The sequence below is a fragment of the Legionella norrlandica genome (assembly GCF_000770585.1).
GTDB classification, from domain to species: domain Bacteria; phylum Pseudomonadota; class Gammaproteobacteria; order Legionellales; family Legionellaceae; genus Legionella; species Legionella norrlandica.
Genome location: NZ_JNCF01000015.1, coordinates 1 through 57,671, shown reverse-complemented (window position 1 = coordinate 57,671; position 57,671 = coordinate 1). Strand labels below are relative to the sequence as shown.

The following is a 57,671-nucleotide window of genomic DNA, read 5'->3' as shown; positions in this document are numbered from 1 at the left end:
TTTAGTAGTGCTTTGCATGAATGTGCACATTGGCTCATTGCCGGAGAAGAAAGAAGGAAGCTGGTTGATTTTGGCTATTGGTATGCACCTGATGGTCGCACTCAAGAACAACAGGCTTTATTTCAGAAGATGGAAGTAAAACCGCAAGCAATGGAATGGATACTCTCGGTTGCTACTGGTCATAAATTTAGAGTGAGTATTGATAATTTAAATGGTACTGAATCGGATACAGAGGCGTTTAAGCAATCAATTCATAACCAAGTTTTGCATTATTGTACTCAAGGGTTATCTCAGCGAGCTCAACGCTTTCGCAATGCCTTATGTGCCTTTTATAAACGTCCCATCTCTCTAAAAATTGATGATTTTTTAATTGATGAATTATAAATCCTTAGTACGGTAAAGTACTACACCAATTGTCCAATCAAGATTTTCTTCTGGCGGAATATAATGAATCGTTTGATCGGGATAAATTCCATAACCATCAACCATTAAGGCATAGTAATAGGAAGACAAAAGACAGTACTGATAGAGGTATTCGTCATTAGGATATTGGGCATTAAGCATCTCCCATTGTTGGTGGCAAATTTGACTGTCTCCTTGTTGAAGTAAACTTTGGTTAGTTAATACGTTGTTTTCAAAATGAAACAGATTGCTGCTGGCAAGATTTGAGATCCCTCCGATACTATACCATTCATTCACAGGGTTTGAGGCAAGTAAGGGTTGTACTTGTTGATTAACCTTATGAACGCTATTCATTAATGAAGAAACTTCTTCTTCACAGGAAGGAGCATTCCCTTGGCCTGATTCTCCATCAGGTAATGGATAGTTATTAGCGAAGCAAGAGGCAGAGTTAAGGAACTGGTGTGACATTTCGGTTTGGCCTAAGCCTAAAAAACTGTGGACATATAAGGTAATATGTTGTCCATAGAGATCGAGTTCCACCTGATAAAGTTTATTGATTTCTTCATTTTTTTGTATAGGAAATACAATTTGTACGGAAGCGCCACCCATGTCCATGACGCCAACCGATTGATTCTGCTTTGATTGGAGTGTGCCCAGCTTGTAATTCACTGCAAGCCAATCAAATAAAGCTTCATCATTGCCAGTGATAGTTTTCGCTTCTACTAGTTGCCATTGAGATTGTTGTTTAAACCATTGCTCAAGTTCATCGTAGTATTTTTTCTGTTTTGACTGTGGTAATAGCCGCATGCCAGCTGTGGCGTAAAAGTAAACGGGGATATGTTCAGTAGGGGCGTCAGCTAATAAGGTAGTTAGATAAGCGTCAATGGTGCTGGAGTTCGGCTCTATGGTAGCGAACCCGGGCTTAATTTTTTTATTCCAAATTTCATTGATATGAATCGGTGTCTTGTTATCATCCAAATCATAAGAATAAATATGCAATCTTGAACCTGTACTACCAGCATCTATGACAGCAAGGCATGAGTGTCCCTTACAAGAAACGGTTTCAGCAATGATATTAGATGCAAAGAGTAATATACCAGAAAGAAAAACTAAAATTCGAAACATTAGTTGATTTAGAGCCAAAAACAAAGTTTTAGAATATTACATTGTGTATATTTTATTGTCAATTGACTTGTAGCAAAATTTTTAATAGTTCTGGTGTAAGTTCAGTTTGTATTTCTACCGAAGATATAAATATGCCAATATGCCTCAACTTTGATTGATTTATTTTCAAAATAGAAAAAAAGTAGTAAAATAAAGCTTTTTATTGATTTAAAAATCAATTTATTTTAGATGCCATCATCATGAGCTCCCAAGAACAACAAGGTTCCTTTTATGCCATTTTATCCGGTTTTTTATACGGATTTATTGGTTATTTTGGAATTAGTGCGATTAATGGCGATTTGTCAGCAAGTAATATGTTGTTTTGGCGGTTTTTTATTTCAAGCATTTTAATTTTGATTTTTTTAATTTCACAACTTAATCGTATTAAAGACAGTTATAAATCCATGTTGGTCGCTTTTCTAAGCGGCGCTTTTTACTATGGTATATCCACACTGTTGTATTTTTATGGTTCCCTCTATATTGGATCAGGATTATCAATGGTGATATTTTTTACTTATCCAGTGATGATTATGTTATTAAACTTCTTTTTTTATGGTCAAACTATACCAAAAGTATATTACCTGGCTATTGCTATTATTTTAATGGGTATGGCTTTACTAATCGATCTGGAGGAAGTAGCTTTTGACTTGTGGGGCATATTTCTTGGCTTAACCTCTGCCTTTTTTTATGCTTGCTACATTGTTGCTAGTAAAAATAATAAAATTTCGCCTAACTTATCAACTTTAATGGTTTGTTTAGGGTGTATGGCAACTAGTTTTATAGTTGCTTCTTTAGAACATAGTTTTAAAATTCCATTATCATTACCTGTGTGGCTAAATTTGTTTGGCATAGCCATTATTGCAACCGTGATACCTATTTTATTAATGTTATATAGTTTAAAATATATTAGTTCAGAAAAAGCATCTATTTTATCCGTTTTAGAACCAGTTTTTGTAGTGGTTTTTGGTGTATTACTATTAGGTGAAGTTTTAAAGCCATGGCATGCCTTGGGGATTGCGTTTATATTGGCAGGTGCTTTAATTACTTTGTTTAGCCATAAAATTAATTTGAATCAATTAAGACAGCAATTACTTAAGCTAAGACGTGATTATTGATTCAGCCACCCTTCAACCCTACACACAAATAACAGACTTCTTTCGAAATTCTACTGCTATGGAGAATTGCTTTGTCGATACGGTGCTACTAACGTGTACACTGCGATTCTGTGCTCCGTTTCCCCTCGTACTTCTCTCATGGCAGCGAGTTTCGAAAGAAGTTTAATGTTGGGTAACTTCAGATCATAGTTTCCCCATTCCATATAAGCTATGTGGAGAAATCCTTCTTCCGGCATTGTAAGAAAACTATTTTTGCCATGCGGCTGGTCTTTTATGGGTGTGCACTAATACCAAATGCCTGAATAATTTTGTACACCACAGCATCCAGTATTATAGCTGCAACAGGATCTGGCGCCGCCGCAGCATGCACTTCCGCAGCTACTGAGTAAGCCGGCAGCACTAATTATAACCATGGCCAATATTATTTTTTTCATCGCCCATCCTTGTTTGGTTTATGTATATTAAATATACTATATGATTTTGAAATTATCCAATTGATTGTATTTATTGGGTATTTAGTTCGTAAAGTCCTTGCGTTAAGGGGGATAGGGCCAGCTCCGCACTGTTGGCATGCCCTGTCTCCCTATCACATCTCTACCTACAGCGGGACTTCGGAGAGCAGAGCTGGGCTGAGTTTCCAGAGATGTGTAGAAGATTCATTACATGCCACGCTATGTCGAGACTTGCAAGAGAGTGGCTAGTTTCAAAATAGAAGCCTATTCATCTGGATAAATTTGCAGCCATTGGAGTTTCCACAATTCATAGAGAAATAATTGATTGCCTTCGTTGTTGCAATAAGATTGCAGATCTTTTAGAAAAAGCAGGCGGTTATTAGCAACATAACTCAGTAAATCAGGTGCAACTCCCTGACTTTCCCATTCCTCTCCATTGATATAAAAACGATATTCAGATTGTACATCATCTCTTTGATAGGCAAAACGACATACGGCGTCTCTCAATAATCCTTGGCTGTTTTGAAGTTCTTTAATAAATTCTTCCAAACTAAGTAATTCTTCCTCTTCCAAAGGCAAAGCTATCCGTTGTTCAGCCGATTGTTCAAGACTGGTTGCAAAGCAGCCAAACCAGGATTTGATGATTTCATCATTTTCCAGCATCTGGGTTAACAATCGTTTTGCATTTTTCCATGCGGAAGGGGGAATTTCCGATGAATTTGTAAGATCTGACCAATCAGGATCCTGATAAAGTGTTTTGAATAGCCCTTTTTCGGATAGATAATCACCTAAACTGTCCCACAATTCTTGTCCCCGATAACTTCTATAACCAAAAGAATAGGTCATACAGTCTTCGGATTGAGCTATACCATAATGCCCTATATGGGGGGGTAAATAGAGCATATCTCCTTCTTCCAATATAAATTGTTCTTCCACCTCAAATTCTTTCATGATTCGTAATTCGAGACCGGTTATAAAATTATTGGCATGACATTTCTGAGAGGTTAATGACCATAACCGTCGACCTTTGGCCTGATACAAGAAGACATCATAGTTATCATAATGTGGACCAACACTGCCATAAAGTGATGCATAACTAATCATGACATCATCAATCCGCCATTGGGGAATGAAATTAAAATGATCAAGCAACTCATATACTTCCGGGATGATAATATCGACTCCTTGTACTAATAAAGTCCAATGAGTTTCGGGAAGGTGAGTAAAATCAGCTTCTTTAAATGGTCCTCTTTTTAAATGCCACTGGGGAGAATTCCCTGGGGTTTCGTAGACAAGCCGACTTTCTATGTCTTCTTCAAGTGCAAGTCCTGCTAGTTCATCAGGTGAGAGAGGATTAATAAAATTAGGTAAAGCCTGGCGAATCACCAAGGGCTTCTTTTGCCAATAATCTTTTAAAAAGGTTTTTACAGTAATTTCTTGAAAATGAACCATTTAAGTAATTTTCATTGGATAAATGTTACCTATTTAAACATCTTGACACCAGTAAAGGCAACTCTTATGTAAGATTAAATAAAAATAGTTTAATATAAAGATCTGAGAAGTATCTTTATGACTCGTTTATTAAGAATTGTTCTGTAAAATACGCTCTAGCTCTCCTTTTGCCTGTCGGGCGAAATTGATGAGGCTGGATTCCTCTTCGAAGAACTCGAAAGATTTGATTAAAGCTTCTTCATCGTGCTTTTGAAAGGCTTTTGCTTTTTTCTTGATCTCTTCAGGCTTATAGCCAAGAAATTGTAAAATTTCTTTTGTCATAGTTAATGACGAATCAAAGAGTTCTCTTTTGAAATAATCTACTCCCGCTTTATGTAATTCATAAGCGTGGCGTCGATTCCTTGCTCGGGCATAAATTTTCAAGTTAGGAAATTCTTGTTTAGCTAATTTAACAATTTCCAAGTTGATATCAGGGTTACCTACGGTGACTATTAATAATTTAGCATGTTCTGCTCCAGCGCTTTTTAGCAGATCCAATCGATTAGCATCCCCGAAATATCCAGTGTAGCCAAATTTGCGCAATAATTCGACTTGTTCGGGATTTTTTTCCAAAACAGTGACCTTAATGTTTTCACCACTAAGGAATCGCCCAATGATCTGACCAAAACGACCATAACCAGCAATGATAATGTCATTTTTTTCATGAATGGAATCATATTCACGCTCCGGTAGCTTGCTAATTAATTTTGGCACCATAAAACGGTGATACAAAAGCATTAGAAACGGGGTGGCTAACATGGACAAAGCGACAACCAAGGTAAAAAAACTGCTGATTTCTGGGCTTATTACTTTCGAAGTGCTTGCGTATTGAAAAAGTACAAAAGCAAATTCTCCCCCTTGCGATAAGCCAAGGGCAAAGCCAAGTGATTGGATTTTAGTAAGTTGAAACAGCTGCCCAAGCGTAAAGAGAATCACTGCCTTAATGACAATGATTCCAATTACGACGGGTATGATGAGCGTCATTTGCTTGAAGAATAGGTTGAAATCAATTCCCATCCCAACAGAGATAAAAAATAATCCAAGTAAAAGACCTTTGAATGGTTGTATATCTGCTTCTACAGTTCGCTTGTATTGTGAATTTGCTAAGACTGTTCCAGCGATAAATGCACCTAAGGCGGGAGAAACTCCAATGGTCTCCATTAATAGAGTAGTTCCAACAACCAAGGATAAGGAAAAGGCAGTAAATACTTCGCGGATATTGGTTTTTGCAATGATTAAGAACAAGTATCGAGATAAGTAATGACCAGCTAAAATGACACCTCCAATAATACCAGCAACTAAAAGCGCATGAAGCCATTTAGGCAGATGAGCTATATTGGTTGCAGTATGAGCACTGATACTTGCACTTATACCGTGGTCGCCCAAAAGAGGTAATATAACTAATATAGGGATAACTGCGATATCCTGGAATAAGAGAACAGCAAAAGAGGTTTCGCCTTCGGCTGTTTTCAACAGATTTTTCTCCTGAAGCATTTGTAATACTAAAGCCGTTGAAGACAGGGCCAACGCCATGCTGACTGCAATACTTGCTCGCCAATCATAACCCATCATAATAGCGGCCAGGGATAGAGCGGCTGTTGTTAGTGAGACTTGTAAACCTCCGAGACCAACTATTAATTTTCGTAGCTTCCAAAGCATGATTGGTTCTAGTTCAAGACCAATCAAAAACAACATCATAATGACTCCAAACTCTGCAAAATGCATAATTTGTTCGGAATTACCTATGAGTTTAAGCCCAAAAGGACCAATTAAGATGCCTACGGTGAGATAACCAATCACTGAGCCTAGTCTAAACCGGCTGGTAAGAGGGACCATAATGCTTGCTGCAGCGAGAAAAATGAAAATATTGAGTAGTAAATGGCCGTTCATTAATAAAATCCGAAATTAAATTATTTTTCGTGGCAGTTTTTAAATTTCTTACCACTTCCACAAGGGCAGGGGCTGTTGCGTCCTATTTTTTGTTTATTTTGCCTATTTGGCAATTGTTTATCTACTCCATCTACATAAAACCAAATGGAGTCTTCTTTTTGAAATTCGCTCAATTCATGCAGGGACTTTAACTGATTTCCGTCAAGAAAACTTGCTATAAATTCAACAAATCCTTTATTAGCATTTTCCATATAGGCTTGAATAATTGTTAAACCTATCCAAGTAACCCCTCGGGACCATTCTTTGGCCTCTAGCTCATTAAAAGTAATTAATGGTTTGCCTTTCATAGTGCGCTTAATATAATCGATTTTCGCCAAAGAATAAGCAGTGTATCTTGACCGCATTAATTGCTCAGGTGTTTGTGGAGTTTGCGTGCTTTCAAGAAAAATTCCGCAACATTGATCATATTGATTTTGTGATCCACAAGGGCATAACGTCATATGATTACCTATAAAACATGATGATTGGGTTTAATTTTAAACTTCCTATATGGAGCCATTTTGTAATAATTCAATGAGTGCACTTAAGCGCATCATACTTTGTATTTAATATAATAGTGCTTGGTTAATTGACACATAGTGACTGAACCGCAGACAGCAAGCATGATAGGGATAAGAAAGACGAAATTAATTCTTGTGAATTCAAAGATGAGAATAATAGCCGTTAATGGCATTTTTTGTGCTGCAGCAAGAAAAGCGGTTGCACCAATAATGGCAAAGGCGTGTAGGGGGGCAGCTGGCAAATACCAATTCCAAATGCCTCCGAGTATAGCTCCAAGTAGAGCGCCATTAGCAAGAGAAGGTGTTAACAATCCTCCCTGGCTCCAACGCGCAAACTTGTCCAAACGAATATATTCCTTAATAAAAATAGTACAATACTTAATCCAATTCCTACGGATTGATCAAATTCCATTTCTGCAGGACTTTTACCGTTTCCTAATAGGAAGGAAAATAAATAGAAAATAATCCAATGATCAGGAAATTAAACAAACAGGAGAAAATCATACGCCAGTCGTGAGCTGCTTTACTACGTTGTACTGTGGCGATTTGAATAAACCAAAAGGCAAAAAAACCTAGTATGGGACTTGCAAGAATGGACCAGATAATTAAAGAAGCATCCAATGAAAAATCGGGTATCTGGTAGATAGATTCATTTCCTAAACCCCACCAGGATACTAAAACAGCTATGGCTGAGGAGGCTAACGCAGGAAGTAAAATTGTCCAATTGTAAGTGCAAAGTAATACTTCCAGTACAAATACAGCGCCTCCTAAAGGCACATTATAAACTGCAGCCAGACCAGCTCCTGCACCACAAGCTAACATGATTTTGCTTTCTTCAGTACTTAATCCTGCTTTGGCTGATAACCATGAAGCATAGACGGCACTCACTTCGCGGGGAGCTACCTCTCGGCCAAGCGGTGAGCCTAGCGCAATGGTTATGATTTGCAAAAAGGCATGGATAAATGTACTAAGTCCTGGCATGAGTTTGCCAGATTTTATTGCCAGAGCAATGCTAATAAGTGGTTTTCCAAAACGATAGAGTGCCCACCAACCCATACCTGCAATTAATCCACATAAAAAAAGGATAGTAATTCTTCTTTCTGGGGAGGAGGCCCTGACTCCTTCTAGAAAAGTTTCATTGCTTATAATGTGGAGTGGACTATAACCATAGGCAATGTGTTGGAGAAAATGGAGCAATAGCGCGAGGCACATTCCTAAAAATCCAGAACCGATCCCTACTAAAATAGTAACTACAGCCAGAGTGGCTTTAGAGCTTTGAGATAGTTGGTTCTCAGTTCTGACTGACTCCATTCCTTGAGTTCCCTTTCAATCAAATTGATTAGACTTTGAAACTCTACTGCTATGGAGAATTGCTTTGTCGATACGGTGCCCGAATCCTCATGTGCTAATGGGTACAATGCGGTTCTGTGCTCCGTTTCTCCTCATACTTCTCTTATGGCTGTGAGTTTCGAAAGAAGACTGTTGTTTAATACGCTTTACAGAAGCAAAGGTTTATTATTTATTCCTGCAAGTTTTTTTGCAAGTGGAGATAGTTAAACTGATATGTTTATATTTTTATTTTAGAGCGTGCTGACATTTGCCTCTAAATTTTTGAATTTCAATACTATTTTCCCTGAAATAGAAGAATACCTGTGAAATTCCTTGTTGAACAATAAAAGATCTTAAAGTAATATCTTTAATCTTTAATATTGCTTTGGGGAGCTAAGATGTCGAGAAATGCTTTATTTAATTTAGTAAAAGATAAGATTAATAAGGCCAAAATATCAGGGGCTATTGATTTCTCTGAATTAACTCATTCAAAGGGCACAAAATACTATAAATTTGAATTGCCACTAGATAAAGAAATAACCATAGGTGAGTATACCTTATCTCATCATCACGTAAGTATTTTTGAGAAACCCTATGGATGGATTGATTCCATTAGTCAATATCATTATACCGCTTATTTTAAAAATCAATTAGGCACAGAGTATAGGTTACATGTTTATTTCGATTCGGAGGATAATTTTGTCAATAGGCCATTATTTTCTAGGGTTACTTCTGAAAATGAGTATATTCCAGTTGATTGTGAAGAGAATGAAGAGGTATTTAAATTATTGGCTGATAGAAGTACGCGAGATTTAGTAAAGTATTTGAGGGGCGAGCAACAGCTAGTAGTCGAAGACCTAAAAAAACAATTTGAAGTATTGGAATCGCAATTAACCGGTATTTCAGAGTCTATGCGTGGTAAAGAGGAGCATCTGGAGATATTGGATAGACAAATTGACATTCAAAAATCGCTCCTTCTTTATTCCAATTTTACACCGGGTATAAGAAAAGCATTAAAACATTTGCTCTCTTATAAAAAGGCATTAATGGCAGAGATAGAGTGGAGTTCAATAAGTGAACTAACACTAATACCCATAGAAGACAAGCAGGAGGCGGAAGTGGAGCCAGTTATCACAAGATCTGTTTCGGCAAAAAGAGAGAAGCCTTCCTCTTCCAAAAAGCCATCTTTTTTTGCAGAGGCCAGCTCTTCCAAGTCCCATACAGTTCAGAAAAAACCGGCCAAGAAGGAAGAAGATCTTAGTGTATTAATTAATAAATTTAAATTACAGGTTGAACAGATTAAGGCAATAAAACTAGAAGATGAGCAGTTGATTAAACAAGTAGTAAATCTTTACGCAGAATTTAAAAATATAGATTGGAAATATGAATTTGGAGACTACTCTGCCTCAATTGAAGACATTAAAAATCTAAAGGCCTTAAGAACAAAAATTGAAGGAATAGGTGTTAACCTATTGCAAAGGCTATTAGCAAAAGGCCAGTATCAGCTGGCTGAGGAAATTGCTCCTTTCTTCCCATTATTATCAAGTAATATGGTTCTTTATGCATTGCAATTTAATCAAGCTCAATTAATGGCTCTTTTACTGAAATATCAAACAGCAAGTATTCATTTTAAAGATTTTGCTATCAAGACAGTGGAGTATGCCTCTATTGTGGATTATTGCTTTAAAAATTCCACACCTGAAACGAACATGCTGGATATTCTCGATTTGCTTGTAAAGAATGGGGAAAGCCTAATGGGTATTGATAAAGAAACTGGTTTGCCATTCGCAGCGATTTTACTAATGCAACCCAATCATCCTTTAAGGCCAGTACTTGAAAAGAATTTTAGCCTAACAATTAATAACATAAAATTTTATAAACAGCTTAACCAAATGTTAAATGTTTTACCTTCGGATTTCCCTTTTGATGCAAAAACAAAAGATGAAATCCAAGAGTTAATCAAAGAAAATCAGCGTAAGATTGAGTTACTTAAGCAGGGAATAACTTATGACCTTGTAAATTATAACCAACAATTGGATGTTACTCAGTACTTTCATGGCACTGCTGGAGAAGAATTTGTAAAACGATTAAATACTGATCCAGATGTTATGTACAACAAAAAAGAGATAGAAAAAGAATTTGATCTATTGTTACCTAAACTACCTCGCATCGAGCGTATTTCAACGGTAAAAGCCATTAAAATGGATTTGGATAAGCTCAGAGAATCTTTGAATGCAATTGAAGATTTTGATGTTATGCCATTCTTCGAAGATATAAAAAGAGAGGTAATAAAACGCCAATTGCTTACTTTAGAAATGATTTCATTAAAATCACAATTGATTGAAGTCCAGAAGGAGGTCCCAAAAGTTGTGTTTGGTCGCAAGCTATCGAAAGGGCAAAGAAGGATAGCACAGGAACAGGAAGCAATTATAGCCAGGATGAGTGAAATTGCTGCTGTGCTAGATTCTCCTTATGATTTTTATGATGACTCCTTTTATGAGGATTTAATAGACTCTTTAAGTAAGATGAGGGAATCTTTAAAGCATATTGCCAATTCTTTGGGATATTCAGGTAATTCTTTGGAAAATGAGAATGAGGAAGCGACTGAAAAGATGATAAGTGGTTTAATGCAGACTTTTTTTGCAAGTGGGGCAGGCAAACCAAAAGAAGGTGAGGAAGATTCAAATACCGATCAATGTGTGTTGCAGTAATAGCTTAGACCTCTTTTGTAATATTATAAAAGAGGTCTAATGTGTTATTATGCTAGCGACATCTGAGAGTGACAAAGAGGCTGCAGATAAAATGGTATAATTATATCATAACAGCCCTTATGGCGAAGGATAGAGAGTAACTGATTTTTGAGAGCTACAGTGCTCCTCATAGAAATCTTTCAATTCATTATAAGCTTCCTGTAATCCTTCTACACTATAAAAATCTGATTTTGCCTTTTTTATTAAGTCATTATAATCACTTAGAATGAAATAATAATCGTCTGCAAGATCAACTTCTTCAGAATCCTCAAAGCCCCTAATTTCTGTTAATAAATCTTCAAACTGCTCTTTTATCTTATCGAATTCTTCTTTAGTACCTGATGCAGGGATTTTTTTCTTATTTTTCCATTGCATCAGTAAGTACAAGGCGATAACACCGATAGGTATTAATGTTATTAGCCTAAATAGACCAAAGAATTTTGCGTGGATGCGTTGTTGGAATTTGTGCATGGATTGGAATTTATTGAACACTGAGGATTATCAGATGTACAAGAAATAGTCATATTGCTGGGGGGAGCTGAAAAAAGAGGCTTATAAATAGGGGCAGGTGGTGAAAGAGGAGTGAAGGTCTCAACAGGAGGTATAGTGGTGGGCTCTATCTTAAGTGGTTCTGGTGGCTTAGGACTTGGAAGCCCTTTTAATTCATGTTGAATTTTTATCCAATCATGCATGGACCACATCAGCTTATCGAGTGCCTGGGTTTGTCCTGCAATTGCTTCAAAAGACGTTTCCTTTAATTTAGGCTGATTTAAGTGGGAAATGACTTCGTTAACTCTACTTTTTAATGCTTTACCTGTTTTCTTGAGATCGGAAGAGCTAGACGGAAACTGGGCAAGAGTGTCCTGATTTTTAATAAAGAATTTTAATTTTTCTTTCTCATTGGTTAGCCAGGTTTTCCAATAAGACAAATTTTGTTCCTCTTGTATGGCTTTATGGTAGGCTTGTGTATTCGCATCAATTATTTCTTCGATATGCTCCGACGAGTTATCGATAAACCCATCGATTTGTTCAAACAAGGACAGCATTTGATTTTTAAATTGATGGACGGTATAGACTTCTCCCGCTTGACCTAGCAAATCCATAATGTCTTGGATTACCTTCTGAAATCGTTCCAGTTCATTAAGATCAGAAATCGCTTTGGCGTAATGATCAAGGGTCTCTTCTTTCATAGAGATTAATTTGAAATGGGGACAATCGTTTAATTGCTCTTTTGTCAGGTGAAGTATGGGGACGGGATCTGCAACTAATTCTTTGGATTTTAGAGCACAATTTTTAGCTGCTTGAGTTGGATAAGAAGCCGTATTACCAATTTTATCAAGATCAAACTCATAAGGGTGGGGGTTTACTGGATTGATATTCAGGGCAAAATGCAAAATTCTATTTCGGTCGCTTGATAATTTCCTTATGTCTTTTGATAATTCTCCAAGTCTATCTCTGAGGAGCTGAGTTTCTAACCTATGATCCAGATGCGGCTGAATCTTGGAATCCACTATTTTGCGGAAATTGGCTAAAAATAATCGATCGGAACCAACCAGTGGCGAAATATTTTTTTCAATCGTGCGCAGATAACGAGTAAGTAATTCCAGCTGATCTTTGACTTGTTGTATGTTGTTGTTTTGACTTAGGCCTTTTAAGATGTTGTTGACGTCAAGAAGGAAAAAATTTATGGGGTGGTTTAAGTGTTCGGGAGGTAATTCACTGTTTCTTAATAAAAGATAATCACCTACTTTTTGCATTAAATCATAAAATTGTGGCCACTGAAGACGCTGATTATCAATTGGTTGAACATGAAAATCATCACGGTTTAAAATATGCCTGGGCTTGTAAGCATTGGAGTAAAACCAGGCCTGTTCGTAAGGGTTAATTAGTGCGTTCTCATCACTGGCAAACCAGGAACTGGGATTGCTAAGGTAATCCGGATGGATTCCTGAGGTAGCACGTGCTTTTAAAATCCACTCTCTTAGACTTAACTCCTCTTCGGTATAGCAACTTTCAGAATGTATCCAAAAACGTCCTTTATAAGGTACTGGTTTATATGAAACCTCAAGATCTGTCTTTTCCTTTCCCATACTTCTCACTCCTTGAGAAAGCAAAAAAAACTTAAATAATTCCAGATTAACACTAGATTAACAATAGCTTTTTTTGCTGCAGATTAATAATATCCATAACCAACTAGATGATTTTTCATCCAAATAATTTGATAACATTGTTTAGGCAATTATGCAATAGCTGAGAAATTGCTTTATTTTAAAGCAGAATTAATTCGTTCAAAATGAGGAATCAGCGGTCTCTTTTCTTTAATAGGCTCTTATTTTTTGATAAATTAGGATTTTAATTTTTAACGGATTGGTTATGCCTTCTTTTGATATTGTTTCTAAAATGAATGAAGTGGAGTTGCGCAATGCGGTGGATAACGCAATGCGTGAAGTAAGCACGCGATTTGATTTTCGTGGAATAGAAGCTACTATCGAGCTTAAAGATCTTATTGTGACCTTACGCTCTCAGTCCGATTTTCAGGTAAGGCAGCTTGAGGATTTATTCCGAAATCATTGCTCAAAACGTAACCTAAGTACAGCAGGTGTGGACATAGAAGATGAGCCTGTTCATAGTGGAAAATTTTATACTCTTACCATGACTTTTAAACAGGGCATTGATCAACCTACGGCTAAGGAAATAGTAAAGTATATTAAAGATAGCAAATTAAAAGTACAGACTTCTATCCAGGGAGATAAAGTCAGAATAACTGGAAAAAAACGTGATGATTTGCAGGAAACTATCGCTTTGTTAAAGAAATCAAATATTGAATTGCCTTTACAGTATGAGAATTTTCGTGATTAGTTTAAGAGGGAGTTAATACCCTTCATTATTAGGGCCTGTTGTCGTTTATCAATGATATTACGCTTGTATTGGATTGGTCTTTTCCGCGCATGGAATATGCCACTATTGCGAACTCCTCTGCTGTTAGGGGTTTGCTTAAAAGGAAACCTTGACCAAAATGGCATTTTCTTGATACAAGATATTTTAATTGAGCTATCGTTTCAACTCCTTCTGCAACAATACTCATTCCCAATTCATTAGCTAATTTAATAATAATATCAATGATAACAACTTTCTCCTGTTCATTATGTATATCTGATATAAAACTTTTATCAATTTTTAGGGCGTCGATAGGAAGAGTTTTTAATCTATTCAATGAGGAATATTCTTTACCAAAATCGTCCAATGACAATTTTATTCCCAAGTTAGAAATAATATTAAGTACTTTGGAGACTTCAATTTGATCACGCATTAAAATATTTTCTGTAATTTCCAGTTCTAGATATCCAGGAGGATATTGGTATTCTTTCATTATTTTTTCAAGAATGTTTGGAAATTGAAGATTTGTTAATTGTATAGGGGAGATATTAATTGAAAATGAAAGCATAGTATTGTACTGCTGAGACCATTTCATTATTTGAGAACAGGCTTTTTGTAAAACCCATTGACCAAGATCATTAATTAATCCAGTGTTTTCAGCTATAGGTATAAATTCATTCGGAGACACTTCGCCTAATGATTCATTATTCCAGCGCAATAGAATTTCTGCACCAATAATTTCCATGTTTAGCAGATTAAATTTGGGTTGGTAATAGAGGTGAAGCTCCTCATATTCTAATGCTTTCCGTAAATGAGCTTCCAATTCAGATTCTCTATGTTGAAGATAGCCAAGTTCATCAGTATAAAATTGATAAGTATTTTTCCCAGAATTTTTGGCTTTATACATTGCCAAATCTGCTTTTCTTAATAAATCTTCTGTTGTATTACCATCATCAGGAAAAATAGATATTCCTATACTTGCAGTTACTGTAATTAATTTGCCATTAATAGTATAGGGACTATTTAATTCATTTAAAATTCGTTCAGCTAAATGCCGGGCATTGGAGGGAGATTTTATATTTAGGTAAATAAGAGTAAATTCATCCCCTCCTACTCTTGATAATAGGTCGCTTTTTCTGACTAATAAACTGAGTCGATTCGAGAATTGTTTTAGAAGTTCATCTCCATGAAAATGACCAAAAGTGTCATTCGTAGATTTAAAATTATCTAAATCAATAAGTAACAAAGCTAGGGAAGAGTTATTTCTTTGAGAATTAGCAATGGAGTTATCAAGTAACTCCTCAAATTCTCTGCGGTTAAACAGGTTAGTCAGGGGATCATGAGAGGCGATGTATTTTAATTCTTCTTGTTTTGATTTGAGTTGCCTTTGCGCCCGTAAAACGGCTGAGTATGAAAAAACATAATTAATTACCAAGCATGTGCAAGGGATAAAATAGACGATCACCTTGAGAAAGTAGGCAATATTAAATGCGCTGTCATAGGGAGTATTTGATAATAGCATGATGTATATAGATAATACAACCTGAGTTAGTGAGATATAGAATATACAGTCAGATAAAATACTAGGATAGGATGTATAAATTTTGGGATAAACGATAATCATTAACATGAGATAGATAAAGACGGATATGAGTTCAAATGGTCTGGAAATATAAGAGTCTTGAAGCCACATGTCAGGAAGCTTAATTACTGTTGTTGTATAATAAATAAGTGTGATGGCCGCCAATACTAAAAAAGTAGTCAATAAGATAAAAGTTTGGAAACTGACTGTTTTATCATTATTGGCACAGAGCAGTAGGCTAAGTCCAATTATTAAAATAACCCCACTGATGCTGTTTGAAAAAACCCAAATGAGAGCATCTAGGTTGTTTTTTTGGTTAAAATCCAAAGACAAACCATCTACTACTATGGTGTGGAGCGCTTCTACAGAGCCAGAAAATAGTATTGCTAATCCAATAATTAGTGCTATTTTATCATTGCTCAATCGATACTGAGTAAATGCCAATAAGACAGTGACTGCAGCAAGGGAAAACCCTGACCATTGTAAGAGAGCTTGTCTAAAATAGCCACGAATTTGAGATTCAAAAAGTTGAGAATCAACCTCTTTCCCACTATTTAGTTTGACTGCTAAACTACTAAAGTCCAACCCCCAGTTTAATCCTATGTAAGGGAGACCTAACAGTAAAATAATAATTAACACTAAAAAATGAGGTACTCGTTTTAGGGTAGTCTCATTAAATACAAATGAATTATCCATTTTGTATACCTTAGAATCCTATAATTTAAAATTAGCATAAAAATAGGTCTGATGAATTATTTGTAAGGAAATATCAAACCTCTGCGTTTGTGTCTCTCCCAGCTCAATAACAGCGTATTCTGTTCTTCACTAACATGGGAAATTCGTGTTTCCCATATCCAATACAGCTATGTTATCACGCTACTGAGAAAACAGCCTTAGGCATTTACTCAATAATTTCTGCAGTGTAACGTAAGGCCTTCATTTTGGGAGACCAAAAATTTTCAGAAAGTCCCATTTTTAATTTTAAATGGCTTATAAATTCATCTTTCGTTTTAAGGGAATCCATACACTAGGTAAAAAGGTAGCTTGATAGGGGCCGTAAGTTAATAGCAAACCATCCGTGCCGATTCGCAATTGGGACTTAAGCTCCTCCTCATCATTAAAGTGTAATGGGGATAATGGGCTAATTAATGAAATGGTTAAGGATAATTCTTTGAGTTCGGATGCGGTTATTCTAGGAAACCGAGGGTCAGCAATTGCTGCGCGCATTGAGTTATAAATTACATTTTCAGCCAATTGCTCTTTGGCTATAAGGCTTCCCATACAACCTCTAAGTATCCCATTCTTCTTTATAGTAATAAAAGTAGGTATGCGTATCCGCAGCAATTGATGGTAATCTTTATAATCAATTGCTAATGTCTTATTTTCTTCTGTCTGTAATCGAATTGTTTCTTTTGCCAGATATTTCAATTCATCACCACAATGATCTGCAAAACTAAGTTTTTGATAAAAATGATAGGCAGCATAACCCACTACTCTTTCTTTATCTCCAGCAGTATCTCCTGAATTGCGTAAGTCTAATAAACGGCTGTAAAGATGATTTTGCCGTGCAAAATATAAAAAACCACGCAATGGGAAATAACCACAGGCTGCGTTATGAAGTATGCTTTCACCATCTAAGGTGTCAATGAAAATACAAGTATTTTTGTCTTCTCGTTGGGCTATATGATAAGGAAGATAATGACTTAAATCGGAACTGATAATAATCAAGGTATCATCATCACCCCATATCCTGCCTATCAGTTGTGCTACCTCCATTGGATTGGTTTCACCAACTACCAGGGGAAGTATTTTAAACTTGGAGAATATCATTTGACAGAAAGGGAGTTGTATTTCTAAACAATGCTCATTTTGATGAGCTTGAGGTAGGGAATAAACATAAGGCAAGTCTGTAATTTGACTTAATAGTTCTTTATCTTGTTCAATTTCTCCTAATGGTGTAGCGAACTTTTCCACAGGATCATAGGCGATGCCTTGGAAATATAGTCGATGAGCAGGACCTAATAGGACGACTTTAGTAATGGAGTCTTTTTTATTATGTAGAGAGGCATAGGCAGAAGCAGCTACAGAACCAGAATAAATATAACCGGCATGTGGAACCAGTATTGCTTTGGGGGCAGGAGTATGAACTGGTGCTTGATTAAGCAAATCTTGTATCGTTTTTTTTAAAATCAAAGGATCATTGGGGTAAAAATAACCTGCTACGGCAGGTTGGCGAATACTCACAACAATACTCCGGAACAACTACAGATACTATACTTTAAATATAGACTAAGTATTGATTATGAGCTATTTGATGTTTGATACAATTCCAACCAAATATTGGCACAAATTAGACGATGGGCGGATTCAATGTGATGTATGTCCTCGTAATTGCAAATTGCGAGAAGGGCAAAGAGGCTTGTGCTTCGTACGAGCTAATCTCGATAATCAAATTAAATTGACTACTTATGGTCGTTCCAGTGGTTATTGCATTGATCCCATAGAGAAAAAGCCGCTCAATCATTTTTTACCAGGAAGTCCTGTTTTATCTTTTGGGACAGCAGGGTGTAATCTGGCTTGCAAGTTTTGTCAAAATTGGGACATTAGCAAGTCAAGAGATATTGATACTTTAGCCGATATGGCTATGCCAGAGGATATTGCAAAGGCCGCGCAAAACTTAAACTGTCTTAGTGTTGCTTACACCTATAATGATCCGGTGATTTTTATGGAATACGCTATTGATGTTGCAAAGGAATGTCACAAGTTAGGTATTTATTCCGTTGCTGTTTCTGCTGGTTATATTAATTCTGAGCCTCGTAAGGAATTGTATGCTTATATGGATGCTGCCAATATTGATTTAAAATCGTTTAGCGAAGATTTTTACTACAAAATTACCGGTTCGCATTTACAACCAGTATTGGATACTTTGATTTTCTTAAAAAAAGAAACCAACGTATGGTTTGAAATTACTAATCTGGTGATTCCAGGTGAAAATGATTTTGATGACGAATTTGAGAGCATGTCAGAATGGATTATGGCTCATTTAGGGCCAGATGTCCCTTTGCATTTCACGGCATTTCATCCTGACTGGAAAATGAGGGACAAACCGCCAACCCCATTTACAACTTTACAGCGGGCTAGAGAAATAGCTATTAAAGCTGGTTTGCATTATGTTTATACTGGGAATGTTCATGATACAGCAGGAAGTAGCACCTATTGTCCTAATTGTAACTTGCCTGTGATTGTAAGAGATTGGTATCAAATTTTGAATTACCGTTTGGATGATTCGGGTCATTGTGACAATTGCCAGGCTCAGATTGCTGGAGTATTTAGAGGAAAAGTGGGGCAATGGGGGCCTAGAAGAGTCCTGGTCAAATTAGGTGGTTCTTGATTCTTTTCGTAAGAAATATCCCCAACGGTTACCATCAGCTTACCATTATTAATTGTGCTATAATTGAACAATGATTGCATGGAGGTATGATGAAACAATTGGTTGCTGCAGGACTATTCCTATTTCTTTTCACTTCCTCTTTATCAGCACTGGAGTTTGATATAAATCGCAGCCCACAAATACAATTGAACACACAAGATAAAGCTGAACAAGGTGATGCCCAAGCACAATTTGAACTTGGACTTCAATACGAACAGGGTGAGGGCATAAAGAAAGATCTTAAAAAAGCAGCTTATTGGTATCAAAAAGCAGCAGAGCAAGGGCAACCTGAAGCTCAAAATAACCTTGGTGTCTTATTCCTCAGAGGGCAAGGTGTCCCTAAAAATAGTAAACAAGCCATGTACTGGTTCAAAAAAGCTTCAGATCAAGGTTTGGCAATCGGCCAAAATAATATAGGAATCTTATATGAAAACGGTTGGGGAGTTGAAAAAGACTTTAGTCAGGCGTTTGTTTGGTATCAGAAAGCTGCAGAAGGAGGGAGTTCCGATGGGCAATATAACCTGGCTGTCCTTTACATGTACGGTAATGGTACCCCCAAAGATATAAAAAAGGCAATTTATTGGTATACCAAAGCAGCAGAACAAGGGGATCTTGATGCGCAAAACAATCTTGGTGTGATTTATGAGCGGGGTGAGGGTGTACCTAAAGATTTAGAAGCTGCAATCAGCTGGTATACCAGGGCTGCTAATGAAGGCTCACTTATTGCTCAAACAAATCTGGGTGTCTTATATATGAATGGTGATTCCTCAATTCAAGACAGTAAGAAAGCGATTTACTGGTATGAAAAAGCAGCTGCTCAAGGTGGGGTAAAAGCACAAAATAATCTTGGTTATATCTATGAGCAAGGAATTGGTATAGAAAAAGACATGCAAAAGGCTATCTATTGGTACAAGAAAGCAGCAGAGAATGGGTTTGTCATGGCTCAAAATAATTTGGGTCTTATCTACTCCAATGATGGTGATATACAAGACTACAAAGAAGCTTATTTATGGTTTGAGAAAGCAGCGAAACAGGGATTTGCCGAAGCTCAAAATAATCTTGGTTTAATGTATATGAAAGGACGAGGTTTGCCAGTTAATTTTGCAGAGGCGGTATCATGGTATAAGAAGGCAGCAGAACAGAATTTACCTTTAGCTCAGCATAATCTAGCTATTATGTATATGAAAGGTTTGGGAGTAAAAAAAGATAGTAAACAAGCTATTAAATGGTACCAAAAGGCTGCTGAGCAAGGCCTGGATTTGGCGCAAAATAATTTGGCTGTAATGTATGTTCAGGGTGAAGGAGTCAAAAGAGATTTTAAAAAGGCCATGTACTGGTATCAAAAAGCAGCAGAGCAGGGATTGGATTTAGCACAAATTAATTTGGGCCTAATGTATCTTGATGGTATAGGGACTAATAAAAATAGAGCGAAAGCCAAATATTGGATTGGCAAGGCCAAAGAGAGTGGTTCTCAAGATGCCCTGACCATATGGAATGAAAATAAATTGTGGAAATATTAGGGTGATCTATTGAGAAGGGGAGCTTTTCAACAGCTATAAGTTGTACAAAATAGTGAAGTCTGACTATATATTAAATAAGCCGAATAATCTAATGGATAAAGATGCCTGCAAGTCGCCCAATAGAAAATCCGGAAATAAGACAATGGCGAATATTGTTGGTATACAATATTTACAGAGTAGTCAGTGTTTTTTTATTTTTAGGAATATATTACTTTAGTTATATTACGAATCCCTATCCTATATTGTTCTTTTGTATCGCATTCATTTATTTAATTTTTGCTTTGATTTTCCTTTATTGCTGGTATAGGCGAGTTTTTAGCTTTGATAAGCAAGTGTTTCTATCAGGAACCATTGATGTCATGGCAGTTTCCGGCATGTTAGGCATCATAGGTAACTTACAAGCTGGCTATGGAATTTTACTAAATGTGACTGTTGCTGCTTTAAGTATTTTAGTTCCTGGTCGGTTGGCAATCTTCTTTGCTTCATTAGCTAGCTTTTTATTGTTATGCGGTAGTGTGCTGCAATTTTTTATTACTTATCAAAAAGATTTGAATACTTTTTTTTATAGTGGTATTTATGGGGCTGGTTTTTTTGCTACAGCAATAACAGCTTGGTATTTGTCCAATTGGGTGAGGATGTCAGAAAGCTTAGCCAAGCATCATCGCTATGAATTAGCCGGAATGCAGCAACTTAATGAATACATTATTGAAAGACTGCATTCAGGTATTATTTATGTTGATGAAGAGAAGCAGATCAAATTAATGAACTCTGCTGCCCGACAATTTTTTAGTGTGAGCAAACATACTGCAATTCAAAATTTACAACAACTATCTCCAATATTGGCAGCGAAACTCGATGATTTTTTAGTAAAAGCAAAGCAGAATGAGCGTCTTGCTCAAACGATCATTGAAGAACCTTATCTTAGAGTACATTTTTTTTCCACATCTGTGGTTAACAATTTGGAGGTGCTTATTATTTTGGAGGATATGACTGATATTGCCCAACAAGCCCAACAACTTAAATTAGTTGCTTTAGGGCGCTTTTCGGCAAGTATTGCTCATGAATTGCGTAATCCTTTAGGTGCTATTTCTCACGCTATTCAATTATTTGGTGATGATAAAGATTTGAATGAACAGGATGCTCGCCTAAAACAATTAATAATTAATAACTGCGAACGAATGAATACAGTGATTAAAAATGTATTACAGCTTTCAAGGCGTCAACCGTCCCAACCGCAAGTCAATGATCTTACAACATTTTTAGAGCGATTTAAGCAAGATTTTTCTCATCAAAATCATTGTAATTTTATGATAAATTTACCCAAAAACAAGCAATTATCAGTTGTTTTTGATAAAAGTCAGCTAGAGCAGATTCTGGTCATTTTATGTGAAAACGCTATGCAACATGGTCGTGATTTGGAAGGAAATGTTAATATCATTATTGGTGCGAAATCGTCCTCAAACAAAATAACGTTAACAGTGTGTGACTCAGGACCAGGAGTTCCCCCAGAACATAGAGACAATATTTTCGAACCATTCTTTACTACCTTGCGCACTGGCACAGGGATGGGATTGTTTATCGCTAGAGATTTATGCGAAATTAATCAAGCCCGATTAAATTTGTTAAAATCAAATAAGGGATGTTGTTTTGCTATTACTGTTAATCTATCGGATGAACTTTTAATATGATGAAAAGCAAGGTTCTTGTTATAGATGATGAACCTGATATCAGGGAACTTTTAACGCTCACTTTGTCGCGAATGGGATTATGCTGCGATGCAGTATCTGATTGTAAGCAAGGGATAGACTATATAAAAAAAATTCGTACTCCCTGGTTCTAACTGATATGCGTTTACCCGATGGAGATGGCATAGAAATTGTTAAGTTTATTCAAAAATATAAACCACAGTTACCAGTTGCTGTCATCACTGCTTATGGAAATATTGAAGGAGCAGTGAATACTTTAAAAGCAGGTGCATTTGATTATGTGTCAAAGCCAGTTGACTTAAAGATGCTGAAAGAGCTTGTGAAGACGGCATTGTCTATGCAAAACTCCACTATTGACATGCCTGATGAAGGAATATTAGTTGGGAAGAGCCTGGTGATGCAACAACTTCGTGAGAGTATACGTAAGCTAGCACGTAGTCAGGCCCCAGTCTTTATCCAAGGTGACTCAGGTGTAGGCAAAGAACTTGTTGCTCACTTAATACACATTAATGGTCCGAGGAAAGATAAACCTTTTATTCCTGTCAATTGTGGTGCCATACCGACCGAGTTAATGGAGTCAGAATTTTTTGGTCATAAAAAAGGGAGTTTTACAGGCGCTATTGCCGATAAAACAGGATTATTTGTTGCTGCCCATGGGGGTACATTGTTTCTCGATGAAATTGCAGAGCTGCCACTTGCTATGCAAGTTAAATTATTGCGTGCCATTCAAGAAAAAGCGATTAAGCCTATAGGAGAGTTGTATGAGATTCCTGTTGATGTGCGCATCTTAAGTGCCAGCCATAAAAATTTGTTAGACGAGATCAATGCTGGAAAATTTCGTCAAGATTTGTATTATCGAGTCAATGTGATTGAATTGCGTGTCCCAACTTTAATGGAAAGGCTTTCGGATATTCCTTATTTGTGTGAAGCAATTTTACGGAAACTATGTAATATTCAACATAGAAAGCAAGTTAAAATTAATCCGGCATGTTTTGAAATCTTGAGTAATTATCATTTTCCAGGAAATGTTAGGGAACTAGAGAATATTCTTGAACGTGCGTTAGCAATGTGTGAGGGGAAAATGATTGAGCCAGGAGACTTACATTTACCTGAAGTTCCAATGCCTCCAGTGGCTGCTCCCTCATCTTCTTCTAGCCTGAATGGGTATCTGCAGGATCAGGAAAAGGAATTAATTCTAGGAGCTCTTGAGAAAACAAAGTGGAATAGAACGGCTGCTGCAAGATTACTAGGTATTAGTTTTAGGACATTACGTTATCGGTTAAAAAAATTAGGTCTTGATTAGAATCTGTTGACAGCAGGATCAGAAATTTTAGTTTGAATTCCTAGAATTCATAGTCTAGAGTTATATAACGCAATGAACAGTTGTTCAAAGCGATTAGATATCAATTGATTAAAATGATAAGGAATATAGAATGAACTCATGGAATAGTGTTGTTTTTTTAAAAACTAAAAATGCTTGGTCAGATTCTTCTACCATAGCAAAGATGAATGGTGTTCAAAGCCTTTGGTCTACTTCTGGTGATTGGGACTGGTGTATAAAACTTGATTCTAAGCATTCCAGCCCAGAAGAAACGGCTTTATTTGTTAAAAATCTAAGAAATGCCGATTGGGTCGCAGATACGAAAACCAGTTGGTGGAAGGAAGTCGCGGTAAAATAAATAAAGTAGGGGAATTATAGTTAGGATGTGTTGATACTTCTCAGCGAACAAGTTCTTCACGGAACATAGGCGCTGTGGAGCAATTATCAACACATTCTAACTTAACGCCAAGTTTGATATTACTTTTTTATATACGGATTCTATTTTTTCACCATTCCATACATAGCTGAAGTGAGCCCCTTGTTGGCATAGTTATTCGGTCATGAATTTTATTTCATCAATTTTTGCAGAAATTCGCGCTGACAAATAGGGATCTTTCTTTGCCAGTTTTTGAGCTACTTTTAGTTGGGCAATGGCCCCCCTTTTTTGTCCTTCCAACAGTAAACACTGGGCCTGGGTAAAATAGGCGTAGCTTTTCTGATGAGATTCTGCCTGTGCTCTTGCCAATTCTCTGCAGAGTATTAAATCTTCTTTATATTGCCTACTGCCTTTAAGGAGAATAGACGTTGCTTTTTCAGGTTGATTTGCAGTCAACAATCCTTGGACGTAGGCCATTAAGGTGGCATAGTTATCAGGAAAATTATTGTGCAGTTCTGCAAGACGAGTTAGCCCAGACTGATATTGTGATAAACCTAATTCAGCTTCGGCCATGGCAATTTGAAAATAAAGATTGCTATTATCTATTACTAATAAGGGTCTTAATTTATCAGCTGCTTTTTGAAAGTTATTGTTGTTCAATAAAGCAAGAACATACCCATATTGGCAAGCTGTAGTGGAATTTTTTTTAGAGCAATGATGCTCATAGTAGTCTAGAATTTGCTTGTTGTTGGAGGCAACGGAAACCCTGATTAACTCTTTGAATAGCGCATAATCTAAAGAATCAGAGTATTGTTTCTTGGATAATCGAGCAGTTCGATTTTCTGCTTCAGCTATTCTGTCGGCGTCGAGGGGGTGGGTCCGGAGTATGGCGGGGACATTGGCAGTATAATAATAGCGAGAATTCTCTTGCATTTTGTTAAAAAATGCAGCCATACCTTGAGGGTTAAATCCTGCTTTGATGAGCATATCAATCCCAATTCGGTCAGCTTCCTTTTCTTTTGAGCGGGTGAAATTAATATTGTCCTGGGAAAATCCGGAAACTGATGCCATCATAGCTCCCATTCCAACGGTTGGATTTAACACTCCTAAAGCAGCAGAAGCTAGAATAGAGGCTAATAATGGAACACGCATTTGTTTTTGATGATCAAGTATGCTGTAGAGATGATGTAGGCGAACGTGGGCAAGTTCGTGAGCCATTACTGCAGCAAGTTCACTTTCATTGCTAGTGGTCAATATCAGTTGAGTATTAATGCCTATATATCCTCCAGGACCTGCAAACGCATTGATTTCCTTTGATTTAACAATAAAAAAATAAGGGGTTTTTACACGGGCGTATTGAGCAAGTTTTTTGCCTATGCGATTTAAGTATTGACTAGCTAATGGATTGCGTTCAACGCTGTCAGATTGATTAATCAGTTGAATAAATTCTTTTTCTAGTTGCTCTAATTCTTTGGTAGTATACGGCGAGAGACTTCCAGCAATGGATGATTGTCCTAAAATACAAATCAGGACTCCTAATCCCCAATGAATTAACCTGGACAACATACCTTGTGCGCTCAACTTATAATTTAAGTTCAATTTAATCATTAGGCTACTCAATAATTGAATAATTTGTTATCATTCGTCCACATTTAAAAGGTGGTTAATCTATGCACGAACAGTTTCTGCTTGCAGCACTCGAACAAGCCAAGTTAGGGAGAGGCCTTTGTGCCCCTAACCCCAGTGTAGGAGCCGTTGCCGTACAAAATGGAAGTATTATAGCACAAGCATGGCATAGAGGTGCAGGTACACCACATGCAGAACAATTATTGTTATCACAAATTCCACCTAAAACACCAGGCGTGAAGCTCTATGTTACTCTTGAGCCTTGTAATCATTGGGGTAAAACACCACCCTGTGTAGATGCTATTGTTCATCATGGTATAGAAGAAGTCATTTTTTCTTATCTTGACCCGAACCCAATTGTTGCTAGAGGTAATTCTTCAGCGCAATTACGTAGGCATGGTATACAGGTTACGCATGTTCCTGTAGCTGCAATTAATGAATTCTATAAAAGTTATGCTTATTGGACAGCAACACATAAACCAAGAGTCACTGTCAAAATGGCACAAACTTTTGATGGCAAAATCGGGCAAACTTTTGGGGAACGTATGATCTTGTCCAATTCTTTATGTGGGCAATTTACTCATCAAATGCGTGCAATCAGCGATGTCATCTTAACCAGTGCCAAAACGGTTCGGATGGATAACCCTAAAATGAATGTTAGGCTTGGCAATATGGAAGTGGCAAAACCAGTAGCTATTATTGATCGCAATTTAAGTTTGCCGAAAGATGCCATTATTTTTTCGACAGCAAAGCATTGCCACATTTACCACCAGCCTCAAGCGGTGCGAGATAAGACTTACCCCAATAGCACTTATTATTCTACTCCTTTAAAAAACGGTCTTATGGAACTAAGTGCAATAATTGCTCATCTTGGAGAGTTGGGCTACCATGACGTATGGGTTGAGGCGGGTGGAGCAATTTTTTCAGCATTGCACACGGAAAGATTAGTGCATAAAACTTATTTATATCTAGTCCCTAAAAGTTTAGGTCAGCATGCCATATCAGCCTATCAACAACAAGGAATTTTTGAGCAAGCTCATACGGTAAGTTGGCAATCTATGGGGGATAACATGATTGCATGTTTGGATTGGCAGGAGGATGAGTGTTTACCGGGTTGATAGAAAATACAGGCAAAATATTAGCGAATAGTAAACGAGAAAATGCAAATCGCTTGGTGATTTCTTCTACTTTCGAAGATCTGAAAGTTGGTGAGAGTATTGCTGTGAATGGTGCTTGCTTAACGCTATTACCATCTCATTCTAATGATTTGTGTTTTGATGTTTCACCCGAAACCCTCAACATTACAACATTAGGTGGTTTATTAATTGGGGATATGGTCAATCTTGAGCGGGCTATGTTTGCATCCACACGATTTGGTGGTCATTATGTATCTGGCCATGTGGATACCAAGGCTTATGTGAAATCTGTTCGCTCAATCAATGAGTTTGTTGCCATAGATTTAGAGGGATTTACTCAAGAGCATATGCTTTATTTAATTCCTAAAGGCAGTATCACTGTAAATGGTGTGAGTCTGACTATTAATGCTGTAATACAACAAACCATTGGGTTAATGCTGGTACCCCACACTCTATCAGAAACAAATTTGGGGTCGTTGAGAGTAGGGCAGCAGGTCAATATAGAATTTGATTATCTTACCCGTATTGTAGCTCACCAGCTTCAAATCGTCGGGAAATTGAAACATGAGGTAGAGTCATGAAACATTCATTAGCAACAATAGAACAGGCAGTGGAGACACTTAAAGCCGGTAAGATGATTATTCTAATGGATGATGAGGATAGGGAGAACGAAGGGGATTTAGTGATTGCTGCTGAATACGCAACCCCTGAAGCTATTAATTTTATGTCTCGCTTTGGATGCGGGTTAATTTGCTTGTCTATGGTGGAAGAATTAATCGATAAAATCCAATTGCCCATGATGGCTCAAAATAATAAATCGCCTTATGGAACGGCATTTACAGTTTCGATTGAAGCGGCACATGGTGTTTCTACAGGTATATCGGCACAAGACAGGGCTCGGACGATAAAAGTTGCGATTGACCCCAAAAGTGGTCCGACTGATTTAATCTCTCCCGGACATGTCTTCCCGTTGCGCGCAAGGAAAAAGGGGGTTTTAGAAAGAGCAGGTCAAACAGAAGGGAGTGTTGATTTAGTAAGGCTTGCTGGATTACGCCCGCAGCGGTGATTTGTGAAATCATCAATGAAGATGGAACAATGAGTAGATTAAATGAACTGACTATTTTTTCCAAAAAACATCAAATACCTATAGTGACCATCAAAGATTTAATAGACTATCGAATTCGGCATGAAACTCTCATAAAAGCAGCGGCTACGACTCGTATTCCCTTGGGCGATGATGGGATCTTTACCATGACAGTTTTTGAGAATCAGATAGATTCTGCTGAACATTTTGCTTTAGTTAAGCCTCCTCTATATGGTAATCAAGTGCCTTTGGTTCGAATTCACTCAGAGTGTATCACTGGTGATGTCTTTGGTTCTAGAAAATGCGATTGTGGTAAGCAATTGGAGTCTTCATTGTCTCAGATTGGCGCTGAAGGAGGCATATTAATTTATTTACGCCAGGAGGGGCGTGGAATAGGGTTAGCAAATAAATTGAAGGCTTATGCTTTACAAGAACAAGGTTTGGATACAGTAGACGCTAATCTTAAGCTGGGGTTACCTGCAGACGATAGGGATTATGCAGTAGCTTATCAAATACTTAAATATTTTGGGGTTGAAGTATTAAGAATGCTAACCAATAATCCTTTAAAGATTGCTTCTCTTGAGCGTTATGGAATGAAGGTCACTCAGCGCATCCCTTTAGAGGTTGAGCCTTCCAAGGAAAACCGTGGTTACTTAAAGACTAAGAAGATAAAATTAGGACATTTGTTAGCGATTGATTAAGGAAATTTCAAAGAAATAAAAGTGATTGTTAGATTGCGGTTCATATTAACGAAGCGCTCTTCGCTAATGCAGGCTACAATTTTAATTAAGTCATAAAATACAAGGAATATAAGAGATATACTAATTTTTTCCTCAAATTTCTGTTATTTATATTTTCATTTTGATAGAATTAAATCCCGTTTACATGCAAATCAAATTAAACACCAAATTGGTGTATTCAGCATTTTGAGCGGGGTCAAAAAAATGACAAAATATATTTTTATTACTGGCGGAGTTGTGTCTTCCTTAGGAAAGGGCATAGCAGCCGCGTCACTCGCAGCTATTCTAGAGGCTCGCGGTCTTCGTGTAACATTGATAAAGCTTGATCCCTATATTAATGTTGATCCTGGTACTATGAGTCCATTTCAACATGGAGAGGTTTTTGTAACTAATGACGGAGCAGAAACAGACTTGGACTTGGGACATTATGAGCGTTTTGTTAAAACAACTATGACCAAGCGTAACAATTTCACATCAGGTAAAATTTACGAAAATGTGATTAAGAAAGAAAGGAGAGGGGATTATTTGGGTGGGACAGTGCAGGTTATTCCTCACATCACCAATGAAATCAAACGTTGTATCAAATTAGGCGCGGATGGATTTGATGTGGCTATGGTCGAAATTGGGGGAACGGTTGGCGATATTGAATCTTTACCTTTTCTGGAAGCCATCAGGCAAATGCGTATTGAACTAGGTTCACAACGAGCGATATTCATCCATCTTACTTTGGTTCCTTATATAGCAACATCGGGGGAAACAAAAACCAAACCGACGCAACATTCTGTAAAAGAATTACGTTCAATCGGTATTCAACCCGATGTGTTGATTTGCCGTTCAGAAAAACCATTATCTATATCAGATAGGGCCAAGATCGCTTTATTTACCAACGTTGAGAGAGAGGCTGTGATTTCTCTTGAAGATGCCAAAAGCATTTATCAAATTCCTATGATTTTGCATGCTCAGCATTTAGATGAAATTGTCGTGAAGAAATTGGGATTGGAAGCAAAACCGGCTGACTTGAGTGAGTGGCAAAAAGTGGTTGACATGCAAGCAGTCCAAACTATGACTGTAAAAATAGCTATGGTAGGGAAGTATACCGAGTTAAATGATGCCTATAAATCAATTAATGAAGCTTTATTGCATGCAGGGATTCATACGCAAACCAAAGTAGGAATTGTTTATTTTGATGCCGAGCTAATAGAAAAGCATGGCCCCTTATTGCTTGAATCAGTGGATGCTATTTTAGTGCCTGGCGGTTTTGGCGAGAGAGGAGTTGAGGGAAAAATTAAAGCTATCCAATACGCCCGCGAAAATAATATCCCCTTTTTGGGAATATGCTTAGGGATGCAGACTGCTGTTATTGAATTTGCAAGAAATGTAGTTGGTTTAACAGACGCTAATTCCACCGAGTTTAATAAAGAAACGCTATATCCCGTACTAGGCTTAATTAGTGAGTGGATGGATGCTGATGGTAGTAAGCAGATAAGGGATGAGAATACTGATTTGGGTGGAACCATGCGCCTAGGTGGACAATACTGTCATCTTGCAGAAGGAACTTTAGCACAAAAAGTTTATGGCAAGTCAGAAATTATAGAGCGTCACCGTCATAGATATGAAGTGAATAACAAGTATGTGGATAGCTTAGTGCAACATGGGTTGATTATTTCAGGGCGCTCAGCGGATAATACTTTGGTTGAGATGATTGAGCTAGCTGATCATCCTTGGTTTTTAGCTTGTCAATTTCATCCAGAATTCACATCCAATCCGAGAGACGGCCATCCTCTTTTTAAAGAATTTGTACTTGCTGCTCGTATTCATCACCAGGAAAAGGACAAAAAATGAGATTATGTGGTTTCGAAGTTGGTTTGAATAGGCCTTTATTTTTAATTGCTGGTCCCTGTGTTATTGAAAGTGAAGAATTGGCTCTGGAAACTGCTGGTTATTTAAAGGAAATGTGTAACCAGTTAAATATTCCGTTTATCTATAAATCTTCTTTTGATAAAGCAAACCGATCCTCTCTTTCCAGTTACAGAGGACCTGGTTTTGAAAGAGGATTATCAATTCTTGAAAAAGTCAGATCACAAATTGGTGTTCCTGTCTTGACTGATGTCCATGAGGATACCCCTTTATTTGAGGTCTCAAGCGTAGTGGATGTGCTTCAAACCCCAGCTTTTCTATGTCGACAAACCAATTTTATCCAAAAAGTCGCTGCCATGAATAAGCCAGTGAATATTAAGAAAGGACAATTTCTTGCGCCATGGGAAATGAAACACGTTATTACAAAAGCAAAGGCTGAGGGCAACGATCAGATTATGGCTTGCGAACGAGGCGTCAGCTTTGGTTATAATAATCTGGTTTCTGATATGCGTTCTTTGGTTATTATGCGCGAAACAGGTTGCCCGGTTGTTTACGATGCGACACACTCAGTACAATTACCAGGCGGGAATAATGGTGTATCCGGAGGACAAAGGGAGTTTATTCCTGCTCTTGCAAGAGCAGCTGTTGCTACAGGTATTGCAGGATTATTTATGGAAACTCACCCTGATCCTGATAAAGCATTAAGTGACGGTCCAAACAGTTGGCCTTTAGATAAAATGCAACAATTATTAGAGTCATTGAAGGTAATTGATGAAGCGTATAAAAAGAAGGGAGATAACTTTCAGTAGGATGGCTTTGCGTCGCTAGAGCGGCAGGCTGAGTAAGAAGACCTGGAGTATTGCCCACATGAAGTTGTGGAATGTCTTGATGATGTAAGCTAGGGAGCAAGAAAACCTGGGCATTGGCATTCCACCAAGATTCAAGTTATGTACCCCAACGGTTACTATAGTTGAAGGTGCCTATCAATGATATCTAATGAAATTATAAGAAATTAATATGAGTATGATTACAATATACTTATAGGATTAACTGGATGTCGTAAACTATCTATTTGGCGGAGAGACAGGGATTCGAACCCTGGGAAGGTTGCCCTTCAACGGTTTTCAAGACCGCCGCAATCGACCGCTCTGCCATCTCTCCGGTTGAGGATACTATCTCAACCTTCTCCATTTTGCAAATGTTTTTTTAATACATAAATAAAACGATAATAGACTGTTCGCAAATTGGCTAGTCCTAGGTATAATGTCTCCAATTTTATAATCGCTGTTTTAGCGACTGTAGCAGATATAATTGATAGGTGTCTTTTATGAAACGAATCCATGTGTTATTTCTTCTAAGTATAATTATGATAATTTCTTCCTGTGCCAAGTGGGGAAAGGACGATGAAGATAATAATCCATACAAGGGTATGACAGCTAAACAGTTGTATACTGCTGCCCAGAAGTCCTTAAAGAAAGAAGAATATACTACGGCTGCCAAGCAGCTTGAAGCTATGGAATCTATGTATCCATTTAGTGATTATACTGAAAATTCACAAATGCAGCTTATATATGCTTATTATAAGGATGAAGATTATCCATCTGCAGCAGCAACTGCGGAGCGTTTTATACATCTGTATCCGCGAGCAAAGAATGTTGATTATGCTTACTACATGAAAGGCCTGGCAAATTTCCAGCAAACACGAGGTGTATTTGCTAAAATGCTGCCTATGGATGAATCATGGAGGGATCCGGGTACCCAGACTCAAGCCTTCGTTGATTTCGCCACATTAATTCAGAAATTTCCAGACAGCAAATATAAGGCTAATGCGTTACAGCGTATGGTCTATTTGCGCAATATGTTTGCCCAGCATGAGTTGAATGTTTCCCAATATTACTTTAAACGTAAAATGTATGTAGCTGCTATCGAAAGAGCTAGTTATCTTGTAAAAAACTATCCCCAAGCACCAAGCGCGCAAAAAGCGTTGGTTATTATGTATGAGGCAAATAAGGCTTTAGGTTTAAATAAGGCAGCCGATGATGCTTTTGCCGTGTACAAGGCTACTTATCATACCTCTAATATGGTTAGAGTTAATTCTTGATAAATGTTGGTTCTTTTTATTCAGCCAGCCTACGATAGGTAAGACATGGCAGCCTGATGCAATAAAGCAAGTTCGGATTACGATTTCGTCTAATCCGGACTACTTAGAGCAAAAAAAGTCTACGTAGCCCGTTTAACATAGAGTGTCAATTGATAAATTGGGTTTAATCTGCGATAGCTGGCTCTAGAGGAGCTGAATTGATTTGAGTATTACTACTCACAAACATTTTCGTTAAGGCATTGGTTAACTCTCTTAATTCACCACTTAACAGGGCTAGCGTCGCATCTTGCCTTTGGTATTCTTCTTCAAGCTCTTTAGCTTCATTAAAATCATCTATCAAATAATCCAGGCTTTTTAGCTTCTTAAAAATAAAATCATGAGTCAATGTCAGCTGAATTCGCTCTTTCCAGATTAATGAGATTTCAGCGGTGGCCATTCCTTGTGATAATAGAGTTAGAATTTCTTCTGCAGGTAGTTCATAGCCTTTGCAATGGACTCGTTTTTTCTCATCTTCAAGAGAAAAGAGCAAGCAATCAGAAGCTAATTGAAAATCACTAGGCAGAAGATCTGGAGAGTGAATCCATTCTGCAAAACGTAAAGCGATATTTTCTGCAAGATTCAATGGTTCTATGACAATGCCTGGAATTGTTTTTCGTAAAAAAGAGGTAAGCTGAGAAGCTTGATTATTACTTGAAGTATTAATAATTAATCGTTGGCTAACACTATCAAGGATAGCTAGAAGCTTTTTTTGAACACAAAAAGATTTTGGTAATAGTTCAAACTCAAGATCTTCAGCCATTTGAGCTTTCTCAGCTCGCTTTACTTGGCGTCCTTGTGCTGTTTCAATTTGCTGAATTTTCTCCTTGAGCATTTTATTAATAACTCCTCGAGGAAGTATTCGCTCTTCTTTCCCTAGACAAATTAAGGAACTACCTGCCACTTCATGAGCCATTTCTTGATCAAAAGCAGGGAGCCAGCCATAAATAAAGCGTGCATGAGGTGGACAGGGTTTAAGTGCCTCTTCAGTTAAAGAGGTGTGTAAATCACAATCTTCATTTAATTTATATTGGTATATTAGTGCATTATTAAACCACATAACTTATCCTTAAAATAAATTTGGAAAGGTATTATCCTAAAAAAAACAGCTGACCTCCACTGAAGTCAACCGCTTTTTTAGAGTTAGGGGAATCTTCGCTGTTATCTTGGATTAGAGAGGTTTCTGATAACATCTCCTAAAATTTATAAAATACAATAAGTTCCTATTGCTATGGTTCTATTGTATGGCAATTTATAGAATTCAATATTTAAATTGGCTGAGTAGTTACGCATCAAAAAAGCAAACAATTTTTCTTGCCAATAAAAACTTAAAGATCTTTTTTCTTTTGATGCCATAACATTGGGTATTTCAACCATAAAAGTGGCAGTATCAACATTTAATTTAAATGGAAGTAAATTTTTATCACAGGCTTTTTCCAAGCTTCTGGGTATGTTAATCGTTTCCATAAAGCCATAGTGTATTACTAATTTACATACTTTTTCATCAAGACAAGCTATTTCATAGCGTTGGCTATAATGAACATAAGGAATATTATCAACAATATAATTTACTATCAGAACATTCTCGGGTACAGAACGATTTAATTTAAGAAAATGCAGAAAACTACCCCCGCTTTTATCATACACGTCAGTTATAAAAATTGCGGTGACACCTTGTAATTGATTTAAACTTTTATATTGTAATTGTTTTAAAATTTTAGAAATATCTTCTTTATTCATATAAAAATTATTTATTAAATAATTCAATCCATAACGCCAGGTGTACATGATGAATGCTATAAATAAGGCTAAAACTATTGGAACCCAACCCCCAGTAATGAACTTATGGGCATTAGCTCCTAAAAAGGCAAAATCGATTAAAAGAAATATGCCAAAGAGAACTATCGCATTAAACTTTGACCATTCCCATATTGAAATAGCGGCATAAGCTACCATGGCATCGACCAATAGCATTTCTAAATTCACAGCAATTCCATAGGCATGAGCCATGTTATCGGAAGTTCTAAAAGCCAGGGTAAGGGCCATAGTACCGATAAATAAAATAAAGTTGATTTGTGGAACATAAATTTGCCCAGAATGAAGCATGGAGGTCTGAATGATTGGAATCCTTGGACACAAACCGAGCAAGACAGCTTGTTTAGTTAAAGAAAAAGTAGCAGAAATAACAGCCTGAGATGCAATCACTGTGGCAACAGTTGCAATAAGGATTAATGGTAGATAAAACCAAGGAGGAGCAATCATATAAAAAGGATTACTCATTGCTTCCGGACGTACTATCAAATTAGCCCCTTGGCCAAAATAATTCAGTAGCAGGCAAGGGAGAGTAACAAGAAACCAGCTGGCTCTGATTGGGTTTTTACCAAAATGTCCTATGTCTGCAAAAAGAGCCTCTCCACCAGTGACTACAAGGAAAATGCCACCTAATAAAAGATATCCTCTCAAACCTTCATCAACTAAAAATGCAATCGCGTAGTAGGGATTAATTGCCTTTAAAACGACTGGATGCTCAGCGATTTGTAATATCCCTAATACAGCTATGGTTATAAACCAAATAAATATTAATGGACCAAAAAGGTAACCTATCCTTGCTGTACCTTTTGCTTGTAAAGAGAAAAGTAATATAAGTATTAGAGAAGCGATTGGAAGTACATAAGGAGTCAGTTTATCTGAAAGAGTTCCAAGACCTTCCACAGCACTAATAACGGAAATAGCTGGTGTGAGCATCCCATCGCCCAATAGCAAACCTGCTCCAAATATGGCAATTAGGTAAAATATTGGCTGATGTTTAGTACTCTTATGTTTCATTAGAGCCAGTAGAGCTAAAATACCTCCTTCTCCATCATTGTCTGCCCGAAAAATAATAATTAAATATTTGAAAGAGACAACAATGATTAATGACCAAAAAATAAGGGACAATACTCCTAATATATTGAATTGGTTAATAGGAATACCTGATAAAGTAACTTTTAGAGCGTATAGCGGGCTAGTACCTATATCGCCAAATACAACTCCTAAGGCGCCAAGAGCAAGACCATAAGTAAATCTGTTTTTCGTTTCATAGGATGAATATCGCATTTATTATCACCAAAATGCATTAATTGCTAGCATATAAGTCATGTAATGTGAAGTATTTACTCCTCTCACAGGAAACCATAAGCCACCAATTACTCCAATATTTTCGTTAAAGTTATACTCTATTGCTGGGGCAAGAGCTTCTTCTCTAAATGAACCACTGCCAATACTGACTGGGTTAATATCAACATTCCCTATATTGACAGGAGGACTTCCAACACTGTTGAGATTTAAAATGCCATTAAATCGGGTTGCTTTACCTGTTGAAACATAACCTTCCATTACCGCTACCCAATTTTGGGTAAGAGTAAACTCAAATGCTAAGTCAATGTTATTTTCAATACCTGGTTTAATAGTACCATGAGTATGTATTGAACCTCCATAACTACTTAACCCATCTATACGGACATTACTGGAAAAGAGGCGAGAGGCAATAAGCCGTGTTCTCAGGTAGTGAGTTTTGAAAACTTGCAATAGATATTGGAAATTTAAACCGACCAAAGTTTGATAACTTCCCAACCCGGTGGCATCGGTGCCGAATAATGCTGGATTTAAGTGATCATAACGTCCAGTGGGTATGGTTTCTTGTAATAAAAAACGAAGATCAATCCTTCGCGGAGACCCTTTTTGTTCTAGCAATTGTATTCCCACGCCAGTTGAAACATCAGCTAAACGATTAAAATGTACTCCACGGGTAGAATTGAATAAATAAGGTACAGTCAACTGCACGTCTAACCAGTCAGTAAATCCATGTGTGAATATCGGATTGGCTGCGAAGGTTCGAAACAAAGGAGCGTGTACTAATTGTCCAGACGCGTTATATTGTCCATTGGTAAAGACATCAATACCATAAACTTCCAGGTTTGTATGGCCATTAGGAACTGTGTGGCCAGCTGGAGCCAAAAGGGGGCCAGTGAACCATGGGCCAGCATAAGAAACCTTGAACGAATATGAAAATAGAAAAATGGCTAGGTATTTTATAAATTGCCGCATATTTGTCCTTACTTCCATTGCAGATTTAATACTTAATAGTGTAGATTAACTGACTTTTGGTTTTTGGGAAATAGAAAATGAAAGCGAAAATTATTTTAGCGGCTGAAAAACAAAATACGGTATTAAGAGGTCATCCCTGGATTTTCCCCAAAGCCATAATGCAATATTTAGGCAAGCCAATTACAGGTGAACTGGTTGAGATTATGAGCGCCCAAGGAGAATGTTTGGGTGTGGGGGTGTATAATGAGCACTCTCTATATAGAGTAAGAGTTCTGGCACTTTCCAATGAACAAATAAAGGCAGTTAATTACGATTCTTTGATTACCCATAGAATAAAGCAAGCACGCTTAGTTAGAGAATGCCTTAATTTACCCAATGAAGAGACTAATGCCTACCGATTGTTTAATAGTGAAGCTGATGGGCTCTCGGGATTAACAATTGATTGCTTTAATCAATATTGTGTTGTAGCCAGCTCAGCTTATTGGGTGGAGGCAAATAAATCAATAATTGAGCAAGTATTGCATGAGATTTTTCCTCAGAATCAAGTTATCTGGATTCCTCAGAAGAAACCATTATCTCAAGATGGCTGGAAAGAAATTCATGTGGAAAAAATAGAAAACAATACCCAAGTTTTAGAAGAGGGAGTGAGGTATCAGATTGAATTCGCACATACACAAAAAACAGGGCTGTTTATTGACCAAAGAGAAAATCATAAAAGAATAGCGCAGTTGTCCAGAGGGAAAAGAGTTCTTGATCTGTATACGTTTACAGGTGGCTTTGCTTTACATGCTGCGAAAGCAGGAGCTCTTCATGTTACGGGGGTAGATAGCTCCGCGCAAGCCATAGAGCAGGCTAAAAATAATGCCATTTTAAATGACTTAACTAATATTGAATTTATCAAAGCAGACGCCAGGGAATTTTTAAAAATAGCAGGGGATTATGATGTTGTTATCCTTGACCCACCCAAATTGGTCCCTTCGCAAAGGCATTTGCAACAAGCAAAAAATTACTATCGCTTTTTGCACAGGGAAGCATTCAAGTATATGAAATCAGGAACTTTAATGATGACTTGTAATTGTTCTTCAGCCTTATCATCTCAGGATTTTTGTTCATTAGTGAGTATTCAGGCTGCTGCAATGGGCAAACAGGCTCGTATATTGGGTGTCTATGGGCCGGCAAGTTGCCATCCTACTTTGGCTTCTTTCCCAGAGGGGAATTATCTTACGGCTATTTTATTGGCAATTGTTTAATGTTTGATTAGTTTGGGTGAAATATATATAATGTGTACCAAGTTATATTGAATTGAAACTGTTAAATGAAACTCCAATGGAAAGTTATTATTTTATCCTTCTTCCTTACTTTATTTACTACTGGTTTTTATGCTGCCGAAGTGAGTTTAAGAGATAAGATTGGGCAGATGCTGATAGTTGGTTTTCAGGGTAAAGAGATCAATGAAAACTCACCCATAGCTCAAGCAATAGAGCATGATAATATTGGTGGAGTTATTCTATTTGATTTTAATCAGCAGTCACAAACTTTTGATAAAAATATCGAGGGTCCTGCGCAAGTCAAAAAATTAAATACTCAATTACAAATTTTAATGCAAAAAGCAAACAAAAAACATCACCGAGATAACTTGCCTTTATTAGTCTCAGTAGATTATGAAGGTGGCAATGTTAACCGATTACATCCACGTTATGGCTTCCCAGAAATGCCCTCTGCAAAAGCTGTTGGTCTATGTCAGTTGATGAGGCTAATTTTTCAGCCGAATTAATGGCCAATGTCTTAAATTCAAATGGGTTTAATTTGAATTTTTTCCCTGAGCTGGATGTGAATGTGAATCCCGATAATCCAATCATTGGTAAAAAGAATAGAAGTTTCTCTTCCGTGCCTGAGGTTGTAACGCAATACGCTCAGCTCTATACAGAGCAATTTATAAAGCACCAAATTCACTGCGCTTACAAACATTTTCCTGGCCATGGAAGTTCTTTATCTGACTCGCATTTAGGCTTTGTAGATGTGACTAATACATGGAGTGAGCAAGAGTTAATTCCCTTTTTACAATTGCTTTCGAAACCCAATCATTGCAATATGGTTATGGTGGCCCATATTGTCAATAGAAAACTGGATGTAACAGGACTGCCTGCAACTCTTTCCTACCATATTATCAGTGGATTATTACGCGAAAATTTAAAGTTTGATGGAGTAGTCATTACCGATGATATGCAGATGAAAGCTATAACAAATTATTATGGATTAGATACAGCCGTTACACTTTCAATTAATGCGGGCGCTGATATGTTAATTTTTGGTAATCAATTAGTTGAGAAATTTCAAGATTCAGCAACCTTAATTGATATGATTGAGCAGAAAGTGTGCTCAGGAGAAATTCCTGAGCGAAGAATCGATGAGGCTTATCAACGAATTGTGAAAATGAAGAAATTTCTGAACCAATAATTTGTTTACAGCGAAAATCTTTTGGAGCAATTTCATTTGATTCTCATTATTAAACATGTAATTATCTACATCTTTTTTAAAAGATAGGTATGAAAAATGCGTTTATTGAAAGGGATTTTTTTTACATTTTATTGGGTTATTTTTTGTTTCAGTTCTCATGCTGCATTGGAGCATGAGATATTAGTTAATTATATTTCTCTAGGCGAATTCCCCAGAGAAACGGCAGAAGTGGCCTTGAAAAAAATGCCACCTCTAGACACGTTTTCAGTGCATTATGATTTGCAATTATATAAAATTAATTACAAAACTCAGGCTCCAGATGGAAATTTAACTATTGCCTCAGGGTTAGTGGCAATGCCGATTCATCCTCAGGGGAAAGTGGGAATAGTTAGTTATCAGCACGGTACCCGATTTGAACGTAATGATATTCCTTCCAGAAATAATGAAAAAAACTATATATATCTTGCTGCCTATGGCAATAGTGCGGGTTATATGACGGTGATGCCTGATTATCTTGGGCTGGGAGATAATGAATTAACACTTCATCCTTATGTTCAGGCAGAAACTCTTGCCAGCAGTAGCATCAATATGCTGCTTGCCGCTAAAGAATTAGCAAACAGACTGCATTATCCAATAAGTGATCAGTTATATCTGGCGGGCTATTCAGAAGGCGGATTCTCAACTATGGTTATGTTTGAAATGCTTGCAAAGGAGCATCCTGATTTACCCATCACTGCCGTTGCTCCAGGCTCAGCTCCTTATGGTTGGGATGAAACCATGCATTTTGTAATGCTGGAACCAGGACCTCGAGCTACCGCCTATTTGGCTTATTTCTTTTATTCTCTACAAACTTATAAGAATTATTGGTCTAATTTGGATGAGATTTTTATTCCCCCCTATAATACTCTTATTCCAGAGTTGCTGGATGGGTATCATTCTATTACAGAAATTCTTCAAGCATTGCCGCAAAACCCACTGCTTATTTTCCAACCTGATTTCTCTAATGGGATTATTAGTGGGACAGATAGAAATACCGGGGTTTTGAAAGTTAATTTCAATCATTATGATTTTAAACCTACTGCTCCCTTATTATTGGTAGGCACCAAAGGAGATCATGATGTGCCTTATGCAGGCGCCGAAATGGCATATCATTCATTGAAAAGGTATAGCAATTTTGTATGGATTAAATCCGTAAGTGATACTCTAGATCATGTACAAGCTCATCCTTTTGTACTTAGAGAACAAGTAGAGTTTTTTAAACAATTTGATCGGCAAGAATCTATGCGTACTAGCAAGGTTGGTGTTTTTTGACCCAACCTTCCTATTTGTGCATACCTAATGAAGTTAGGTATGCACGCTCCGATCTCTTTCTTGCAAACAGAGCAAAACATCATAAAAACTTAATTCGCAAGCTTTTAAAAGCACTAACAAATGATAAATTAAATCGGCGCTTTCATTAATAAATTCGTCTTTCTTGTTATTCACAGCAGCAATGACTGTTTCCACCGCTTCTTCGCCTAATTTTTGTGCGCATCGGTCAATTCCTGAGTCTAATAATTGCACAGTATAACTGTTATTATTTTTCTCCTCAGCACGTTCATTAATTAATTCAATTAAACCATCGAGGAAGCCCAGCGTGTGATTGTGTTGAGGTTGGTAACATGTTGAATAGCCCAGATGGCAGGCTGGACCTTTGGGGATGACCTGGATCAACAGACTGTCATTGTCACAATCAGTGCTGATGTGTTGTAAGGCCATACTATTACCTGATGATTCTCCTTTGCGCCATAATCTTTGTCGGCTTCGGCTGTATAAGGTAAGCTGCCCGGTAGTTAATGTTGCAATGAGTGCTTCTTGATTCATATAACCCAGCATTAAAACCTTACCATTTTCTGCGTTTTGAATAATAGCTGGCAATAAGCCATCCATTTTTTTCCAATCTAAAGAGTTAATATCTAAATCCTTCATAATCTTACCTCAATGTTTTTTGCTTGTAATGCCAATTTTATATCGAGAATAGTCAATATCTTGTCATGAAAAACACTCGCTGCCAAAGCACCGCTTACCTGGGATTTTTTAAATACTTCAATAAAATCATTAATTTTTCCTGCACCACCTGAGGCAATTAAAGGAATATGACACAATTTTTTCATTTCTGATAGTTGCAAAATATCATATCCGGAACGCACACCATCGGATTGCATGCAATTAAGAACTATTTCACCAGCTCCTCGCTCTTGGACTTCACTTACCCATTCACGAGTTCTGCGTTTTGAATTGACACTTGTCTTCTCATTACCTGTATATTGGTAAACGTAATAATCATCAATTATCCATTGGCTATCAATTCCTATCACTACGCATTGTTTACCAAATTGTTTACTTAATTCATTGATTAAGGAAGGATTTTCCAATGCTGGGCTATTTATTGAGATTTTATCAGCGCCTGCATTCAAGATTGCTTGGGCTTGCTGTAAAGTTCGAATTCCTCCTGCTACTGTGAAGGGAATATTAATGGTTGCTGCTACCTTATTGACCCAGTCAGGACAGACAGATCGGTGGTCGCTACTGGCAGTAATATCATAAAGTACCAACTCATCGGCACCGGATGCAGAGTAGTGTTCAGCGAGAGGAAGAATATCGCCAATAATTCTGTGATCGCGGAATTTCACTCCTTTAACTACTTGATTGTCACGAACATCAAGGCAAGGAATGATTCGTTTAGTTAACATACTACTCTCCTGTTCATTAGGCACCTGTTTTTCTATATTTTCGACGGTTCTGACTTTCCAATTAACGCTTATGGGACATTTTACCTCGGCATTTAAGAACTCATCCTATCTGTATTGAGTCAAATGACCCAGCACATGATGTGCTTTTGAGTATTCGAATAGTTCCTTTAAGTTACAATTCTCCTGATAAAGCATTAAACCAAGTATCGCTGCAGATACTCCAATTGAATCCAAAATTGCGATGTCTTGAAGATGACGAATTCCTCCAGAGGCTTGCCAGGAGACCTCAGGAAACCGTTCTACGGCTTGCTGATATAATTTGAAATTAGGCCCGCCCATCATTCCGTCGCAGGCAATATCAGTACAAAGGATCTCCTTAATTCCAAAATTATCGTAATAAGATACGATTTCCCAAAGGTTGCTTTTGCTATTGGTTTGCCAACCATTAATGGCAAGAACTGGGGTGTTTTCTTCAACACGAACATCTAAAGCAAGAACGATATTTTCGGGTCTAATTTCTTTAATTATTTGTATCGTTAACTCTGGATTTATAACTGCGATGCTGCCAATTACTAATCGAGAAATTCCTGCTTTAATGCAGGACTGAGCTTGCTCCAAATTTCTAATTCCGCCACCCACCTGAACAGGGATACCTGTATTTTGCATGGAGCAAATAAGTTCAAGTTGCTGCATGTTGCCGCTGCGGGCACCATCTAAATCTACTATGTGGAGTCGTTTTGCCCCTAGCTGAGCAAAATAAGACGCTCTTTCTATGGGGAAACTGCTGAATTGGGTGACTTGGTCAAATTGTCCTTGTCTTAAGCGAACACAACGTCCAGATTGTAAATCAATAGCCGGGATAATTAACATGTGGACTCCAAGGATAAAAAATTATTAAGTAATATTATTCCTACACCAGCCGATTTTTCTGGATGAAATTGCATGCCGTAAAAATTGTCCTTCTTAACTACTGCAGTGAATTCTTCACTATAATGACATTGGGCCAATGCGTAATCTTTTGTTTTTAAAGCATAACTGTGAACAAAATAAACATGTTCCGTATTATTCAATCCTTGCAATAATGGGGTGTTGGCATGCCAATGAAGTTTGTTCCAGCCCATGTGAGGGACAGGATGGTTTTTTTTTACTTTTAGTAATTCAGCGATCCCGGGGATTAATCCGAGGCAGGGCACGTCTCCCTCTTCACTGAATTCCAATAATAATTGCATTCCAAGACAGATCCAAGCAGAGGTTGGGTTGATGATTTTAAAACATCAATTAATCCATTTTGACGAAGTGCCCTCATTCCAACGCTTGCTGTCCCAACCCCAGGCAAAATGACATAGCTGGCTTTTTTAATTTCTTCTGCCTCATGAGTCAGAATAAAGCGACGCCCTAATCTTATTAATACATTAGTTAAGGAGGTTAAGTTATTTCCACTGACGTCAATTACAGCAATCATAGTATCCCCTTGGTCGAGGGTAAATAGTCATTTGTTCTTGAACAGGCTTGGCGTAAAGCCCTGCCTAGAACTTTGAAACAAGCTTCAATCATGTGGTGGTGATTCGTTCCAGTTACGCTAATATGAATAGTTGCACCTAACGCGCTGGATAAGGATTGAAAAAAATGGGGTACCATTTCTGTTGCCATACCACCAACCAATTCGCGGGTAAATTGCCCTTTGAATTCGCAAAAATTTCTACCACAGAGGTCTATCGCAATGGTTGCTAGCGATTCATCCATTGGAAGAGTATATCCATAACGGTTGATGCCCCATTTATCTCCCAATGCTTTTTTAATTCCCTCACCCAAAGCAATGGCTGTATCTTCTATCAAATGGTGATCATCAATTTCCAAATCTCCAGAGGCTTGAAGTTGTAAATCAAAGCCGCCATGTTTTGCTATTTGCTCCAGCATGTGATTGAAAAAAGGGATAGGTGTTCCTATAGTACTGGATTGATCTGAATCCAGAGTGATGCTCAAACTAACATCAGTTTCTTTTGTTTTTCTGTGGATAGAAGCTTTCCGGAAATTATTTAATATGGCAGCAGTGACCATTTCCCAGCTATGATCTTTTGAGATAGGCAAGAATTGGGTACCTAAATTGTCAGCTAACTCCCTATCGCTTTCTCTATCACCAATAACCCATGAAAAATTTTTTGAAAAGACTGTTTCTTTCAGGTATTGATCAAGTAATCCAGTTTTAGGTTTTCTGCAATGGCAATTGTCCTCAGGGGTATGGGGGCATATAAAGATTTCATCAAATAGAATTCCTTGAGAAGAAAACAGATCTAGGATAAATTCATGACAAATAGAGAAATCTTCTTCTGGAAAGGCTGCTGTCCCTATTCCATTTTGATTAGATACCATGATCAATGTAAAACCTGCTTTTTTTAATTGTAAAAGCGCTGGGATTACTCCAGATGTTAATTTAATTTTATCCAAAGAATCGACTTGAAAATCAAAAGGTTCTTCCACTAAAGTGCCATCTCGGTCAATAAATAAGATTTTTTTCATAATTTTTATCCTGGTGCATTATTCATTGTCAAAAGAAGTTATCGCCTGAATTAATATCTGATTTTGTTCTTCATTACCTATTGTTAGGCGAAGATGATCATGCAATAAAGAAGAGGCTGGGAAATCTCTGATCGCTATACCATGCTTTGCAAGCCAGCTAGTTAGTTGCCTAGCAAATCTGGTTTTGACAAGAAGAAAATTTGTTTCAGTTGGATAAATTTTTTCGATGGTGGAGGTATCGCTTAATTCTTTGATAATCCAGTCTCGCGAAGACCTAATGTACTCAATTGATTCAGTAAACCAGCTATTGTTGCTTAAAGCTTTTCTAGCTAATTTAAGGCTAGGGCTGGCAATAGTATAGGGGGCAATAATTTTATTAATTGCTAGGATAATATGGGGTTGAGCTATAATACTGCCTATACGTAAGCCAGCAAGGCCATATGCTTTTGACAACGTTCGTAACACAATGAGGTTTTCAAATTTGGGAATTAACGTGATAGCGCTTGGGGCCTTGGCAAATTCAATATAAGCCTCATCGACTACGATGACTGACCGATTGGCGTATTGCTCACATACCTTAGCAATAAGGCTCAAATCGATTAAATTAGCTGTTGGATTATTGGGGCTGCAAAACATGATGATTTTGCAGTTAGGTTGCCAGTGACTTTGAATTTTGTCAAAAGTAAGACTAAAGCTATTGGTTAGATCCAGTCCGCAGTCAATCATTTCTGCCTGTTGTAATCGTACATAAAAAGCGTACATTGGAAAAGTAGGAGGGAATTGCATAAAAGCGTCTTCCCTGGCAGTTAAGAACAGTTTGATTAGTAACTCAATGCCATCATCGCTTCCTCGAGTTAATGCTATCTGGTTTGAATCGACTTCATAACGTATTGCCAGTTGCTCTTGTAACTGCTTTTGCAAATCCATATCTGGATAGTAATTAAGATTGAGCTCATCCATTGTGATTGGGGACCAAGGTAATTCATTAGCTTGTAATCGATACTTAGCTTGATCACCACCAGGGATATAATTGGGGCTGTTTAATAAGTCTGGGCGAACTAAATTAAGTATAGACATTTAAATCCCCGTGACACTAGGTTTTTTTTCAAACTCTACTGCAGTAGAGTCTGGCTTTGCCGATGCTGTGTTCGAATTCTCATGTGTTTGCCTGCATTCTGCGGTTCTGCACTTGGAAAGAAGCCGTATTTGTACTGCATTGGCATGGGCGTCCAGACCTTCTATTTTAGCTAAGGTTATTGCTGCTGGACCTAAATTGTTAATACCCTCCTGATCTATTGTTTGTACTGTGAATTTGGTCATGAAATCGAGAGTACTTAAGCCACTGTGATTTTTTGCAAAACCACTGGTAGGGAGCACATGGTTACTCCCTGTGACGTAATCTCCCATTGTTTCTGCAGCCCAGGGTCCAAGAAATACAGTTCCTGCAGCCATTACCCTATCTGGCCATAGCTCAGCATCCTTCCTGTTAATGATCAGGTGCTCTGGAGCATAGGAGTTAATAATATCAAGCTGTTCCATTTGATCAGGACAGATAATAATCATGCTGTTGGCTAATGATTGCTTGATCAATGCCGTTCTGGATAGATTAGTCATTTGAATTTCTAGTTGTTGATTAACTTGTTCGGCCAGTTCGAGATCTTCACAGATTAAAAAAACCTGGGAATCTGGTCCATGTTCTGCTTGAGCTAATAAATCCGCTGCAATAAATCCTGGGTTAGCTTGTTTATCAGAAAGTATCATCACTTCAGATGGTCCAGCTGGCATATCAATTGCAGCTCCGTTAGGGTCTATTGCAACTAGAGTTTTTGCTTGGGTAACATAACCATTGCCTGGGCCAAATATTTTATCGACTTTAGCTACCGTTTCAGTGCCATAAGCCATGGCAGCAATGGCTTGAACTCCGCCTAGGGCATAAATAGTATCAATACCACATAGTTTTGCTGCAGCTAAGATATGCTCATTGATTTCTCCTTCTGCATTGGGGGGGGTACACAAGACTTTTATTGGGCAACCGGCGACCTTTGCTGGTATCGCTTGCATAAGAAGAGAAGAAACTAAGGGCGTTTTATTTCCTCCAGGAACATACAGACCTACTTTTTGAATTGGTCTATAGGTGGTTTTAATTGTAATCCCGGTGGCTGTTGAAATCTGAGTACTTTCGGGCAGGAGAGACTGGTGATACAAGGTAAGTGTTTTAATAGCCTGCTTTATGGCGGATAATGAACGCTGTGGTATATAAGCTTGCTCGATTTTTTCTTGAGGTATTTTTAAATCACTGATGTGAGCTCTATCAAATTGTTTAGTTAACTCAAGGAGTGCTTTATCCCCAGACACTAAGACTTGATTAATAATTTCAAGTACTTCCTTTTTTATTGTAGAGTTTTGCCGAGGTCGAGAAAGACAATTTTTTTTATCGCTTTCTGATAATAATTGCCAGTTTTTTATAATTAACATATTGATTACTCCAGCATTTTTTCAATGGGCAATACCAAGATTGAACTAGCACCTAAATTTTGGATAGTCTCTAAAGTATTCCAAAATATACCTTCACTGGAGACCACATGTACTGCTACCTTTTCCATATTGCCTGGTAAGGGAAGAATAGTTGGTGCCTCAGCTCCTGGTAATTTCTGTGCAATTCGCTCAAGGGCATACTTTGGAGCATGAAAAACGATGTATTTTCTTTCTTGTGCCTGCTGTACTGCTTGAATTCTGCGGGATAACATGGCAAATAACTCTTGTGCCCCGGGTTCCAATGATTTTGGGGTTTTGATAAAAACTGCTTGGCTGTTTAGCACAGTGTCTACTTCGTTCAGTTTGTTATCTTCAAGAGTTTGACCAGTAGAGACCAGATCACATATGGCATCAGCCATTCCCATTCGCGGCGCTACTTCTACAGAACCAGACAATACTAAGATTTCAGCACAAATTTTACGTTCTTTAAGGTAATTATTGAGTAAATTAGGGTAGCTGGTAGCAATTCGTTTGCCATCTAAACTACCCGGACCTTGATAGTCAAAGGATTCTGGTACCGCTATGGCTAAACGGCAAGTACAACTACCTAAAGCCAATATTTTTTCAAAAGCGTGATTTGCTCTGTTGAGAGAGGCTTCTAATAGGACATTTTCACCTACTATCCCACCATCACATAACTTGTCGAAGACCAGAGTAGGGATGTCATCATCACGAACAAACAGCAAATCGATTGGAAAATTATCAACATGTGTCAGCAGAGCATTGGGTTTGATACGAAATTTTAAACCGCAACGTTGTAAGAGATTTAAAGACTCATCAGATAAACGACCTTTTTTTTGTAATGCTAAACGTAAACGACTTTTCACAGCTTCTCCAATCTTTCAGCAATTAATCGATAACCACCCGACCCAAAACTTAAACAGCGGGCCACTCGAGTAACTGTTGTTACGCTTACTCCTGTTTCTTCATGAATAGTCCTATAAGGAATACCTTTCTGTAGTAAGGGAACAACTTGCCATCTATCCGCCATAGACTCTAGCTCGGCTGGGGTACATAAGTCCGTAAAAAATTGCATTGCTTCCTGCTCATTTCTTATCAAGCTAATGGCATGCATTAAATTAGATAATGCAGAATTATTGAAAGAACCATGTATTTTCATATTAATGTAATATCTCATTGTAACATTTTACGCATGATAATGATTATCTTTATCATTGTCAATAATTTAGTGAAAAATTTTTCTGGATCGGATAAAGTATATTACACTCTTACACAAAATGGATTTGCAGAAAATCTTATGTTTAGAAACGGCGGTTTTAGTGTGCAAAAAAATTCAATTATTGAATTTAAAATATTTCTAACAGAGATCGAAAAATCGTAAATTCCGAGGGAATATCATGAAGCCAATTACCAGAGATATAGTTTTGACTCTCACAGTTAAAATGATATTGCTTGTTTTATTGTGGTATTTCTGTGTCAGAGGGATGCATCCTGAACTTTCTAGCAATAAAGAATGGTTGTTAGGAAAAGAAAGACCAACAGAGGCCTCTTTCCAGAGGGAATAGACCATGGAAAGAAGTCTATTATTTACTCCAAATAACAAGAGGTAGTTCTATGATTCCAGCTGCTGAAGTTGTTGATTTATCAAGATTACAATTCGCATTAACCGCCCTTTATCATTTTTTATTTGTTCCTCTTACGTTGGGGCTATCGGTTATGTTAGCCATTATGGAAACGGTTTATGTAATGACTGGCCGCGATATTTGGCGACAAATGGTAAAATACTGGGGGGTTTTATTTGGGATTAATTTTGTGTTGGGTGTGGCAACTGGTCTAACTATGGAGTTCCAATTTGGAACAAACTGGGCTTACTACTCACATTATGTAGGAGATGTATTTGGGGCTCCTTTGGCTATTGAAGGATTAATGGCATTCTTTCTTGAAGCGACTTTTGTGGGTTTATTCTTCTTTGGTTGGAATAGATTGTCCAAACTGAAACACATGACGTGTACTTGGTTACTGGCTTTGGGTACCAACCTTTCTGCCTTGTGGATTTTAATTGCTAATGGATGGATGCAACATCCAGTAGGTGCTTATTTTGATTATCAAACAATGAGAATGGAGGTCAGCAGTTTCTATGACATGCTATTTAATCCTGTAGCTCAAGCTAAATTTGTGCATACTATCAGTGCCGGATATGTAACCGGTGCTATGTTTGTCTTATCTATCAGCGCTTATTTTCTTTTGCGGGGGCGCAATAAGGCATTTGCCAAGCGGTCAATGACTGTAGCTGTTTCTTTTGGATTAGCTTCAGCATTATCTGTTGTGGTTCTGGGAGATGAGAGTGGTTATGTAGCTAATGAAAACCAAAAAATGAAGCTGGCTGTTATGGAAGCCATGTGGCACACAGAAAAAGCCCCTGCCAATTTGACGGTTTTTGGAATACCAGATGAAAAAAGTCAAACAACAAAATACGCTATAGATATTCCTTATATCCTGGGGATTATTGCAACTCGATCTTTCAATACCCCTTTAGAAGGAATTGGGGAATTAATTGAGCAAGGAAAATTAAAAATCAAAGATGGGATGATTGCTTATGAGGCATTAAGAACTTTACAAAAAGATCCCCAAAATGAACAAGCGAAAGCAGTATTTAAAGAGCATAGTGAAAATCTTGGTTATGCTTTATTACTTAAAAGGTATACTGAAAACGTGACCGATGCGAGCGAACAGCAAATTAGCCAAGCTGCTAATGATTTAAAACCTCGGGTTATGCCAATGTTTTTTTCATTTAGAATTATGGTGGCTTGTGGAGTGTATTTTATTCTTCTTTTTGCAACAGGGTTCTATCTGTCTGTAAGACATCAATTGGAAAAAACACATTGGTATCATAGAGTAGCATTTTATTCTCTACCTTTGCCCTGGGTAGCTGCCGAATTAGGATGGGTAGTCGCCGAATACGGTCGCCAACCATGGGTTGTTGAGGGCATTTTACCTACTTTTATGGGGGCCTCTTCTTTAACATCAGGACAAGTATTGACTTCAATTGCTGGCTTTGTGTTGTTTTATACTCTCCTGGCAATCGTCGAGCTGTATCTGATGGTCAAATATATACGTCTTGGCCCAGATGGGATGAGTTATCAATAATGATGTAAATGTCCACCTTGAAGTCTCCCTTTTCTTATTGCAGGAAAGGGTTGGGGTACTGCTGTTGAAGCTTGCTCTAAAGCAGCAAGTTTTGAAAAAGTCAATTAATGCGAGGAGAATTAAATGCCTTTGGACTATGAAACGCTTAGAGTAATTTGGTGGTTGTTAATTGGTATTCTATTAATTGGTTTTGCGATCATGGATGGATTTGATCTTGGAGTTGCCATGTGGTTGCCATGGTTAAGCAGAACAGATGTTGAGAGACGGATTTTAATTAACAGCATTGGCCCAACATGGGAGGGAAATCAAGTATGGTTTATATTGGGTGGAGGAGCTATTTTTGCAGCCTGGCCTACCTTATACGCCTTATCTTTCTCTGGTTTTTACATGGCAATGCTGGTTGTTCTTTTAGCTTTAATTTTAAGGCCAGTGGGGTTTAAATATAGATCAAAGCTGGATAACCCTATTTGGCGATCGGTATGGGATTGGGCTTTATTTATTGGCGGGTTTGTTCCAGCGTTAATTTTTGGAGTAGCCGTTGGAAATGTTTTGCAAGGAGTCCCATTTTATTTTGATGAAAATTTGAGAGTTTTTTATACGGGAGGCTTTTGGGGATTGCTTAATCCATTTGCTTTAGGGTGTGGTTTGTTATCTGTATTAATGCTTGCCATGCATGGTGCCTTTTTCTTGCAGATAAAAACGGTAGGGAACTTGCAACATAGAGCTCGCATGGGTGCCAGATGGAGTGCGCTATTAGTGATTCTTTTGTTTGTTGGCATGGGGGTCTGGGCTTACTATGGCGTTGATGGTTATGTTTTGAGTGGAACAGTTCTACACGATGGGCCATCTAATCCCTCCTATAAAGATGTTATTGTTCAGGCAGGAGCATGGTTTAATAATTATAAAGAATACCCAATAACCATGCTGGTGCCTGTTTTAAGTGTGCTTTCAGCCTTTTTAGCAATAATTTTTGCCAATAAAAGTGTGTTGGCTTTTTTATTAAGCGGGGTTAGTGTTGGTACTTTAATTGCGACAGTTGGCGTGAGTATGTTTCCTTTTATATTGCCTTCTGCATCAAATCCCAAGTACAGTTTGATTGTTTGGGATAGTTCTTCCAGCCAGCTTACTTTGTTTATTATGCTTATTGCAACGGTGTTATTATTACCCATTGTTTTGATCTATACGGCTTGGGTTTATCGCGTATTAAGAGGTAAGGTAACAGAAAGTTCTATTAAAGCAGAAGATTCTGCATATTAGGAGGGTTAATTATGTGGTATTTCTCCTGGATCTTAGGTACAGGCTTAGCTTGTGTTTTTGCTATACTCAATGCCGTATGGCTAGAGCTTAGAGAAGAGGATACAAAATAAGGCTTCTATTCTACAGAGATATTGGCCTTTTTATTTTGGATGGCTGCGCGAGCAGCCACCAAGGTTTTCCAGTTGTTATACGTAACTTTCGTTAATTAATATTCCCATAACGTTCTTGATAGGCTTCTAATTTTCTTACTTGTTCATTCTGATTGGTATTCTTCAAATACTCTATTAAATCAAATAAATTGATAATGGAATAGACGTCAATTCCTTGTTCTTTAATTTCCGACAATGTTGATTTCTCGGTCAATCCCCGCTCGCATCGATCAAGTGCGATAATGACACCATGAAGAATTCCTCCACTCTCTTTAATCAGCGCCTGGGACTCCCTAAATGCTGTTCCTGCAGTAATGACATCATCAATAATTATTGTTCTCCCTGTTAAAGGAGAACCAATTAATTGGCCGCCTTCCCCATGTTTTTTTTCCTCTTTACGATTAAATGTGACGGTAATGTCCTTTCCCATCTCAGCCAGTGCCACTGCTGTTGAAGTGGCGAGCGGTATACCCTTGTATGCTGGTCCGAATAAATGCTGGAAGGAAACTTCATGTTCTAAAAGAGTTTTTGCATAAAACTGGCCTAGCTGTCGTAAAGCGCTTCCTTGGTAAAATAAACCAGCATTAAAAAAGTAAGGGCTAAGACGACCGATTTTAAAGTAAATTCACCAAATTTAAGAGCTTGGCATTCAAGTGCTAATTTTATAAAAGATGACTTGGTATGATTCATTCTGATTTCCTAATAGAAAATTTTATTGAAAACAAATACATATTTTGAAAAAAATCCTTAACAATCAATAAAAAACTGATATGCTAATCATAGTGCAGGGGGGATACCTTGCATGGAAAAAGGTTTATTATAGCGTAGATTGTTGATTTGGGAGTGATTTATTTGCGCTAAATGAACGGTATTTAACAATTAGATGTAAATATAGGTAAGTCAAAGGGGAAATGCGAATGTCGCAAAGAGAAACAGGCCATGTTAAATGGTTTAATGAAAAAAAAGGATTTGGTTTTATTGTGAATCAGAAAGGCGAAGATATTTTTGTGCATTATAAAGATATCCAAGGTGCTGGTTTTAAAACTTTGCATGAGAATGATCCAGTAACCTTTGAGCTTGATCGAGGACCTAAGGGCTTGAAAGCACAAAATGTAGTATTAGCTACTGCTGAGGCAAGAGAATAAATAAGCAACCTTTGAGCTAAGAACTTGGTGGCATAGTATGAAGTTGCAGCTACTAAGTGTAGTTCTATAGACTAAACCAGATAATTTGGGGCTGGCATTTATTGATGTTACTCTATAAAGTATCGACATCTATAATTTGTCTGCAAGAGACAAGCACAGCTATTCTGAAGGCCTATCTGGAATAAGCAGGTTGGAGTGAAGTAAAGCCCAACGCCTATATCATACTCCGAGATAAGAATAAGTAGAAATCCTTAAAATGGAGTGTTGGGCTTTTGCTATCCAATCAGCATTAATCACGCCAAGATAATAGATAAAATTGAATAGATTCTAATAATTTTATTTTGCTATTAATTCAATTCGTTACAAATTTTTGATTGAAAGCGCTCACTTTTTTGACTATAGATTAATAAATAAGATTGAAAATTGATCATAATTAAAATATGTGGGAGGTGGAAAATGTTACTTCCTATTCAGGTGACATTTAGAAATATGGATCCGTCCGAAGCTGTTGAAAGCAAGGCTCGGAAATTAGCTAAAAAACTTGATAGTCTTTATGACAAGATAATGGGGTGTCGGGTGGTCATTGAGTCTCCTCACCGCCACCATTATAAAGGAAAACTTTATCATGTGCGTATTGATGTGACAGTACCGGATGCTGAACTAGTTGTTAGTCACGAGTCATCAGATAAACATGCCCATGAAGATGTTTATGTTTCCCTTCGAGATGCGTTTAATGCAATTACAAGGCAACTTAAGAGTTATGCTAATCAACGGCGCGGTCATGTTAAACGCCATAAGGATTCCATTCGGGGAGGAAAAGTATTAGAAGTTTGCCCCATGGCTGATTATGGCTATATTGAGACCTATGATGGACGCTTAATTCGTTTCACAGGTCAAAGTGTTATTGATTATGATTTCGACAAATTAGAGGTTGGAGATAGGGTACGGTTTGTTGAAGTGGATCGGACTACTGAAGTACCTGCAGCTAGCACTGTTTATGTTGAGGGCAAACGACACATTGTCAATTGACAGAGTTAAATTATGGGGCTTAGTACTGATTCAGAAGAAGCAAGATGTTTTCAAATAGATACAAGCTATTTATAACTTGAGAAATTTGTAAAATACCATAGGTTTTTCTGAAGCAACTAAGATTAGTTAACACGTAAAAAGGAGCTTGTTATGCCCGTCAAAAAGCTTAAAGAATTCCTTGAAGATCACAAGGTAAGATATTTATCTGTGGCTCATTCTCCGGCATATACTGCTCAAGAAATAGCAGCGGCGGCTCACGTTTCAGGTAAACAATTAGCTAAAACAGTGATTATAAAGAAAGATGGCCAATTAGCTATGGTCGTGTTACCTGCAACTGATCATGTTACATTTTCAAAACTACAAGAAGCTGTCGGTGCTAAAGGTCTTGAGCTGGCCTCAGAATCAGAGTTTAAGGGTAAATTTGAAGAATGTGATGTAGGAGCAATGCCACCATTCGGTAATTTATATGGATTACCTGTATTTGTATCAAATAAATTAAGTGATCAAGATGATATTCTGTTTAATGCGGGATCTCATTCTGAATTGGTACAACTGGCATTTAGAGATTTTGAGAAGTTAGTGCATCCGAAAGTAGTAGCACTCTAAAGAGAGCTGCCTTTACTTAACGGTTAGAATGACTTGTTTAAGTTATCAAATAGTCGAGTGGGGCAGTTGTCTTAATTTTTTTCTTCTTCTATAGAACCTGACAATATTTTATTGTTTAGTAGGGTATATTGAGAACATTTACCTCAATTTTTTTGAGTAATATGAACTCTAGATTTCTACTAATTAAAATATTGATTGATCAACTTTTCCAACTCTACGTGAACAAATTATTAATAGGATAGAAAACATATAAATCAATCATTTACTTTCAATTAATACAGCAATATCCTTTTGTACTCTTAAAAGCGCAAATGGAGCCTTAATGACAGCCGATTTTATTGGTCTTCTCAGACAAAGAAAATTTTTACCGCTATTTCTTACCCAATTTTTTGGCGCTTTTAATGATAATGCTTATAAGTTAGCAATGTTGACTATGATTAGCTATCATTTAAGCCATACACAAGAGCAATCAGAATATTATCAAGCTATAGCTGGGGCTCTATTTATCTTGCCTTTTTTTATTTTTTCTGCTACTTCCGGGCAGTTTGCTGATAAATACGATAAAGCGTTATTGGCGCGTTTGGTCAAAGTATTAGAAGTCTTATTAATGATAATTGGAGGTGTTGCTTTATATAGTGGAAGCATTTTTTTAATGATGTGTACCTTAACAGGTATGGGAATTCATTCTACTTTTTTTGGACCTATCAAATACGCTATTCTGCCAGATCATTTACCTAAACAAAATTTATTAGCTGCAACGGGATTAATTGAAGCCAGTACTTTTATTGGGATTTTATTGGGTACAACATTAGGCACTTTGGCTATTGGAACTAAGGGTTCTTTTCCTTATGCTGCTGTTATTATGACGTTAAGTGCTGCTTTTTTTGGTTTGGTTTCCAGTTTATTTATACCTCCAGCACCATCAGTGCTGCCAGGTTTAAAAGTGGATTTTAATATGTGGCGTGCTACAGTGGAGATGTTAAAGCAGGCAAAAAAAGAATATGGTATCTTTATTGCCATTTTAGCTATTTCCTGGTTTTGGTTAATTGGAGCAGTAATGCTGACCAAATTACCCGATTATACACATTACGTTTTGAAAGCTAACACTGCTGTTTTTGCCATATTTCTAGCCTTATTTTCAACTGGGATAGCATTAGGTTCTATTACGATTAATTGGATATTAAAAGGACAAATCAACCTATCTCCTGTACCAATTGCAATGTTTGCGTTTAGTTTATTTACTTTTGACTTGTATTGGGCGTCTCCAGCTGTTGATGAATTGGGGCAACCTTTGCTTAATGCACTAAATTTTTTTGCTTCCTTTAATCATTGGCGTATTGTTTTCGATTTATTTATGTTAGCATTTTGTGCCGGTTTATTTGTAGTACCTTTGTATACTTATTTGCAGGTTACAAGCCCAACAGAAAACAGAGCAAGAACGATCGCGGCAAACAACATTTATAATGCACTGTTTATGGTGATGGGAACTTTGTTAGTGATGATTCTGTTATACCTTAACTTCTCTATTCCACAGGTTTTTTTTATACTTTGCCTTTTGAATTTCGTAGTAGCAGTGTTTTTATTAATTGGGTTAAAGGCTCTGAAAAGAAACTCCGAGGAAGTGGCTTAACTGATGATACTATCAAAAGGCTGCCCAGTGGCAGCCATTGGATAAAGTATTTATAGTCTAAAACAAGGAGATTTTTATATTGCGGCGGAGTTTATATAACTTGCATTGACCTTGCTCATGATAATATCAGAAACCGTTATGGGAAATGTTTCAACAGGATTGCTTTGGATCATTACGGTGCCTGCAACTCGTAAAACTCCTGAAGCTTTTGCACCATCAAGATGCTGCATTAGATAGTTTAAGAATTTGGCCTCCTGTTTGTTATCAACTAATTGCTGAAATTTTTTATTAAATGAATCAATTAAATTGGGTTCTTGCTTTTCGCTAATTTTATAAATTAATTTAATTAATGCATCAAAATAAAGTTTAAGAGAGAGATCATCAGACCTAAAAAAACCATGGTTTTGCATCGCTTTGTGTTGATGGTTTCTCATTACATTAGGTTTTCCCACAACAATAATCTCATTTCGTTTATTTATTGTGTTGAATTTATTCTTAACAATATCACAAACAGCAAAGGGGAATTTTTCCAGAGGTCTGCCTAGAGATACTACAGTATAACCATAGCGCAGTATTCCTGAGGCTCGTTTGGCGTCCATATTTTCTTTGAGGTAATCCAGAAACTGCTGAGTTAGGTTTTCCTGCTCTAATTTTGCATATTCTTGATTAAATTGAAGTAAATAATCCGGCTGAGGAGTTTCGCTTAGCTTATAAATTAAGTCAAGAAGCGAGTTATTGGTCTCTTCTATAATGTTAAGTTTTTCCATGATAATATCAGAAACAGTTAAAGGGAATAATTCCACTGTTTTCCCCTGAATCACGATAGTGCCTGCATAACGCAATACCCCTGATGCCCATCTGACATTCATATTTTTTTTGATGTAGTCTGAAAACTGCTGTTCTAGATTTTCTTGCACTAATTTTGCGTACCATTGTTTAAATTGATTTAAATCATCTTGCGTATAATTTTCACCTAGCCTATAGATTAAATCGAGAAGAGAGTTATTGAGTTCGTCTTTAATAATATTAGAAATGTGTTTGGGAAGTTTTTCTGTATAACGCAATGCTCCCAATGCCCGTTGGACATCCATATTTTGTTGGATGTATTCTAAAAACCGATAGGCTACATTTTGGTTCAGTAGTGTTACGTATCTTTTATTAATTTTACTTAAAGTATGTTTATGGGGGGTTTCGCTTAATTCATAGATTAAGGCGAGAAGATTGTCGAATTTACGATTTTTTCTATTATTGGCCATAGTAACCTTTCCTTTATTAAGATAAATTTTTCGCGATTGATGATATCTAGGAATACTTAATAATATATTAAATTTAAACAATAAACTTTAGATGTCTCTATGTTGTTTTACTTACTAGCCAGCTTGGTTTCGTCATACAATGAATTAAATTTAAACAATTTTCTGAATAAGAATAACGAATAAGTATTATATTACTCAAAAATGGTTATTCAATTTCAGAGTGGTAAGAAATCAACCATAAGAAAGAAGGCTGCCTAGTGGCAGCCTTGAATAAAGTAGCTCTTATGGCTTAATGCTAATTTTCTAGCATTGCTGATAGGGGGGGGTATTGGCCTCATTGAGCTTATCCATGATAATATTAGAAACTTTTAATGGAAATTTTTCAACAGCTTGGCCTCCTATCATCATAGTACCAACAAAATATAAAACTCCCTCAGCTCTTTCACCATCAAGATGCTGCTCCAGATAGTTTAAAAATTGCTCTTCTTTTCTGTTTTGGATTAATTTCTTGTATTCTTTATTAAATGATGCATATTCTTGCTGAAGTTGAACACCGATTCCTGCGAAGTTGAACACTAATTCTTGCCCATGTTGAACAACGATTCTTGTTGATGTTGAA

The 57,671-nt window shown here is 37.3% G+C and carries 44 protein-coding genes, 1 tRNA gene and 8 pseudogenes (1 of these 53 running past the window's edge); 27 read left to right on the top strand and 26 right to left on the bottom strand.

The genetic code is table 11. The annotated features are described in order from the left end of the window. Positions 1-384 carry the 3' portion of an elongation factor P hydroxylase gene (locus OK13_RS05680; protein ID WP_035888718.1) on the top strand. Its footprint begins 150 nt before the window's first position, so only the last 384 of its 534 coding nucleotides appear in the window; its start codon lies beyond the left edge, outside the window; the stop codon is at positions 382-384. On the opposite strand, the gene OK13_RS05675 is transcribed toward OK13_RS05680, so the two are convergent. Beyond that, a complete protein-coding gene (locus tag OK13_RS05675) occupies positions 379-1,527 on the bottom strand; it encodes an acetate and sugar kinases/Hsc70/actin family protein (RefSeq protein WP_035888716.1) in 1,149 nt (382 codons plus the stop codon). The two genes, OK13_RS05680 and OK13_RS05675, sit on opposite strands and share 6 nt — an antisense overlap. Before the next feature lie 239 nt (positions 1,528-1,766). Between OK13_RS05675 and OK13_RS05670 the strand changes: the two genes are divergently transcribed. Next, positions 1,767-2,681, top strand: coding sequence for a DMT family transporter (locus tag OK13_RS05670; RefSeq protein WP_035888714.1), 915 nt, complete (start codon positions 1,767-1,769; stop codon positions 2,679-2,681). Positions 2,682-2,952: 271 nt separating this feature from the next. On the opposite strand, the gene OK13_RS15815 is transcribed toward OK13_RS05670, so the two are convergent. The 5 genes and pseudogenes from OK13_RS15815 to OK13_RS15805 form a co-directional block, all read right to left on the bottom strand. After that, positions 2,953-3,081: a hypothetical protein gene (locus OK13_RS15815; protein ID WP_277619275.1), complete on the bottom strand. Its 129-nt coding sequence runs from the start codon at positions 3,079-3,081 to the stop codon at positions 2,953-2,955. A 316-nt stretch (positions 3,082-3,397) separates the two neighbouring features. Continuing rightward, positions 3,398-4,585 carry a JmjC domain-containing protein gene (locus OK13_RS05660; RefSeq protein WP_035888702.1) on the bottom strand — a complete coding sequence of 396 codons (1,188 nt, stop codon included), beginning with the start codon at positions 4,583-4,585 and terminating at the stop codon, positions 3,398-3,400. Positions 4,586-4,714: 129 nt separating this feature from the next. Beyond that, entirely contained in the window at positions 4,715-6,514 is a 1,800-nt protein-coding gene (locus tag OK13_RS05655) for a monovalent cation:proton antiporter-2 (CPA2) family protein (RefSeq protein ID WP_035888692.1), read from the bottom strand. A 20-nt stretch (positions 6,515-6,534) separates the two neighbouring features. After that, a complete protein-coding gene (locus tag OK13_RS05650) occupies positions 6,535-7,014 on the bottom strand; it encodes a YchJ family protein (protein ID WP_035888690.1) in 480 nt (159 codons plus the stop codon). Between the two features lie 92 nt (positions 7,015-7,106). Beyond that, positions 7,107-8,385: pseudogene (locus tag OK13_RS15805) on the bottom strand (chloride channel protein). Positions 8,386-8,801: 416 nt separating this feature from the next. On the opposite strand from OK13_RS15805, the gene OK13_RS05640 reads away from it, so the two are divergent. Then, entirely contained in the window at positions 8,802-11,114 is a 2,313-nt protein-coding gene (locus OK13_RS05640) for a hypothetical protein (protein WP_035888687.1), read from the top strand. Between the two features lie 117 nt (positions 11,115-11,231). On the opposite strand, the pseudogene OK13_RS05630 reads toward OK13_RS05640, so the two are convergent. Then, positions 11,232-13,243: pseudogene (locus tag OK13_RS05630) on the bottom strand (hypothetical protein). 283 nt (positions 13,244-13,526) lie between these two features. Here OK13_RS05630 and OK13_RS05625 point away from each other — a divergent pair. Next, a complete protein-coding gene (locus OK13_RS05625) occupies positions 13,527-14,012 on the top strand; it encodes a YajQ family cyclic di-GMP-binding protein (protein ID WP_035888683.1) in 486 nt (161 codons plus the stop codon). 28 nt (positions 14,013-14,040) lie between these two features. Here OK13_RS05625 and OK13_RS05620 read toward each other — a convergent pair whose 3' ends face one another. Together OK13_RS05620 and amrB are read right to left on the bottom strand one after the other, a co-directional pair. Beyond that, positions 14,041-16,308 (bottom strand): putative bifunctional diguanylate cyclase/phosphodiesterase, encoded by a 2,268-nt coding sequence (locus OK13_RS05620; protein ID WP_035888682.1) that lies wholly within the window; start codon positions 16,306-16,308, stop codon positions 14,041-14,043. A gap of 294 nt (positions 16,309-16,602) precedes the next feature. Continuing rightward, a complete protein-coding gene (gene amrB / locus OK13_RS05615; protein ID WP_241480440.1) occupies positions 16,603-17,856 on the bottom strand; it encodes an AmmeMemoRadiSam system protein B in 1,254 nt (417 codons plus the stop codon). A 70-nt stretch (positions 17,857-17,926) separates the two neighbouring features. On the opposite strand from amrB, the gene amrS reads away from it, so the two are divergent. The 6 genes from amrS to OK13_RS05590 all read left to right on the top strand — a co-directional run bounded on the left by amrS (position 17,927) and on the right by OK13_RS05590 (position 23,947). Then, positions 17,927-19,003, top strand: a complete 1,077-nt coding sequence (amrS, locus tag OK13_RS05610) for an AmmeMemoRadiSam system radical SAM enzyme (RefSeq protein WP_035888680.1) — start codon at positions 17,927-17,929, stop codon at positions 19,001-19,003. 89 nt (positions 19,004-19,092) lie between these two features. Further along, positions 19,093-20,562, top strand: a complete 1,470-nt coding sequence (locus OK13_RS05605) for an SEL1-like repeat protein (protein WP_035888678.1) — start codon at positions 19,093-19,095, stop codon at positions 20,560-20,562. Between the two features lie 101 nt (positions 20,563-20,663). Further along, a complete protein-coding gene (locus OK13_RS05600) occupies positions 20,664-22,250 on the top strand; it encodes a sensor histidine kinase (RefSeq protein ID WP_035888676.1) in 1,587 nt (528 codons plus the stop codon). After that, entirely contained in the window at positions 22,247-22,402 is a 156-nt protein-coding gene (locus tag OK13_RS15795) for a hypothetical protein (RefSeq protein WP_277619271.1), read from the top strand. The genes OK13_RS05600 and OK13_RS15795 overlap by 4 nt, the downstream gene beginning before the upstream one ends. A gap of 5 nt (positions 22,403-22,407) precedes the next feature. Beyond that, positions 22,408-23,571 carry a sigma-54-dependent transcriptional regulator gene (locus tag OK13_RS05595; protein WP_277619270.1) on the top strand — a complete coding sequence of 388 codons (1,164 nt, stop codon included), beginning with the start codon at positions 22,408-22,410 and terminating at the stop codon, positions 23,569-23,571. Between the two features lie 130 nt (positions 23,572-23,701). Further along, positions 23,702-23,947 carry a hypothetical protein gene (locus OK13_RS05590; protein WP_035888673.1) on the top strand — a complete coding sequence of 82 codons (246 nt, stop codon included), beginning with the start codon at positions 23,702-23,704 and terminating at the stop codon, positions 23,945-23,947. Positions 23,948-24,139: 192 nt separating this feature from the next. Here OK13_RS05590 and OK13_RS05585 read toward each other — a convergent pair whose 3' ends face one another. Next, positions 24,140-25,573 carry a M48 family metalloprotease gene (locus OK13_RS05585; protein ID WP_035888670.1) on the bottom strand — a complete coding sequence of 478 codons (1,434 nt, stop codon included), beginning with the start codon at positions 25,571-25,573 and terminating at the stop codon, positions 24,140-24,142. Between the two features lie 62 nt (positions 25,574-25,635). Between OK13_RS05585 and ribD the strand changes: the two genes are divergently transcribed. From ribD to kdsA, 5 genes and pseudogenes are all read left to right on the top strand, one after another. Beyond that, complete coding sequence (gene ribD / locus OK13_RS05580) at positions 25,636-26,709, top strand: bifunctional diaminohydroxyphosphoribosylaminopyrimidine deaminase/5-amino-6-(5-phosphoribosylamino)uracil reductase RibD (RefSeq protein WP_035888667.1); 1,074 nt, start codon at positions 25,636-25,638, stop codon at positions 26,707-26,709. Further along, on the top strand, positions 26,694-27,308 hold the full coding sequence (gene ribE / locus OK13_RS05575) for a riboflavin synthase (protein ID WP_035888665.1): 615 nt from the start codon (positions 26,694-26,696) through the stop codon (positions 27,306-27,308). Before ribD ends, ribE begins: the two co-directional genes overlap by 16 nt. Then, positions 27,305-28,512, top strand: a pseudogene (ribB, locus tag OK13_RS05570) (3,4-dihydroxy-2-butanone-4-phosphate synthase). Before ribE ends, ribB begins: the two are co-directional and overlap by 4 nt. A 243-nt stretch (positions 28,513-28,755) precedes the next feature. Next, positions 28,756-30,393, top strand: a complete 1,638-nt coding sequence (locus OK13_RS05565; RefSeq protein ID WP_035888662.1) for a CTP synthase — start codon at positions 28,756-28,758, stop codon at positions 30,391-30,393. Continuing rightward, the gene (gene kdsA, locus OK13_RS05560; RefSeq protein WP_035888661.1) at positions 30,390-31,217 is read left to right on the top strand and encodes a 3-deoxy-8-phosphooctulonate synthase; all 828 of its coding nucleotides are present in this window, start codon (positions 30,390-30,392) and stop codon (positions 31,215-31,217) included. Before OK13_RS05565 ends, kdsA begins: the two co-directional genes overlap by 4 nt. Positions 31,218-31,481: 264 nt before the next feature. On the opposite strand, the gene OK13_RS05555 is transcribed toward kdsA, so the two are convergent. Next, positions 31,482-31,569: transfer RNA gene (locus tag OK13_RS05555), tRNA-Ser, on the bottom strand. A 166-nt stretch (positions 31,570-31,735) separates the two neighbouring features. Here OK13_RS05555 and OK13_RS05550 point away from each other — a divergent pair. After that, complete coding sequence (locus tag OK13_RS05550) at positions 31,736-32,509, top strand: outer membrane protein assembly factor BamD (protein ID WP_035888659.1); 774 nt, start codon at positions 31,736-31,738, stop codon at positions 32,507-32,509. A 163-nt stretch (positions 32,510-32,672) separates the two neighbouring features. Here OK13_RS05550 and OK13_RS05545 read toward each other — a convergent pair whose 3' ends face one another. The 3 genes from OK13_RS05545 to OK13_RS05535 form a co-directional block, all read right to left on the bottom strand. Next, positions 32,673-33,605 (bottom strand): recombination-associated protein RdgC, encoded by a 933-nt coding sequence (locus OK13_RS05545; protein ID WP_035888658.1) that lies wholly within the window; start codon positions 33,603-33,605, stop codon positions 32,673-32,675. A gap of 143 nt (positions 33,606-33,748) precedes the next feature. Beyond that, positions 33,749-35,641 carry a potassium transporter Kup gene (locus OK13_RS05540; RefSeq protein WP_035888657.1) on the bottom strand — a complete coding sequence of 631 codons (1,893 nt, stop codon included), beginning with the start codon at positions 35,639-35,641 and terminating at the stop codon, positions 33,749-33,751. Positions 35,642-35,647: 6 nt separating this feature from the next. Beyond that, the gene (locus OK13_RS05535) at positions 35,648-36,631 is read right to left on the bottom strand and encodes a hypothetical protein (protein ID WP_035888656.1); all 984 of its coding nucleotides are present in this window, start codon (positions 36,629-36,631) and stop codon (positions 35,648-35,650) included. A gap of 77 nt (positions 36,632-36,708) precedes the next feature. Here OK13_RS05535 and OK13_RS05530 point away from each other — a divergent pair, with 77 nt between their 5' ends. From OK13_RS05530 to OK13_RS05520, 3 genes and pseudogenes are all read left to right on the top strand, one after another. After that, complete coding sequence (locus tag OK13_RS05530) at positions 36,709-37,881, top strand: class I SAM-dependent rRNA methyltransferase (RefSeq protein ID WP_035888654.1); 1,173 nt, start codon at positions 36,709-36,711, stop codon at positions 37,879-37,881. 65 nt (positions 37,882-37,946) lie between these two features. Then, positions 37,947-39,088, top strand: a pseudogene (locus tag OK13_RS05525) (glycoside hydrolase family 3 protein). 96 nt (positions 39,089-39,184) lie between these two features. Continuing rightward, positions 39,185-40,399: an alpha/beta hydrolase family protein gene (locus OK13_RS05520; protein ID WP_035888653.1), complete on the top strand. Its 1,215-nt coding sequence runs from the start codon at positions 39,185-39,187 to the stop codon at positions 40,397-40,399. 33 nt (positions 40,400-40,432) lie between these two features. Here the strand turns inward: OK13_RS05520 and hisIE are convergent, their stop codons facing one another. The 9 genes and pseudogenes from hisIE to OK13_RS05475 form a co-directional block, all read right to left on the bottom strand. Continuing rightward, positions 40,433-41,056 (bottom strand): bifunctional phosphoribosyl-AMP cyclohydrolase/phosphoribosyl-ATP diphosphatase HisIE, encoded by a 624-nt coding sequence (hisIE, locus tag OK13_RS05515; RefSeq protein WP_035888651.1) that lies wholly within the window; start codon positions 41,054-41,056, stop codon positions 40,433-40,435. Then, entirely contained in the window at positions 41,053-41,820 is a 768-nt protein-coding gene (gene hisF, locus OK13_RS05510; protein WP_035888649.1) for an imidazole glycerol phosphate synthase subunit HisF, read from the bottom strand. Before hisF ends, hisIE begins: the two co-directional genes overlap by 4 nt. A 105-nt stretch (positions 41,821-41,925) precedes the next feature. Continuing rightward, positions 41,926-42,690 carry a 1-(5-phosphoribosyl)-5-[(5-phosphoribosylamino)methylideneamino]imidazole-4-carboxamide isomerase gene (gene hisA, locus OK13_RS05505; RefSeq protein ID WP_052117581.1) on the bottom strand — a complete coding sequence of 255 codons (765 nt, stop codon included), beginning with the start codon at positions 42,688-42,690 and terminating at the stop codon, positions 41,926-41,928. Continuing rightward, positions 42,684-43,282 (bottom strand): annotated as a pseudogene (gene hisH, locus OK13_RS05500) (imidazole glycerol phosphate synthase subunit HisH). The gene hisA and the pseudogene hisH overlap by 7 nt, the downstream one beginning before the upstream one ends. Continuing rightward, the gene (gene hisB, locus OK13_RS05495) at positions 43,279-44,337 is read right to left on the bottom strand and encodes a bifunctional histidinol-phosphatase/imidazoleglycerol-phosphate dehydratase HisB (RefSeq protein ID WP_035888647.1); all 1,059 of its coding nucleotides are present in this window, start codon (positions 44,335-44,337) and stop codon (positions 43,279-43,281) included. The pseudogene hisH and the gene hisB overlap by 4 nt, the downstream one beginning before the upstream one ends. After that, positions 44,315-45,414: pseudogene (gene hisC, locus OK13_RS05490) on the bottom strand (histidinol-phosphate transaminase). The gene hisB and the pseudogene hisC overlap by 23 nt, the downstream one beginning before the upstream one ends. A 120-nt stretch (positions 45,415-45,534) precedes the next feature. Further along, positions 45,535-46,812 (bottom strand): annotated as a pseudogene (gene hisD / locus OK13_RS05485) (histidinol dehydrogenase); the annotation flags it as partial. Between the two features lie 5 nt (positions 46,813-46,817). Beyond that, on the bottom strand, positions 46,818-47,699 hold the full coding sequence (gene hisG, locus OK13_RS05480; protein WP_035888643.1) for an ATP phosphoribosyltransferase: 882 nt from the start codon (positions 47,697-47,699) through the stop codon (positions 46,818-46,820). Continuing rightward, on the bottom strand, positions 47,696-47,992 hold the full coding sequence (locus OK13_RS05475) for a YerC/YecD family TrpR-related protein (protein WP_035888641.1): 297 nt from the start codon (positions 47,990-47,992) through the stop codon (positions 47,696-47,698). Before OK13_RS05475 ends, hisG begins: the two co-directional genes overlap by 4 nt. 238 nt (positions 47,993-48,230) lie before the next feature. Between OK13_RS05475 and cydP the strand changes: the two genes are divergently transcribed. The 4 genes from cydP (at position 48,231) to cydX (ending at position 51,347) form a co-directional block, all read left to right on the top strand. Further along, complete coding sequence (gene cydP, locus OK13_RS14750; RefSeq protein WP_162833792.1) at positions 48,231-48,398, top strand: cytochrome oxidase putative small subunit CydP; 168 nt, start codon at positions 48,231-48,233, stop codon at positions 48,396-48,398. Positions 48,399-48,447: 49 nt separating this feature from the next. Beyond that, positions 48,448-49,980, top strand: coding sequence for a cytochrome ubiquinol oxidase subunit I (locus OK13_RS05465; RefSeq protein WP_035888637.1), 1,533 nt, complete (start codon positions 48,448-48,450; stop codon positions 49,978-49,980). A 123-nt stretch (positions 49,981-50,103) separates the two neighbouring features. Beyond that, positions 50,104-51,237: a cytochrome d ubiquinol oxidase subunit II gene (cydB, locus tag OK13_RS05460; protein ID WP_035888635.1), complete on the top strand. Its 1,134-nt coding sequence runs from the start codon at positions 50,104-50,106 to the stop codon at positions 51,235-51,237. Between the two features lie 11 nt (positions 51,238-51,248). Beyond that, positions 51,249-51,347, top strand: a complete 99-nt coding sequence (gene cydX, locus OK13_RS14120; protein WP_035888633.1) for a cytochrome bd-I oxidase subunit CydX — start codon at positions 51,249-51,251, stop codon at positions 51,345-51,347. 91 nt (positions 51,348-51,438) lie between these two features. Here cydX and pyrE read toward each other — a convergent pair. Then, positions 51,439-52,076: pseudogene (gene pyrE, locus OK13_RS05450) on the bottom strand (orotate phosphoribosyltransferase). Positions 52,077-52,303: 227 nt separating this feature from the next. Here pyrE and OK13_RS05445 point away from each other — a divergent pair. The 4 genes from OK13_RS05445 (at position 52,304) to OK13_RS05430 (ending at position 55,796) form a co-directional block, all read left to right on the top strand. Then, positions 52,304-52,531: a cold-shock protein gene (locus tag OK13_RS05445; protein ID WP_035888631.1), complete on the top strand. Its 228-nt coding sequence runs from the start codon at positions 52,304-52,306 to the stop codon at positions 52,529-52,531. A gap of 456 nt (positions 52,532-52,987) precedes the next feature. Beyond that, positions 52,988-53,560 (top strand): HPF/RaiA family ribosome-associated protein, encoded by a 573-nt coding sequence (locus OK13_RS05440; RefSeq protein WP_035888629.1) that lies wholly within the window; start codon positions 52,988-52,990, stop codon positions 53,558-53,560. Positions 53,561-53,710: 150 nt separating this feature from the next. After that, the gene (locus OK13_RS05435) at positions 53,711-54,166 is read left to right on the top strand and encodes an aminoacyl-tRNA deacylase (RefSeq protein ID WP_035888625.1); all 456 of its coding nucleotides are present in this window, start codon (positions 53,711-53,713) and stop codon (positions 54,164-54,166) included. 322 nt (positions 54,167-54,488) lie between these two features. After that, positions 54,489-55,796 (top strand): MFS transporter, encoded by a 1,308-nt coding sequence (locus tag OK13_RS05430; protein ID WP_035888624.1) that lies wholly within the window; start codon positions 54,489-54,491, stop codon positions 55,794-55,796. Positions 55,797-55,870: 74 nt separating this feature from the next. On the opposite strand, the gene OK13_RS05425 is transcribed toward OK13_RS05430, so the two are convergent. After that, entirely contained in the window at positions 55,871-57,052 is a 1,182-nt protein-coding gene (locus OK13_RS05425) for a hypothetical protein (protein WP_035888622.1), read from the bottom strand. Between the two features lie 303 nt (positions 57,053-57,355). Continuing rightward, the coding region (locus OK13_RS14545) for a hypothetical protein (protein WP_035888617.1) at positions 57,356-57,671 on the bottom strand (316 nt) is incomplete at its 5' end.

Bases quoted from the DNA above. Each gene is read 5' to 3' on its own strand.
- OK13_RS05620 (WP_035888682.1), bottom strand. From the start codon at position 16,308: ATGGATAATTCATTTGTATTTAATGAGACTACCCTAAAACGAGTACCT.
- OK13_RS05545 (WP_035888658.1), bottom strand. From the start codon at position 33,605: ATGTGGTTTAATAATGCACTAATATACCAATATAAATTAAATGAAGAT.
- OK13_RS05475 (WP_035888641.1), bottom strand. From the start codon at position 47,992: ATGAAAATACATGGTTCTTTCAATAATTCTGCATTATCTAATTTAATG.
- OK13_RS05670 (WP_035888714.1), top strand. From the start codon at position 1,767: ATGAGCTCCCAAGAACAACAAGGTTCCTTTTATGCCATTTTATCCGGT.
- OK13_RS05625 (WP_035888683.1), top strand. From the start codon at position 13,527: ATGCCTTCTTTTGATATTGTTTCTAAAATGAATGAAGTGGAGTTGCGC.
- cydB (WP_035888635.1), top strand. From the start codon at position 50,104: ATGCCTTTGGACTATGAAACGCTTAGAGTAATTTGGTGGTTGTTAATT.
- OK13_RS05440 (WP_035888629.1), top strand. From the start codon at position 52,988: ATGTTACTTCCTATTCAGGTGACATTTAGAAATATGGATCCGTCCGAA.
- hisA (WP_052117581.1), bottom strand. From the start codon at position 42,690: ATGTTAATTATCCCGGCTATTGATTTACAATCTGGACGTTGTGTTCGC.
- OK13_RS05600 (WP_035888676.1), top strand. From the start codon at position 20,664: ATGCCTGCAAGTCGCCCAATAGAAAATCCGGAAATAAGACAATGGCGA.
- OK13_RS05640 (WP_035888687.1), top strand. From the start codon at position 8,802: ATGTCGAGAAATGCTTTATTTAATTTAGTAAAAGATAAGATTAATAAG.
- OK13_RS05585 (WP_035888670.1), bottom strand. From the start codon at position 25,573: ATGATTAAATTGAACTTAAATTATAAGTTGAGCGCACAAGGTATGTTG.
- OK13_RS05660 (WP_035888702.1), bottom strand. From the start codon at position 4,585: ATGGTTCATTTTCAAGAAATTACTGTAAAAACCTTTTTAAAAGATTAT.
- OK13_RS05535 (WP_035888656.1), bottom strand. From the start codon at position 36,631: ATGCGGCAATTTATAAAATACCTAGCCATTTTTCTATTTTCATATTCG.
- cydX (WP_035888633.1), top strand. From the start codon at position 51,249: ATGTGGTATTTCTCCTGGATCTTAGGTACAGGCTTAGCTTGTGTTTTT.
- hisB (WP_035888647.1), bottom strand. From the start codon at position 44,337: ATGAAAAAAATCTTATTTATTGACCGAGATGGCACTTTAGTGGAAGAA.
- OK13_RS05435 (WP_035888625.1), top strand. From the start codon at position 53,711: ATGCCCGTCAAAAAGCTTAAAGAATTCCTTGAAGATCACAAGGTAAGA.
- OK13_RS05430 (WP_035888624.1), top strand. From the start codon at position 54,489: ATGACAGCCGATTTTATTGGTCTTCTCAGACAAAGAAAATTTTTACCG.
- OK13_RS05425 (WP_035888622.1), bottom strand. From the start codon at position 57,052: ATGGCCAATAATAGAAAAAATCGTAAATTCGACAATCTTCTCGCCTTA.
- OK13_RS05605 (WP_035888678.1), top strand. From the start codon at position 19,093: ATGAAACAATTGGTTGCTGCAGGACTATTCCTATTTCTTTTCACTTCC.
- hisF (WP_035888649.1), bottom strand. From the start codon at position 41,820: ATGTTAACTAAACGAATCATTCCTTGCCTTGATGTTCGTGACAATCAA.
- hisIE (WP_035888651.1), bottom strand. From the start codon at position 41,056: ATGAAGGATTTAGATATTAACTCTTTAGATTGGAAAAAAATGGATGGC.
- OK13_RS05655 (WP_035888692.1), bottom strand. From the start codon at position 6,514: ATGAACGGCCATTTACTACTCAATATTTTCATTTTTCTCGCTGCAGCA.
- OK13_RS05595 (WP_277619270.1), top strand. From the start codon at position 22,408: ATGCGTTTACCCGATGGAGATGGCATAGAAATTGTTAAGTTTATTCAA.
- ribD (WP_035888667.1), top strand. From the start codon at position 25,636: ATGCACGAACAGTTTCTGCTTGCAGCACTCGAACAAGCCAAGTTAGGG.
- OK13_RS15795 (WP_277619271.1), top strand. From the start codon at position 22,247: ATGATGAAAAGCAAGGTTCTTGTTATAGATGATGAACCTGATATCAGG.
- OK13_RS05540 (WP_035888657.1), bottom strand. From the start codon at position 35,641: ATGCGATATTCATCCTATGAAACGAAAAACAGATTTACTTATGGTCTT.
- OK13_RS05650 (WP_035888690.1), bottom strand. From the start codon at position 7,014: ATGACGTTATGCCCTTGTGGATCACAAAATCAATATGATCAATGTTGC.
- OK13_RS05675 (WP_035888716.1), bottom strand. From the start codon at position 1,527: ATGTTTCGAATTTTAGTTTTTCTTTCTGGTATATTACTCTTTGCATCT.
- OK13_RS05465 (WP_035888637.1), top strand. From the start codon at position 48,448: ATGATTCCAGCTGCTGAAGTTGTTGATTTATCAAGATTACAATTCGCA.
- OK13_RS05590 (WP_035888673.1), top strand. From the start codon at position 23,702: ATGAACTCATGGAATAGTGTTGTTTTTTTAAAAACTAAAAATGCTTGG.
- OK13_RS05550 (WP_035888659.1), top strand. From the start codon at position 31,736: ATGAAACGAATCCATGTGTTATTTCTTCTAAGTATAATTATGATAATT.
- OK13_RS05530 (WP_035888654.1), top strand. From the start codon at position 36,709: ATGAAAGCGAAAATTATTTTAGCGGCTGAAAAACAAAATACGGTATTA.
- OK13_RS05565 (WP_035888662.1), top strand. From the start codon at position 28,756: ATGACAAAATATATTTTTATTACTGGCGGAGTTGTGTCTTCCTTAGGA.
- amrS (WP_035888680.1), top strand. From the start codon at position 17,927: ATGTTTGATACAATTCCAACCAAATATTGGCACAAATTAGACGATGGG.
- cydP (WP_162833792.1), top strand. From the start codon at position 48,231: ATGAAGCCAATTACCAGAGATATAGTTTTGACTCTCACAGTTAAAATG.
- OK13_RS05445 (WP_035888631.1), top strand. From the start codon at position 52,304: ATGTCGCAAAGAGAAACAGGCCATGTTAAATGGTTTAATGAAAAAAAA.
- kdsA (WP_035888661.1), top strand. From the start codon at position 30,390: ATGAGATTATGTGGTTTCGAAGTTGGTTTGAATAGGCCTTTATTTTTA.
- OK13_RS05520 (WP_035888653.1), top strand. From the start codon at position 39,185: ATGCGTTTATTGAAAGGGATTTTTTTTACATTTTATTGGGTTATTTTT.